General features: G+C 46.8%; 53 protein-coding genes, 2 tRNA genes and 3 pseudogenes (1 of these 58 cut by a window edge). 41 read left to right on the top strand and 17 right to left on the bottom strand.

Annotation, left to right across the window (positions count from 1 at the left end):
• Positions 1–495 precede the first annotated feature (495 nt).
• The 6 genes and pseudogenes from QJR74_RS08460 (at position 496) to efeB (ending at position 6843) form a co-directional block, all read left to right on the top strand.
• On the top strand, positions 496–873 hold the full coding sequence (locus QJR74_RS08460; RefSeq protein WP_304371430.1) for a heme-binding protein: 378 nt from the start codon (positions 496–498) through the stop codon (positions 871–873).
• 9 nt (positions 874–882) lie between these two features.
• On the top strand, positions 883–1650 hold the full coding sequence (locus QJR74_RS08465; RefSeq protein WP_304371431.1) for an SDR family oxidoreductase: 768 nt from the start codon (positions 883–885) through the stop codon (positions 1648–1650).
• A gap of 167 nt (positions 1651–1817) precedes the next feature.
• Positions 1818–2643 (top strand): annotated as a pseudogene (locus tag QJR74_RS08470) (MBL fold metallo-hydrolase).
• Between the two features lie 183 nt (positions 2644–2826).
• Positions 2827–4347, top strand: coding sequence for an iron uptake transporter permease EfeU (gene efeU / locus QJR74_RS08475; RefSeq protein ID WP_304371432.1), 1521 nt, complete (start codon positions 2827–2829; stop codon positions 4345–4347).
• 27 nt (positions 4348–4374) lie between these two features.
• Positions 4375–5580, top strand: a complete 1206-nt coding sequence (gene efeO / locus QJR74_RS08480) for an iron uptake system protein EfeO (RefSeq protein WP_304371433.1) — start codon at positions 4375–4377, stop codon at positions 5578–5580.
• A 3-nt stretch (positions 5581–5583) separates the two neighbouring features.
• Positions 5584–6843, top strand: a complete 1260-nt coding sequence (gene efeB, locus QJR74_RS08485) for an iron uptake transporter deferrochelatase/peroxidase subunit (RefSeq protein WP_304371434.1) — start codon at positions 5584–5586, stop codon at positions 6841–6843.
• A 72-nt stretch (positions 6844–6915) separates the two neighbouring features.
• Here the strand turns inward: efeB and putP are convergent, their stop codons facing one another.
• On the bottom strand, positions 6916–8397 hold the full coding sequence (gene putP / locus QJR74_RS08490; RefSeq protein ID WP_304374005.1) for a sodium/proline symporter PutP: 1482 nt from the start codon (positions 8395–8397) through the stop codon (positions 6916–6918).
• A 374-nt stretch (positions 8398–8771) separates the two neighbouring features.
• On the opposite strand from putP, the gene putA reads away from it, so the two are divergent.
• Complete coding sequence (gene putA / locus QJR74_RS08495; RefSeq protein ID WP_304371435.1) at positions 8772–12716, top strand: trifunctional transcriptional regulator/proline dehydrogenase/L-glutamate gamma-semialdehyde dehydrogenase; 3945 nt, start codon at positions 8772–8774, stop codon at positions 12714–12716.
• A gap of 38 nt (positions 12717–12754) precedes the next feature.
• On the opposite strand, the gene QJR74_RS08500 is transcribed toward putA, so the two are convergent.
• Together QJR74_RS08500 and QJR74_RS08505 are read right to left on the bottom strand one after the other, a co-directional pair.
• On the bottom strand, positions 12755–13471 hold the full coding sequence (locus QJR74_RS08500) for an RNA polymerase sigma factor FliA (RefSeq protein WP_304371436.1): 717 nt from the start codon (positions 13469–13471) through the stop codon (positions 12755–12757).
• A gap of 230 nt (positions 13472–13701) precedes the next feature.
• Positions 13702–14538, bottom strand: a complete 837-nt coding sequence (locus QJR74_RS08505) for a flagellin N-terminal helical domain-containing protein (RefSeq protein ID WP_304371437.1) — start codon at positions 14536–14538, stop codon at positions 13702–13704.
• 177 nt (positions 14539–14715) lie between these two features.
• Between QJR74_RS08505 and fliD the strand changes: the two genes are divergently transcribed.
• Genes fliD through QJR74_RS08520 form a run of 3 tightly spaced genes read left to right on the top strand, consistent with a single transcriptional unit; the run spans position 14716 to position 16832 of the window.
• Positions 14716–16146: a flagellar filament capping protein FliD gene (gene fliD / locus QJR74_RS08510; RefSeq protein WP_304371438.1), complete on the top strand. Its 1431-nt coding sequence runs from the start codon at positions 14716–14718 to the stop codon at positions 16144–16146.
• Positions 16147–16155: 9 nt separating this feature from the next.
• Positions 16156–16548 carry a flagellar export chaperone FliS gene (fliS, locus tag QJR74_RS08515; RefSeq protein WP_304371439.1) on the top strand — a complete coding sequence of 131 codons (393 nt, stop codon included), beginning with the start codon at positions 16156–16158 and terminating at the stop codon, positions 16546–16548.
• Positions 16549–16553: 5 nt separating this feature from the next.
• Positions 16554–16832, top strand: coding sequence for a hypothetical protein (locus QJR74_RS08520; RefSeq protein ID WP_304371440.1), 279 nt, complete (start codon positions 16554–16556; stop codon positions 16830–16832).
• 18 nt (positions 16833–16850) lie between these two features.
• On the opposite strand, the gene yedD is transcribed toward QJR74_RS08520, so the two are convergent.
• Positions 16851–17291: a lipoprotein YedD gene (gene yedD / locus QJR74_RS08525; RefSeq protein ID WP_304371441.1), complete on the bottom strand. Its 441-nt coding sequence runs from the start codon at positions 17289–17291 to the stop codon at positions 16851–16853.
• A 140-nt stretch (positions 17292–17431) separates the two neighbouring features.
• On the opposite strand from yedD, the gene QJR74_RS08530 reads away from it, so the two are divergent.
• Entirely contained in the window at positions 17432–17755 is a 324-nt protein-coding gene (locus tag QJR74_RS08530) for a DUF6388 family protein (protein ID WP_092675015.1), read from the top strand.
• 44 nt (positions 17756–17799) lie between these two features.
• On the opposite strand, the gene leuE is transcribed toward QJR74_RS08530, so the two are convergent.
• Positions 17800–18438, bottom strand: coding sequence for a leucine efflux protein LeuE (leuE, locus tag QJR74_RS08535; protein ID WP_304371442.1), 639 nt, complete (start codon positions 18436–18438; stop codon positions 17800–17802).
• 216 nt (positions 18439–18654) lie between these two features.
• Between leuE and ggt the strand changes: the two genes are divergently transcribed.
• The 4 genes from ggt to QJR74_RS08555 all read left to right on the top strand — a co-directional run bounded on the left by ggt (position 18655) and on the right by QJR74_RS08555 (position 22499).
• On the top strand, positions 18655–20418 hold the full coding sequence (gene ggt, locus QJR74_RS08540) for a gamma-glutamyltransferase (RefSeq protein WP_304371443.1): 1764 nt from the start codon (positions 18655–18657) through the stop codon (positions 20416–20418).
• Positions 20419–20514: 96 nt separating this feature from the next.
• The gene (locus QJR74_RS08545; protein WP_304371444.1) at positions 20515–20613 is read left to right on the top strand and encodes a YoaK family small membrane protein; all 99 of its coding nucleotides are present in this window, start codon (positions 20515–20517) and stop codon (positions 20611–20613) included.
• 617 nt (positions 20614–21230) lie between these two features.
• A complete protein-coding gene (locus QJR74_RS08550; RefSeq protein WP_304371445.1) occupies positions 21231–21416 on the top strand; it encodes a hypothetical protein in 186 nt (61 codons plus the stop codon).
• Between the two features lie 189 nt (positions 21417–21605).
• Entirely contained in the window at positions 21606–22499 is an 894-nt protein-coding gene (locus tag QJR74_RS08555; RefSeq protein WP_304371446.1) for a formate/nitrite transporter family protein, read from the top strand.
• Positions 22500–22542: 43 nt separating this feature from the next.
• On the opposite strand, the gene QJR74_RS08560 is transcribed toward QJR74_RS08555, so the two are convergent.
• Both QJR74_RS08560 and QJR74_RS08565 read right to left on the bottom strand, forming a co-directional pair.
• The gene (locus QJR74_RS08560) at positions 22543–23535 is read right to left on the bottom strand and encodes an aldo/keto reductase (protein ID WP_304371447.1); all 993 of its coding nucleotides are present in this window, start codon (positions 23533–23535) and stop codon (positions 22543–22545) included.
• A gap of 51 nt (positions 23536–23586) precedes the next feature.
• Positions 23587–24969, bottom strand: a complete 1383-nt coding sequence (locus QJR74_RS08565) for an MFS transporter (RefSeq protein ID WP_304371448.1) — start codon at positions 24967–24969, stop codon at positions 23587–23589.
• Positions 24970–25226: 257 nt separating this feature from the next.
• On the opposite strand from QJR74_RS08565, the gene QJR74_RS08570 reads away from it, so the two are divergent.
• Positions 25227–26114, top strand: coding sequence for a LysR family transcriptional regulator (locus tag QJR74_RS08570; protein ID WP_304371449.1), 888 nt, complete (start codon positions 25227–25229; stop codon positions 26112–26114).
• A gap of 424 nt (positions 26115–26538) precedes the next feature.
• Positions 26539–27348 (top strand): glutamate racemase, encoded by an 810-nt coding sequence (locus QJR74_RS08575; protein ID WP_304371450.1) that lies wholly within the window; start codon positions 26539–26541, stop codon positions 27346–27348.
• Between the two features lie 1013 nt (positions 27349–28361).
• Here the strand turns inward: QJR74_RS08575 and fliE are convergent.
• Positions 28362–28661: a flagellar hook-basal body complex protein FliE gene (gene fliE, locus QJR74_RS08580; RefSeq protein ID WP_304371451.1), complete on the bottom strand. Its 300-nt coding sequence runs from the start codon at positions 28659–28661 to the stop codon at positions 28362–28364.
• A 220-nt stretch (positions 28662–28881) separates the two neighbouring features.
• Here fliE and fliF point away from each other — a divergent pair, with 220 nt between their 5' ends.
• The 13 genes from fliF (at position 28882) to fliR (ending at position 39285) form a co-directional block, all read left to right on the top strand.
• Positions 28882–30516: a flagellar basal-body MS-ring/collar protein FliF gene (gene fliF, locus QJR74_RS08585; protein ID WP_304371452.1), complete on the top strand. Its 1635-nt coding sequence runs from the start codon at positions 28882–28884 to the stop codon at positions 30514–30516.
• Positions 30513–31505: a flagellar motor switch protein FliG gene (gene fliG / locus QJR74_RS08590; protein WP_304371453.1), complete on the top strand. Its 993-nt coding sequence runs from the start codon at positions 30513–30515 to the stop codon at positions 31503–31505. The genes fliF and fliG overlap by 4 nt, the downstream gene beginning before the upstream one ends.
• Positions 31498–32190 carry a flagellar assembly protein FliH gene (locus QJR74_RS08595; RefSeq protein WP_304371454.1) on the top strand — a complete coding sequence of 231 codons (693 nt, stop codon included), beginning with the start codon at positions 31498–31500 and terminating at the stop codon, positions 32188–32190. The genes fliG and QJR74_RS08595 overlap by 8 nt, the downstream gene beginning before the upstream one ends.
• The gene (gene fliI, locus QJR74_RS08600) at positions 32190–33554 is read left to right on the top strand and encodes a flagellar protein export ATPase FliI (RefSeq protein WP_304371455.1); all 1365 of its coding nucleotides are present in this window, start codon (positions 32190–32192) and stop codon (positions 33552–33554) included. Before QJR74_RS08595 ends, fliI begins: the two co-directional genes overlap by 1 nt.
• Positions 33554–33997 carry a flagellar export protein FliJ gene (gene fliJ, locus QJR74_RS08605; RefSeq protein ID WP_304371456.1) on the top strand — a complete coding sequence of 148 codons (444 nt, stop codon included), beginning with the start codon at positions 33554–33556 and terminating at the stop codon, positions 33995–33997. Before fliI ends, fliJ begins: the two co-directional genes overlap by 1 nt.
• The gene (locus QJR74_RS08610) at positions 33994–35061 is read left to right on the top strand and encodes a flagellar hook-length control protein FliK (protein ID WP_304371457.1); all 1068 of its coding nucleotides are present in this window, start codon (positions 33994–33996) and stop codon (positions 35059–35061) included. The genes fliJ and QJR74_RS08610 overlap by 4 nt, the downstream gene beginning before the upstream one ends.
• Positions 35062–35204: 143 nt before the next feature.
• Positions 35205–35702, top strand: a complete 498-nt coding sequence (fliL, locus tag QJR74_RS08615; RefSeq protein ID WP_304371458.1) for a flagellar basal body-associated protein FliL — start codon at positions 35205–35207, stop codon at positions 35700–35702.
• Positions 35703–35707: 5 nt separating this feature from the next.
• A complete protein-coding gene (gene fliM, locus QJR74_RS08620; RefSeq protein WP_304371459.1) occupies positions 35708–36712 on the top strand; it encodes a flagellar motor switch protein FliM in 1005 nt (334 codons plus the stop codon).
• Positions 36705–37112, top strand: coding sequence for a flagellar motor switch protein FliN (fliN, locus tag QJR74_RS08625; RefSeq protein WP_304371460.1), 408 nt, complete (start codon positions 36705–36707; stop codon positions 37110–37112). Before fliM ends, fliN begins: the two co-directional genes overlap by 8 nt.
• A gap of 10 nt (positions 37113–37122) precedes the next feature.
• Positions 37123–37497, top strand: a complete 375-nt coding sequence (locus tag QJR74_RS08630; RefSeq protein WP_304371461.1) for a FliO/MopB family protein — start codon at positions 37123–37125, stop codon at positions 37495–37497.
• Positions 37498–37505: 8 nt separating this feature from the next.
• The gene (gene fliP / locus QJR74_RS08635; protein ID WP_304371462.1) at positions 37506–38219 is read left to right on the top strand and encodes a flagellar type III secretion system pore protein FliP; all 714 of its coding nucleotides are present in this window, start codon (positions 37506–37508) and stop codon (positions 38217–38219) included.
• 16 nt (positions 38220–38235) lie between these two features.
• Positions 38236–38505 (top strand): flagellar biosynthesis protein FliQ, encoded by a 270-nt coding sequence (gene fliQ / locus QJR74_RS08640; protein ID WP_304374006.1) that lies wholly within the window; start codon positions 38236–38238, stop codon positions 38503–38505.
• Between the two features lie 3 nt (positions 38506–38508).
• On the top strand, positions 38509–39285 hold the full coding sequence (gene fliR / locus QJR74_RS08645; protein ID WP_304371463.1) for a flagellar biosynthetic protein FliR: 777 nt from the start codon (positions 38509–38511) through the stop codon (positions 39283–39285).
• A gap of 53 nt (positions 39286–39338) precedes the next feature.
• On the opposite strand, the gene QJR74_RS08650 is transcribed toward fliR, so the two are convergent.
• The 3 genes from QJR74_RS08650 to QJR74_RS08660 all read right to left on the bottom strand — a co-directional run bounded on the left by QJR74_RS08650 (position 39339) and on the right by QJR74_RS08660 (position 40335).
• Positions 39339–39677 (bottom strand): hypothetical protein, encoded by a 339-nt coding sequence (locus tag QJR74_RS08650; RefSeq protein WP_304371464.1) that lies wholly within the window; start codon positions 39675–39677, stop codon positions 39339–39341.
• Positions 39678–39818: 141 nt separating this feature from the next.
• On the bottom strand, positions 39819–39989 hold the full coding sequence (locus QJR74_RS08655) for a hypothetical protein (protein WP_304371465.1): 171 nt from the start codon (positions 39987–39989) through the stop codon (positions 39819–39821).
• Positions 39990–40035: 46 nt separating this feature from the next.
• A complete protein-coding gene (locus tag QJR74_RS08660; RefSeq protein WP_304371466.1) occupies positions 40036–40335 on the bottom strand; it encodes a hypothetical protein in 300 nt (99 codons plus the stop codon).
• 508 nt (positions 40336–40843) lie between these two features.
• Between QJR74_RS08660 and QJR74_RS08665 the strand changes: the two genes are divergently transcribed.
• A complete protein-coding gene (locus QJR74_RS08665; RefSeq protein WP_304371467.1) occupies positions 40844–41461 on the top strand; it encodes a histidine phosphatase family protein in 618 nt (205 codons plus the stop codon).
• 498 nt (positions 41462–41959) lie between these two features.
• Here QJR74_RS08665 and QJR74_RS08670 read toward each other — a convergent pair whose 3' ends face one another.
• Positions 41960–42916 carry a DUF808 family protein gene (locus QJR74_RS08670; RefSeq protein WP_304371468.1) on the bottom strand — a complete coding sequence of 319 codons (957 nt, stop codon included), beginning with the start codon at positions 42914–42916 and terminating at the stop codon, positions 41960–41962.
• A gap of 23 nt (positions 42917–42939) precedes the next feature.
• Positions 42940–43215 carry a hypothetical protein gene (locus QJR74_RS08675; RefSeq protein ID WP_304371469.1) on the bottom strand — a complete coding sequence of 92 codons (276 nt, stop codon included), beginning with the start codon at positions 43213–43215 and terminating at the stop codon, positions 42940–42942.
• Positions 43216–43395: 180 nt separating this feature from the next.
• On the opposite strand from QJR74_RS08675, the gene shiA reads away from it, so the two are divergent.
• The 8 genes and pseudogenes from shiA to QJR74_RS08715 all read left to right on the top strand — a co-directional run bounded on the left by shiA (position 43396) and on the right by QJR74_RS08715 (position 50521).
• Positions 43396–44700: a shikimate transporter gene (gene shiA, locus QJR74_RS08680; protein WP_304371470.1), complete on the top strand. Its 1305-nt coding sequence runs from the start codon at positions 43396–43398 to the stop codon at positions 44698–44700.
• A 126-nt stretch (positions 44701–44826) separates the two neighbouring features.
• Positions 44827–45483, top strand: coding sequence for a hypothetical protein (locus QJR74_RS08685; RefSeq protein ID WP_304371471.1), 657 nt, complete (start codon positions 44827–44829; stop codon positions 45481–45483).
• 70 nt (positions 45484–45553) lie between these two features.
• On the top strand, positions 45554–46414 hold the full coding sequence (locus QJR74_RS08690; protein ID WP_304371472.1) for an EamA family transporter: 861 nt from the start codon (positions 45554–45556) through the stop codon (positions 46412–46414).
• 167 nt (positions 46415–46581) lie between these two features.
• Positions 46582–46657, top strand: a tRNA-Asn gene (locus tag QJR74_RS08695).
• Between the two features lie 109 nt (positions 46658–46766).
• Positions 46767–47135, top strand: a pseudogene (locus tag QJR74_RS08700) (class II aldolase/adducin family protein); the annotation flags it as partial.
• A 5-nt stretch (positions 47136–47140) separates the two neighbouring features.
• A complete protein-coding gene (locus tag QJR74_RS08705; RefSeq protein ID WP_304371473.1) occupies positions 47141–48073 on the top strand; it encodes a 2-hydroxyacid dehydrogenase in 933 nt (310 codons plus the stop codon).
• Between the two features lie 217 nt (positions 48074–48290).
• Positions 48291–49691, top strand: coding sequence for a D-arabinono-1,4-lactone oxidase (locus QJR74_RS08710; RefSeq protein ID WP_304371474.1), 1401 nt, complete (start codon positions 48291–48293; stop codon positions 49689–49691).
• Positions 49688–50521, top strand: a complete 834-nt coding sequence (locus QJR74_RS08715) for a glycosyltransferase family 8 protein (RefSeq protein ID WP_304371475.1) — start codon at positions 49688–49690, stop codon at positions 50519–50521. The genes QJR74_RS08710 and QJR74_RS08715 overlap by 4 nt, the downstream gene beginning before the upstream one ends.
• Before the next feature lie 45 nt (positions 50522–50566).
• Here QJR74_RS08715 and QJR74_RS08720 read toward each other — a convergent pair whose 3' ends face one another.
• Positions 50567–52315 (bottom strand): putative bifunctional diguanylate cyclase/phosphodiesterase, encoded by a 1749-nt coding sequence (locus QJR74_RS08720; RefSeq protein WP_304371476.1) that lies wholly within the window; start codon positions 52313–52315, stop codon positions 50567–50569.
• Positions 52316–52444: 129 nt separating this feature from the next.
• A complete protein-coding gene (locus QJR74_RS08725; protein WP_304371477.1) occupies positions 52445–53887 on the bottom strand; it encodes an EmmdR/YeeO family multidrug/toxin efflux MATE transporter in 1443 nt (480 codons plus the stop codon).
• A 224-nt stretch (positions 53888–54111) separates the two neighbouring features.
• Here QJR74_RS08725 and QJR74_RS08730 point away from each other — a divergent pair, with 224 nt between their 5' ends.
• Positions 54112–55557 carry an AMP nucleosidase gene (locus tag QJR74_RS08730; protein WP_304374007.1) on the top strand — a complete coding sequence of 482 codons (1446 nt, stop codon included), beginning with the start codon at positions 54112–54114 and terminating at the stop codon, positions 55555–55557.
• A gap of 40 nt (positions 55558–55597) precedes the next feature.
• Here QJR74_RS08730 and QJR74_RS08735 read toward each other — a convergent pair whose 3' ends face one another.
• Both QJR74_RS08735 and QJR74_RS08740 read right to left on the bottom strand, forming a co-directional pair.
• Complete coding sequence (locus QJR74_RS08735; RefSeq protein ID WP_304371478.1) at positions 55598–56893, bottom strand: NCS2 family permease; 1296 nt, start codon at positions 56891–56893, stop codon at positions 55598–55600.
• Positions 56894–57127: 234 nt separating this feature from the next.
• A pseudogene (locus tag QJR74_RS08740) lies at positions 57128–57373 on the bottom strand (LysR family transcriptional regulator); the annotation flags it as partial.
• A 293-nt stretch (positions 57374–57666) separates the two neighbouring features.
• On the opposite strand from QJR74_RS08740, the gene QJR74_RS08745 reads away from it, so the two are divergent.
• Positions 57667–57671, top strand: a tRNA-Asn gene (locus QJR74_RS08745); it runs 71 nt beyond the window's last position.

Below are 57671 nucleotides of genomic sequence, written 5' to 3' on the forward strand. Positions count from 1 at the left end.
GTAGTGAGGGATAGACACGCAGTACAGTGTGAAAAAAGTCGTTTACCCACTGCCTCTGGTCGTCTCATTCGCGATTCCCCAACGGTTGTTATGATAGAACGATGCTGCCTAGACATCATCTCTATAAACTATAGAACAAATCAACACTTATTACATTTAACATTCAAAAATGACATTTTTGTGATAATCACCGAGTAATGACTCAAATACTACTTATGAAGTTTTTTTACAGTGTGACCAAGCATACAAATACTATTCACCCTTATCCACCAGTACCTAATACCTAAATAAGACCTTGATTATTAATAACTTATAAAATAACTTAATATTATATAAGTTATTTTATTGTAAGTTATATTTTGATAAGTTATTATTTACTACGTTGTTTGACGTTACCCTTTATCTTCTTCGTTTACTCAATAAAACGTCAGCCAATAACAGTGAATAGCCTAACCTCTTCACGGGGTATCGATGAATCAGTATTCGAGGATAATAATGACATCAATAACCGCTGGCGTACTAACTGGTCTTCATGCCGTCGCAACAGAGTATCAGCTAGGGCTATATGTCACAGTTATCAACGAAAATGGGGATATCTTGGCCTGTATAAAATCAGGGGATGTCGCTAAAGCGAGTTATAGATTAAGCATAAAGAAAGCAGAAACAGCATATAAATTTAACCATGACAGCGATGTGATATATCAGTCATTAATCTCTATCGGGCAACAAAATTTGATTGGTGAGGAATATTGCTTTCTGGCTGGGGGGATAGTTTACCAGAAGACCTCTGGCGAGCGTTATTACCTAGGCGTTTCAACAAATAATCCCGATCTCGATAAAGAGATCGCTCTTAACATCTCATCCCTATTATAGGAGGTCACAATGAAAAAGGTTCTTATTACTGGTGCAGGAAGTGGATTTGGAAAACTGTTTTCATTTGAACTGGCTAGAAGAGGTTATGACGTTATTGCAGCCGTTGAATCACCGAGTCAAATGCGTCCATTAAGAGAAGAGGCCACAAAAAATAATTTATCTATTAATGTAATAAAGGTAGATATCTGTGTCGCTGAGGATATTGATTATGCTATCGCGCAGCAGGCTGACATTATCGTTAATAATGCGGGAATTGGTGAAGGCGGTGCGCTAATCGATATGCCGCAAGCTATTCTAAGAAAGCAATTTGAAGTGAATTTCTTTGCGACCACTGAACTAGCAAAACGCTTTGCTGATAGCTTAATTAAAAGAAATTCCTCAGGTCGGGTAGTCTTTATCTCTTCCATCGGTGGGTTGATAACCCCTGAATTAGCGGGAGCTTATTGTGCATCAAAACATGCACTGGAAGCCGTTGCCGAGTCGTTCCATTCTGAACTAAAAGACTTCGGTATCAGCGTTTCAACCATCAACCCTGGTCCCTATCTCACAGGGTTTAACGATAGAATTATGGAAGCATCAAAAAATTGGGCTTCACTTCAAGAAAACCATATTAACCATAATGATTTACGCTTTGATTTACATCAGTATGATGAAAACCAAGATATCTCTGCAATGTGTGATGTGATCGTTGATGATAAAGCGAAGTTTAGAAATGTCTTCCCAGAAGAATTTATTGAGATTATTAAAACCCAACAACGCCAAGACTGGGAAAAATAAGTCTCTCAATCCCGCTAATGGGGGGATTTTTTATTGAGTTATCCTCTAATTTATAACCCATTAGCGCTTTGCGGTGGTTATTTCATTCACTGTCACCCTCTTAGTAACAAATCATTAATAACAATCCTCGTAGCATGATGACATGAACTGCTTAATGGGAGAGGTTAATGATTACCTTGTGCAATGCTTGTGGGACGTCCTACTCTGTCGACGCGACGGCCCCGAATAGCTGTAAAATCTGTTTGGACGAACGTCAATATGTGCCAGTAAAAGGCCAACAATGGATAGAACGCGACCGACTTGTCGCTACTCACCGTTACCACTGGACGCTGCATCAACCCAAACTCTTTAGTCTACAAACCGTTCCGGAGTTTGCCATCGGTCAACGCGCGTTTATTCTCCAAACTCCGGAAGCGAATATTTTATAGGACTGTATTGCTTGTCTTGATGAAGCGACTAAAGCCCTAGTCCACTCTCTAGGGGGGTTACATCGCCTTATCTCACCCCCATTACTACACCGCTATGCAAGACTGGGCCGCTGAATTCAATGCCCCAATCTATCTGCACAGCGATGATCAACAATGGATTATGCGTAGCTCCCCTGCAATTAGACTATGGGAGGGAGAGAGCTTATCACTTAGCCCCCAAATACGTTTATTACGTTTGGGAGGCCACTTTGCGGGAGGAAGCGTATTACATTGGTCAACCGATGGAGGAGTACTGTTAGTCGGAGATATCATTCAAGTTACCCCTGGTGCCGATGCAGTCTCTTTTATGTGGAGCTATCCTAACCTACTACCACTACCCGCCCAGAGTGTCCGCTCAATCAGCGATCGCTTAGCCACTTTAGGTTTCAGCAAAATCTATGGTGCCTTTAGCGGACAAGATATTCTACAGCGGGGGGACGATATTGTAAGACAGTCGAGCGATAAATACCTTGCCTGCCTAGCATCCACTGCCTCATCGTCAAACGACGGAAAGCGCTCGTATTAAGCCACTCGATGACCTGGCTGGGTGGCACCTCACCCGCCATTCTCTACCACTCAAGCGACATATTCTGATACGAAAAATCGCGTTATTGAATCAGGTAACAAGTCGGAAATCTTTTACAGACCTTAATAGAAATGATATTACTAACTATTCCTATTTACATTAATTTACTTAGAGACAGTGACCGTGCTAGCCACCTTGGTTATCGCGTTACGTGAAGGGTTAGAAGCCGTTCTAATCGTCAGTATCATCGCGACCTTTTTACGAAAAAATCAGCAACCCTTAGCGCCCATGTGGTGGGGGGTTGTCGCCGCCGTATTACTTTCCATCGTGGTAGGAGTCGGACTCAGTTTGACTGAACGGGCTCTCCCTCAAGCCGAACAAGAAGCGATGGAGGCAATAATCGGTACCATCGCCGTGATCTTCGTCAGCAGTATGATTATCTGGATGCAGCAACATGCACCACAACTGAAACATCAACTCGAGAGTGAGGCAAGCCTAGCCTTACGCCACTCAAGCCGTTGGGCCTTACCCTCCATGGCTTTTTTAGCCGTCCTTAAAGAAGGGTTTGAGACCAGCGTCTTTATGTTGGCGACCTTCTCCGCTGCCCAATCATCAATCTGGGCCACTGTCGGTGCAGTGGTTGGCTTGGTATTGGCGCTGGTGATTGGATGGGGAATTTATCGAGGGGGGATACGTCTTAATCTTGGACGTTTCTTTAAAATTACTGGTATTTTTTTAATTTTTGTCGCGGCTGGGTTAGTGGTCTCGGCTCTACGCAGCGCCCATGAAGCAGGTTGGCTACTCATTGGCCAGCACAAAGTATTAGACCTGTACTGGTTACTCCCTGCCGGATCGATTCGTGCCGCGCTAATCACTGGGGTAATGGGGATCCCTGCCGACCCTCGTGGCGCAGAGGTATTAGGCTGGCTAAGCTATCTCGTCCTATTTCTCGTCGTCTTGGCCTGGCCGCAACGCTTTAAGCCAAGTCCGAAGGTCGCTTACCGCTTATTGCAAAGCGTAAGTTTCATCACCCTCGTCGGGGCATTTTTCTGTGCGAAGCTGCTGTCCCCTCCTCCATTCCAGTTATCCCCCTCTCTGCCACTGGTGAGTCAGCAAGCGACCAAAGAACTGCCTATCGGCACGCTAACACGCAAAGCAGATGGATTGGAATTAACCCTCAACGACCAATCTACTCGCTTTATTCCGTTCAGTGCACCGCCTGTCGCACCCGTGCCGGAAGAGAAAATAATTACACTTAAGCGCCAATGGCCTGATGCCCCCACTCAACTCTCGCTGGACCAAGTCATTACGCTCTATCACCAGCGGGTTCCGCCTGGTCTGCATCCTCAACAGCACCCTGGGCCCTATCAGAGCCAGTGGCAATTGAGTTGTCAGATCACGCTGACCCTGCAGCAGGGAGAGATTATCGCGGCACACAGCACAGAAAATAGCCTATTAACCTTAAGGGGGAGTGGCTTGTCATCGCCCAGATTACTGAGTGTGACGTTATCCCCCGCTGTCGTAGGCTGTCCATGGCAGACAAGCGCAGCCTGGCAACGGCAGGTAAACCAAGCGTTGACCGCTTATCAAGAGACAGAGAACCTCTACGATTTCCTGCAGCATAAGTTACCTATTGTATTAATCTTAATCAGTCTCGGTGCATTAGCGCTGAGCGTGGGTAGTAAAAAAAAGCGTCATTCCTAACGCCAAACCTATAATGAGATAAAGACCATGATGAAACAGCAACTCTTACGTCACCCCGCTCTCAAAATGAGCGCGCTTACATTGCTTCTACTGAGCGTTGGCACCTCCTATGCAGCCTCGACACCCGCCGTCACTCAGGTGAATATTACGCTAACCGGCGATAACGGCGGACAATGCCAACTCGATACGGACAAGGTTAATGCAGGTCCAGTTACCTTCAATATCGTGAATAAAACGGCTACAGCAATCACTGAGATTGAACTGCTCAGTAACAACCGTATTTTAGGTGAGAAAGAGAATCTCGCCCCCGGCCTACCGGCAGTGAAATTTACCTTGAATCTGGAAGGCGGGAATTATCAACTTTATTGCCCAGGCGCAGCAAAAGAACTCGTTAACTTTACCGTTAATGGCCAACGTAGCGCGCAATCCTCCGATAGCATCAGCGCCCTATTAAAACAGGGAACAGACGGCTATGGTCGTTATGTAGAAAGTACTGTTGCGGGGATGGTGAACGCCGTAGCGAAACTCCAAAAAGCTATCAATGCCGGGCAGCTTGAGCAAGCGAAAATTGCCTACGCACAAGCTCGTCCTTTCTACGAGCGGATTGAATCTGACGTGGATGGCTTCTTATTACAAGGCTACAAAGCGACGGACAATGCCGGCAACCTAGACTACCTGATCGATATGCGTGCTTCTAATCTCGACCCAGCAGTCGGCTGGCATGGCTTCCATGCTATTGAGCGCGATCTGTTCGAAAAAGGAAAGATCGACAAGAAAACAAAGCAAACCGCCCAAGGCTTAGTGACGCACGTTGCTGAATTAAATAAACAAGTGAAAGGCCTTACCTATAAACCGGAAGATTTAGCCAATGGTGCAGCAGATCTTCTCGAAGAAGTTCAAAACACCAAAATCAATGGTGAGGAAGAAGCTTACAGTCATATCGATTTAGTCGACTTTGCAGGAAACGTTGAAGGAGCGATGCAAGCCTTTGCCTATTTACAGCCTGGATTGGCGAAAATCGATCCAGCGTTGACCCAACAGGTTAGCGAGCAATTCACCGCGGTACGTAAATTACTTGATCAATACCGAGACAGTAAAAGCCTAGGCGGCTATCGTTCTTATACGAGTGCGCTGAAAGCAGAAAATGCGGCAAAATTAAGCCGTACAATACAAGCCCTACAAGAGCCGCTTTCCCATATAGCTGAGAAAGTTGCTACCCATGCGGGAGCCTAAGTGATGAGTCGTCACGATAAGCCACGGTTTGCACATGGCCTCGTCTCGCGTCGTAATATGCTTAAAGGATCGTTAGCCAGCGCGCTAACGCTTCCTGCCCTCTCCCCAACCCTAGCCTCTGCCAAAGAGGCTAGCGAGAAGGACAATATCGACCTCTCACATCAATGGCCATTTTATGGCGACAAAGGGCAAGCTGGCGTTACGACGCCCCCCCAACGTCATATTATGTTTATGACGTTTGATATGACGACACCCACCGCCCAAGCTCTACAAATTTTGCTTGCCCGTTGGTCTGCCGCTATCGCTCAACTGGTACAAGGCGCAGCAGTGGGTACCGTCGAACCTTCCAGAATCGGCAGTGTAGGCACGGATACTGGCGAGGCCGTAGGCTTAGATCCGGCCTCATTAACCGTCACTGTTGGAATGGGCCCCTCGCTTTTTACCGATACCTATGGCCTTAGCGCAAAATGTCCTCCCTATTTACGACCGCTTGCTGCCTTACCCAGTGATAATTTGCAACCTGAACTCAGTGGCGGCGATCTCTCTCTCCAAGCCTGTGCCGACGATCCACAAGTGGCCTACCATGCTATTCGCGTCTTAGCGCGTATTGCGAAGAGTACAGGCGCGGCACAAACCCGCTGGACGGTAATGGGTTTCGGACGTGCCTCCGCCGGGAAAGGACAAGAAACTCCACGGAATTTATTTGGCTTTAAAGATGGGACGCGAAATTTAGTTGAGCCAGCCGATTTTGCTCAACATGTTTGGATCAAAGAGGGTCCGGCATGGCAGCAAGAAGGGAGTTATCAAGTCGTACGCAAAATTAAGATGAACATTGAAAACTGGGATACCGATCGCGTCAGTGATCAGAACCAAGTCTTTGGTCGTCATAAACTCTCTGGCGCACCGCTATCGGGTGATCATGAATTTGACACCCCAGATTTTCATAAAAAAGATCGCGATGGCGAATTAGTAATACCGGCCACCGCGCACATTCGCTTAGCCGCACATGAAAATAATCAGGGAGTGAAAATTCTACGCCGCTCTTATAACTATACCGATGGATTGAACCCGTACGGACAACTCGATGCCGGACTGCTATTTATTAGTTATCAGAATAACCCTGCTCATTTCGAGTCGTTGCAGCGTAAGTTAGGGGCTTCTGATGCGCTGAACGAGTATATTTCGCATATCGGTAGCGGACTGTTCTTTGTGCCTCCGGCAGCAAAGGAAGGGAGCTATATCGGTGCAGCGCTTTTCAGTTAGCTAACACTCCGGCAGATAACCGTATTGAGACTTATCTGTCGGAGTTAATAGTACTGCGATAACCCTCAGTGGTTATTGCAGATATTCTTGATTGGCATGATGGAAACGATCACGGACCTGTTTGGAAGGTCCTTTGCCACATAGACTGACTAATACGATCGCGACAGTCGCAAATAAGAAGCCAGGAATGATTTCATACAATCCCAACCACGCAAACTGTTTCCAGATAATAACCGTCAATGTCCCAACAATCATACCGACCAACGCCCCGTTGCGGCTCATCCCCGACCAGCACACGCTAAGTAGAATCACCGGCCCAAACGCGGCGCCAAAACCGGCCCAAGCATAACTGACTAAACCGAGCACCTTATTATCAGGGTTACTGGCTAAGGCAATGGCAATAAGCGCAACAACAAGCACCATTACACGGCCCACCCACACTTTCTCACGTTGCCCTGCATTTTTACGAATAAAGCCTTTATAAAAATCTTCCGTTAATGCGCTCGAGCAGACAAGAAGTTGGCAACTCAGCGTAGACATCACCGCCGCTAAAATAGCAGAGAGTAGAATACCGGCAATCCATGGATTAAACAGAATACGCGTTAATTCAATAAAAATACGCTCACTGTTACCATTGACTTCAGCGGCTTGAGAAGGATTATCCGCAAAGTAAGCAATACCGAAGAAGCCAACCGCCACCGCGCCCGCTAAGCAGAGGATCATCCACGTCATTCCGATACGGCGTGCACTGCGCATAGAGTGATGTGAATCGGCTGCCATGAAACGCGCTAAAATGTGCGGCTGACCAAAGTAGCCCAGTCCCCATCCAAGAAGTGAAATAATGGCTACAAAGCTAAGATTATTAAAAATATTTAAGCGCTGTGGGTCAATATGACGAATAACCTCTAACGAGGTATCGACACCCCCTACGGCAATGACCACCATGACCGGGGTTAGAATGAGTGCGAAGATCATTAGGCTAGCTTGAACCGTATCGGTCCAACTGACTGCCAAGAAACCGCCTAAGAAAGTGTAAGCGATAGTCGCTGCAGCCCCTGCCCATAAAGCTGTGGTGTAGTCCATACCAAAGGTACTTTCAAAGAGTCGCGCCCCCGCAACGATTCCTGAAGCACAGTAAATAGTAAAAAAAACTAAAATAATCAGTGCTGAGATAACACGTAAGATCTTACTACGATCTTCAAATCGATGAGTGAAGTAATCAGGTAAAGTGAGGGCATTTCCATGATGTTCGGTTTGTACGCGTAAACGCCCGGCAATAATTTTCCAGTTAACCCAAGCGCCAAGTATCAATCCAATGGCAATCCAACTTTCAGATATCCCCGAGAGGAAAATGGCACCGGGCAAACCCATTAATAACCAGCCACTCATATCTGATGCGCCCGCCGATAAAGCGGTGACCAAACTACCTAAACTACGGCCACCCAAAATGAAATCGTCGAAATTTTTTGTCGACCGCCAAGCCATAAAACCGATAAGTAACATTCCTGCAATATAGATGCAAAATGTCACTAATAAGGGAGTGCTTACCATGATTAATCCTCTATTTTATTAGTATTATCAATGAGTTTTCCTGATTAAGATATTCTTTTTTTATCGCTACCTGTCACGCTTTCTAACAACACAAGTTGCACCAGGGGTTGCAACAGATACAAACTTTTAACATAAAAGCCATAGCCTTCACTTCACAATTTATAAAACAGAGATCCCAGTCATATTTTTTTATGCTGTGAAGCGATTTATTTGAACTAAATCGCACTTATTACGGCTTTTATTTTGAATAAATCCACTAGTAATTATCATTTATTTAATTTTGTTCACTTTTTTACTACAAATGGGTTGCGCTAAAGGTGCAACTCAAGAGATAGTCAAGGTGCAACCTTTATCGACTTCTTTAATGAGGAACTGGCATGGCACACACCACCATGGGCGTGAAACTTGATGATGAAACCCGCGAGCGACTGAAGCGTGCTGCGGTAAAAATAGACCGCACACCACATTGGCTAATCAAACAGGCCATTTTTAACCTGCTTGCTCAGGTCGAAGCAGGTGAAACCATTTACCCTACTGCTTCTATCTCACCCAATGAACTGTCTACTCAAGATGCTGCAGACGTTGCCACGCCTTACCAGCCCTTCTTAGAGTTCGCCGAGCATGTCCTGCCACAAAGTGTCAAACGCTCTGCGGTAACTGCCGCTTGGCGTCGTCCAGAAGTGGATATGGTCCCAATGGTACTCGAACAAGCGAAAGTCAGTCCTGAGGTTGCAGAGAAAGTCCATGCTTTAGCGCTACACTTAAGCGAAAAGCTTCGGAATCAAAAGAATCAAGGCGGTCGTTCAGGATTAGTACAGAGTCTACTCCAAGAGTTCTCCCTCTCCTCTCAGGAAGGCGTCGCCTTGATGTGCTTGGCCGAGGCCTTACTAAGGATCCCCGATAAACCTACTCGCGATGCGCTTATCCGCGACAAAATCAGTCACGGTGATTGGTACTCTCACCTTGGACAAAGCAACTCAATGTTTGTCAATGCCGCTACGTGGGGATTACTGGTCACGGGGAAACTGGTGTCGACTCATAATGAAGTCAATATGTCGCGTTCGCTTAACCGGATTATCGGTAAGAGCGGTGAGCCATTGATCCGTAAGGGCATCGATATGGCAATGCGCTTGATGGGCGAGCAGTTTGTGACGGGAGAATCCATTGCTGAGGCCTTAGCTAACGCCCGTAAATTAGAGGATAAAGGCTTCCGCTATTCCTACGATATGCTAGGTGAAGCCGCGCTTACGGCTGAAGATGCTAAAGCCTATCTACACTCTTACCAACAAGCCATTCATGCGATTGGCAAAGCCTCAAACGGTCGTGGAATTTACGAAGGCCCGGGGATTTCGATTAAACTCTCCGCCCTTCACCCTCGATATCAACGTGCCCAATACGATCGCGTGATGGAAGAGCTTTACCCTATTCTTAAGTCTCTCACCCTTCTCGCTCGTGAATATGATATTGGGATTAATATTGATGCAGAAGAAGCTGACCGTCTCGAGCTCTCTCTCGATTTATTAGAGAAGCTCTGTTTCGAACCAGCGCTCTCTGGCTGGAACGGTATTGGTTTCGTTATTCAAGCTTATCAAAAGCGCTGTCCTTTCGTTATTGACGAACTCATTGATTTAGCTGCACGTAGCCAGCGACGTCTCATGATCCGCTTAGTAAAAGGGGCGTATTGGGACAGTGAGATTAAACGTGCGCAGGTTGAAGGTCTTGAAGATTATCCCGTGTATACCCGTAAGGTCTATACTGACGCCGCTTACATTGCTTGTGCGAGAAAACTCTTAGCGGCACCAAGCCTTATTTATCCGCAATTCGCCACACACAATGCACACAGTTTAGCGACCATCTATCAACTGGCAGGAAATAATTACTATCCAGGCCAGTACGAATTCCAGTGCCTACATGGTATGGGCGAGCCACTTTATGACCAAGTTGTCGGGAAGACTGCCGATGGAAAACTTAATCGCCCATGTCGTATTTACGCACCTGTGGGTACCCACGAAACGTTACTTGCTTATTTGGTCCGTCGCCTATTAGAAAATGGGGCAAATACCTCCTTTGTTAACCGTGTGGCCGATAAGTCATTAAGCGTTGAAGAGTTAATTGTTGACCCCGTTGCGGCCATTAATGCTTTTACCCGAGAAGAGGGACAAGTTGGGCTTCCTCACCCTCGCATTCCCTTGCCTCGGGATCTATACGGCAGTCGAGCTAACTCATCAGGGCTAGATATGGCGAATGAGCATCGATTAGCGTCGCTCTCTAGCGCGCTCCTGACTACCGCATCACAATCTTGGGTTGCTAAACCAGTATTGGGCGTTGACAGCGAAAACAACGCCGGACAACCGGTACGTAACCCTTCCTACTTAAACGATATCGTCGGTGAAGTCATTAACGCCAGTGAAACACAAGTCGATCTCGCCTTAGATGCTAGCCATGAGGCCAGCGCAATCTGGTTTGCGACACCGTCTGAAGAGCGTGCAGCGATTCTGAAGCGTGCGGCAATGCTAATGGAAGGTCAATTACAAACATTGATGGGACTGCTGGTTCGAGAAGCCGGGAAGACCTATGCAAACGCTATTGCAGAAGTTCGTGAAGCGGTGGACTTTTTGACTTACTACGCGGATCAAGTAACAGAAGATTTTGATAATGAGACCCACCGTCCCCTTGGGCCTATTGTCTGTATCAGTCCATGGAACTTCCCGCTGGCAATCTTTACTGGCCAAGTGGCAGCAGCGCTGGCAGCCGGTAACACCGTATTAGCCAAACCTGCCGAACAAACGCCACTAATCGCTTATCAAGCGGTCTCCATCTTACTAGAAGCCGGTATTCCGCAAGGTGTGCTGCAATTCCTGCCAGGTGATGGGGAAAGTGTCGGTGCGCGACTGGTTGCCGACAAACGCACCCGCGGAGTCATGTTTACAGGCTCGACGGCTGTCGCTACCCTGTTACAACGCGAGTTGGCTAAACGCCTCGACCCGCAAGGTCGTCCGATTCCCTTGATCGCCGAAACGGGTGGCATTAACGCGATGGTGGTGGACTCCTCAGCACTGACTGAACAAGTCGTGGTAGATATTGTTGCCTCGGCATTTGATAGTGCGGGCCAACGCTGCTCAGCGTTACGTTTACTCTGTTTGCAGGAAGATATCGCTGATCACACCCTGAAAATGTTACGGGGCGCGATGGCAGAATATCGTGTTGGTAACCCTGAATTACTCACTACCGATATTGGGCCAGTTATTGATGAAGAAGCACGGGATAACATCCTAGGTCACATCGACGATATGCAACAACGTGGCTTTAAAGTAACTCAGTTCAGTTGGCATGGCGAGAGTGACGCCCAGACCCTTTCACAAGGGACCTTCGTTCGTCCCACCCTCATTGAGCTTAATTCAGCAGCCGATCTCACCCGCGAGATTTTTGGCCCGGTATTACATGTTGTGCGCTACAGCAGTAAAAACCTGACTCGTTTACTGACCGAGATTAACCAATTAGGTTATGGCCTGACCTTTGGTGTGCACAGCCGTATTGATGAAACGATTAGTCTAGCGACTGAACACATGCATGCCGGTAACCTCTATGTTAACCGGAATATGGTCGGTGCCGTGGTTGGGGTTCAACCCTTTGGTGGCGAGGGATTATCCGGAACCGGACCTAAAGCGGGTGGACCGCTCTATCTCACCCGCTTATTATCCAGTGCACCGAATAACGCCTCAAAAGTGACACTGTCACGTCTCCCTCTACATTCTACGGCAGACCAACCTTCTGATGTCGCGCCAGTTAGCGCACTACAGTTGTGGGCTGAGCAGAATCAACATAGCCTGCTTGCGCAAGCTTGTGAGATGTATCGTGACACGACGGTATCAAACCGTATCGCGTTATTACCAGGTCCAACGGGTGAGCGTAACACTTACCAACTCCTGCCGCGTGCAAGGGTACTCTGTATAGCTAAACAGCCCTCTGATCGACTGCTTCAATTAGCAGCCGTCACCGCTTGTGGTAGTCGTGCACTATGGCCTGATGATACCGAGCATCGTCAACTACTCAGTACGTTGCCGGATGCAGTACGTAACTGTATTGATCTCTCAGCACAAGCCATCAGCGATAGCTATGATGCGGTAATTTACCATGGTGATACCGATCAGCTCTCGGCGTTGTGTCAACAAGTCGCCGAACGTTCTGGGCCAATCGCTATCGTACAAGGCTATGACCAAGGCGAAACCAATATTGCACTGGAGCGTTTCTTATTCGAACGCTCTGTCAGTGTCAATACTGCGGCTGCTGGGGGCAATGCTAGCTTAATGACGATTGGATAACCTTTACTGACTCAGCAAGGCATGACCCCATGCCTTGCTTAATCCCTCAGACGACTACTCAGCCTTTTAATCGCTTGACTGTGAATTTGGCTCACCCGCGACTCACCCACCCCGAGTACCGCACCTATCTCTTTTAAGTTCAATTCGTCCTGATAATAAAGGCTCAGTACCTGCTGCTCTCGCTCCGGTAATTGTTCAATTGCCGCGACAACTTGCGATCGCATATCGTTATCAATCAAGGATTCAAGTGGATTTTGATCTGCCGTTTCTGCAAATAAGTGGTCGGTAGCGTCACTATGATCTTCGTAAAGAGTATCTAAGGAGAAGAGTTGGCTATTGTTTGTTTCCCTTAAGATTGTACGGTACTCCTCGCGACTAATATTTAAGGTCGAAATAATTTCATTCTCGGTGGCATTACCGCCTGTTTGCTGCTCGACCTTAGCGATAGCCGCAGCAACATTGCGGGCATCGCGTCTTACACGCCGCGGCGCCCAGTCAAGGTTTCTTAACTCATCGAGCATTGCCCCACGAACCCGCTGTGCAGCATAGGTAGCAAAAGCAGTCCCTTGCTGACTATCAAATCGAGTTATCGCATTCATCAAGCCCATCGCTCCAGCTTGCAATAAATCGTCCAAATCGACACTGGCGGGTAGCCGAACTTGTAACCTCAATGCTTCATGACGTACGAGTTGTAAATAGCGCTGCCAGTCAATTTCTTCATTTTGTCGTCCATCTTGATTGTATAGCCACTCCACTGTGCGATTCCTATCTCTCCATTTATCCATACTGACTATTATCGAGGCTAAGAACGCTTTCTTATCGCAAGAAAAAACAGTGTTTTACGATAAACTCGAGAAAATGATTTCTTAAGATTTTCGCGAGAATAAATCCCATCAATAATAGAAAAACGGCCCGAATTCTACGTCGAATTCGGGCCGTCACGGCGGATACTTTCAGGGCATACCACTACGCCCGACAGCTAAGATTAGCCTTGTAACAAAGACAGTACAGTTTGTGGAACTTGGTTCGCTTTAGCGAGAACTGAAGTTCCCGCTTGTTGTAGGATTTGAGCACGAGACATACTTGAAACTTCTGTCGCGTAATCGGCGTCTTGGATACGAGATTGTGAAGCGCTTAAGTTATTTACGGTTGTGTTCAAGTTATTGATAGTAGATTCGAAACGGTTTTGAATCGCACCTAGGCTACTACGTGCGGAGTCAACCGAAGCAATACGCTTATCGATTTCAGCCAATGACGCATCCGCACTCGCCGCATCGCCACCACCACTCACAGAGAACGCTGCACCTAATGCGCTTGATTTGAAGCCATCATCGGTCAATGAAATAGTGATAACGTTTGCTGCCGCGTCATCATTGGCACCGACTTGAATATTAATACTTTGATCGCTATCGAATAGTTTGATGTTGTTAAAGGTAGTCGCCGTACCGATACGGGTAATTTCAGAGAGGCGAGCATCCACTTCAGCCTGAATTGATTTCACGTCTTCAGCACTATTCGTACCGTTTTTCGCTTGCACGGTCAGCTCACGAATACGTTGTAAGTTGGAGTTCATCTCATTTAATGCGCCTTCCGCTGTTTGCGCCAGTGAAATACCATCGGTTGCGTTACGAGAAGCCTGTGTCAAACCACGAATGTTAGAGGACATGCGGTTAGCAATAGCTGAGCCTGCGGCATCATCTTTGGCGCTATTGATACGAAGACCAGAAGAAAGGCGCTCGATCGCCGTCCCCAACGCTGACTGGGATTTATTCAGATTATTTTGAGTCGTTAACGACATGATATTGGTATTAATAACAGCCATATTCAATTCCTTTGCACTGAGTGAATAGTACGTACTGCCTGTCAGTACGTGGTCAAAGGGATTATCGGCAGCCACTGTATGAACTTTACCAAGGTCCTAAAAATATCTCTAATCGCCTCACTCTTTACTCTATTTTGCCGATAAGAAACTTACCATTTATGTGACAAAGAGGACGTTATGACGGCTATTAGTAATTTGAACATCGGGAACAGTACTTTCGACTTGGATGCACTCTATACGCAACTGGAAACCTATGAGACGCAAAGCCTAACGCCAATCACCCAACAAGCGACGACCGTTAAGAGTCAAATCTCAGCGTTCGGTCAGTTACGTAGTGCACTAGAGTCCTTACAAAAAGCGACCACGACGCTCAGTACTGCTTCCGCGCTGAATGCAACCAGCATTGTGAGTACCAATCAATCTTTCTCCGCGACGAGTAATAGCGATGCCAGTGTGGGAAGTTATCAAATTATGATTAAACAACTGGCTTCCGCACAAACACTACTTTCCTCTAGCATTTCCAGTAATAACCAACCTTTAGGAAAAACCGGAGCAGAAGGTCGTACTATCACCCTCTCTACAGGAAATAGTGACCCTGTCACAATTCCCCTTGACGATAGCGACACCAGTTTAAACGGACTAGTCAACGCAATTAATAAAAGCGGCGCGGATATTGTGGCAACGAGTATCAAGTCGAACGATGGGGAGTATTATCTTTCACTTTCATCTAAAGAGACTGGTGCAGATAACACCATTAACATTACCGTATCGGGTGACGACCAGCTGCAAGCATTAATAGGCTATTCGGAAAGTGATTCCGCGTCAGGGATGCATCAGACGGCTGCGGCCCAAGATGCACTTTTGGAAGTTAACGGCATTAATGTACAAAGTTCGTCAAACACCATCACTGACGCTCCCTATGGCGTGACGTTAACCCTAAAATCGGTCTCAAATAATGAAGAACGTTTGGAGATTGCGAATAATACCGCTGATGCGGTTAAAAATATCAAGGCCTGGGCAACGGCTTACAATAATGTACAGTCAGTGATCAATAATATCACCCAGTATGTCGGCGGCAGTACGTTGTCGAGCGATACCAGTGCGAATGGTCCATTGATGGGCAATGGCACGGTACGAGATATACAAAACCAATTACGTTCAGTGTTGAACACGACTCAATCTGGTGCAATTACCATTATGGCTGAACTGGGTATCACACAGAGTACAACTAAGGCGGCTGATGGGACTATTGGCACACTGAATATCGACGAATCTAAACTTACTACAGCCTTAACGGCTAACCCGCAATCGGTGTATCAGTTCTTTTTAGGCGATGGTAAGAGCACTGGTTTTAGTACACAAACTAACAATGTATTGAATAATATTCTTAGTGACACTTATTCTTCCAAGGGGACATTAACTAATGCAGTGAATTCGCTAAACGACACCTACGATAAGTTAAATACTCGTTACGATCAGCAGCAATCACGGATTGATGCCACGATGGCTCGCTATAAAACGCAATTCACGCAACTTAATAAAGTCCTTTCACAAATGAATCAGACGAAAGATTACCTGACGTCGCAATTCGCTAAATCGGACGATTAAGGTCATTTTATGAATAAAATTCAACTCGCCAACGTCTATGCTCAAGTGGGACTGGAAAGTTCGGTATTGAGTGCCAGCCAACATCAATTAACGACGCTGCTATTCGAGGGGGCGCTAAATGCGTTGGGACAGGCCGCAATTTCCATGAAGAATAACGACATCACTCATAAGGGCAAAATGATAGCGAAAGCCATTGCTATCATCGATACCGGTCTTATTCAGGCAATAGAACCTTATGCAGAAGACCCTTTGGCTGGCCAACTCTTGTCTCTTTTTCATTACGTGGTGCAACAATTAATGCTAGCCAACCTTCATAATGATCAAGAGAAACTCAACCACTGCCACGAATTACTGCAGTCGATTGCAGGCGCTTGGCAGATCTCAATAAATCAGGCGGAGTGACAGCAATGACAACATATTCACAAGTTGAAGGCTGTCTCGAATTGTTGAACGGGATCCAAGAGGCCCTTACCGAAAAAAATTTCACGGTATTGCTGCCAATGGTCGAGGCCTATTCTGAGTCTGTCAGGCAGATAAAACACATTGATAACACGAGCGTCATAAAGCAGTTGTTAGCGGCTCAAGATACTGTGGAAACATCTCTCCATCAGCTACAGAGAGATGTTAGCGGGCAGATCGAGCGGGTCACTCAGGACAAAATCAATCATGCCTATCATGCACTATGATCTCGTCTACAGTAGTGATTATTGACCGTTAATCTCGATATTTTGTAGCGTTTCTGCTTGAGGCTGAGCCTTTGCTTCGGCAAGGGCTTTTTGACACTCTTCGCTCGCAGCAGAGACTTTGACCATCGTTAAGTGATCATAGCGTAGCGTATCCGCGTCCTGAATTAAGGGCATAATCCTAACTTGATGATTAACGTTCACCCATTGATCATCAATACGGCTTAATTTCCCAGGTTTGGCAATCACCCGTTGCCATTGGCGACAATCCAAAGTATTTCCTGCTGGATCAATAATTAAGTAGCCTACTGCATCTTTACTGACTAATCCTGATTGCGGGCCTGATGTGCGCCATACACCTGCCAGAGATTGCGGAGCAGGCGTTTTTACGATGGTTTGATAATTAGTAATGGGACTACAACCCGCAAGCACAAAAAGAGACAAGAGTAATCGAATTTTCATTTGGCATCCCTACAGATTTTTTCTGGCGCTAAGGTATAATGTTTCGCTATTACAATGCAAGCTAGCGAATGACTTCCCCTGACATCTTTGCTTCAAATAGGTATAATTCACTCAGATTCTTACAAAAGCTAGGCCTTTCGATGAAAACCCCAGAACAGTATTATGCCCAAGCGCGCGATATCTTCTTTTCTGCCCACCCTGACTTTCAAGTTGCCTTAGATGAAGTTACTGAAAAAGATGCGCGTGATAATGGAATGACCGTTGAACAACTGCGTAATCTTCATGCAGAACGCATCTATGCAGCGTTTATCCGTCAAAAACAATTAGACGGTATTATCTTCTCTATCCAATTAGTCGAAACGGATAACGCTGTCGCAGCCCAAGCGATCGAAAGTTACCTGCGCAGCCACGCCGAAGCGCTGGGGATGACATGGGAAGAGTTCTGCGAAAAGAACCATTTATAGTCAAAAAAAAAGCTCACTTTCAAAGTGAGCTTTTAAGAAAAAATTTATTGTAGCGTCGCTAAACGGGCGGCAAATCCTAGAAATAACAGACCTATCATCGAATTACCGACTTTAGCGAGACGCTGGCGCGAGCCAATAACACGCGTGAGTGAGGATCCACTAAAGATCAAAAAGCTTAAATAGCAGAAGCTCGCTATTTCAAGAACCGTGGCCAAGATAAAAAATGCCACCCCTGGGTGAGCACTTTGTACGTCAATAAACTGCACGAAGAACGAGACATAAAAGAGTATCGCTTTAGGATTGGTTAAACTTAACACTAATGCACGTTTGAATACGGCACCACGAACTTTTTTACTCGGCGCCACAACTGTCTTTTCGCGTTGACTAAAAGTGGTGTAGAGCATCTTTATGCCCAACCAAAGTAGGTAACTCGCCCCCAGATAACGTACCACGTTAAATAAGACTGGCGTCGTTTTGATTAAGGTCGCAACCCCTGCATAGGCAAGAAACATCAACACAGCATCGCCAATAAATACAGCGGCGGCTGCTTGATAGCCACTCTTTACTCCCCCACTCATACTATTTTTTAAAACAAAAAGCGTATTGGGGCCTGGAATCAAGACTAGAAAAATAGCTCCTGCGACATAGGTCCAGAAATTTAGCACACCATACTCTGCAAACACGATAAACCTCGCTCAATACACTTTTAACGTGTCAAAAATTAGCGAATAAAAGGGGGCTAATGATAAAGATTACGGGGGCACAACTCCAGCTATGGTGTGGTTTTTTTGTGCGTTATCACAGATATTATTTTTGCTTATGATAGCTCATTGAATTACTTGATATTTTTCCTTATACGGTTATGTTAGAAGAAAAATAATTCAAATAGGTGCCGTTTAATGCTTAGCAAATACACACTCTCTGCCATCGCGTTAGCTTTTTTAGTGCCAACGCCCTTCGTCCACGCCGCATCGGCCCCTGCAGTCGAAGCGAAAAATGGTATGGTCGTCACCTCTCAAGATCTCGCGACCCAAGTGGGGGTTAATATCCTTAAACAAGGCGGTAATGCCATTGATGCCGCCGTTGCAGTGGGCTACGCCCAAGCGGTCGTTAATCCTTGCTGTGGTAATATTGGCGGCGGCGGATTTATGACTATCCATTTAGCCAATGGCAAAGATACCTTTATTAATTTCCGTGAAATGGCTCCAGCCGCTGCGAGCGCCGCAATGTATCAAAATCCGCAAGGTGAGCTGATTGCAGGGAGCAGTCTCTACGGCTGGAAAGCTACAGGGGTACCAGGTACCGTTATGGGGATGGAAATGGCTCGCCGCCAATACGGTAAGTTGAGTCGACAAGCAGTAATGGCGCCTGCCATCAAATTAGCTCGAGAAGGTTTTATCCTGACCCGCGCGGATACCGATATCCTTGACACCACCATAGCGCATTTTAAACAAGACCCGGCGGTCGCAAAAATTTTCCTACGCCCTGATGGCACAGCATTACAACCTGGAGATCGCTTACGACAAACCGATCTTGCACGGACATTATCACGTATTGCAAAAGAAGGGCCGGATGCCTTTTATCATGGCGAATTTCCGAAAGCTGTTGAACAAGCGTCCAAGGCGGGTGGCGGTATTATTACCGCACGAGATTTTGCACGTTATCACGCCACCGAACTCGCCCCGCTCACCTGTACTTACCGAGGTTACACTTTTGTCTCTGCCCCACCCCCAAGTTCTGGTGGTGTAACACTTTGTGAGACCTTGAATATATTAGAAGGCTATAATCTTAAAGCGATGGGCTTCAACTCTGCCGCCATGGTGCATACTCTGACTGAAGCGCTTCGTTTCAGTTATGCGGATAGAAACACCTATTTAGGTGACCCTGCATTCGTTCAAAATCCAGTTGCTAAACTGATGGATAAACACTATGCGGCCTCTCTACGCGATAAAATTCAGCACGATAAGGCGACCCCGTCCACACAGATTAAACCCTTAGTCGCCACCGGTGAAAAACCTGAAACGACCCATTATTCTATCGTTGATCACTATGGTAACGCTGTCTCCACGACCTATACCGTAAATGGACGTTTTGGTGCCGTTGTCATGGCGCCTGGCACTGGGGTCTTGATGAATGACGAGATGGATGATTTCACCACCAAAATCGGTGCAAAAAATCTCTATGGATTAGTACAGGGTACGGCAAACAGTATTGCGCCAGGTAAACGTCCGCTCTCATCGATGAGCCCAAGTTTAGTGACAAAGGATGGAAAGATTTTCTTAGTGCTCGGCTCGCCCGGGGGATCACGAATCATTACGATCACGCTAGAGACTGCCCTGAACATTATCGACTTTGGAATGAAGCCTCAAGAGGCCGTAGATGCCCCACGAATTCATCATCAATGGTATCCAGATGAGGTGTACTACGAAAAGAATGGGCTCTCTGCCGATACCTTAAATGTATTGAATAAGATGGGCTATCGGATGGTTGAACAAACCCCTTGGGGCGCAGCCGAGTTGATTATGGTTGGTCTACCGGGCGCTGCAGGCGTTGGAATTCCGAGTTCAGGCAACGACAGTGCGGTATCAGGGAATGTTCGCTCGGGCTATTTGTATGGCGCAAATGACGTTAGGCGCCCTGCAGGATCCGCTCGCGGCTATTAGTAGCCTGACCTCCTCTGCCCATTATCATAACCAAAGGATTGCCTAGCGTGCATACTGTGGGATAATGGGCGTTTTCCCATCAGAGAATACAGTATCGTGAAATTTGGCTATATTTTTCCCGTTGCCATCATTATAGCCGGTGTGGCATTACTGATTTGGTTTATCGCGAGTGGTGCGTATTTACCCGGATCGTGATTTTTTCGAAAATTTTGTGAACTTAATCGAAAAGCTCAAGTCTCATAAGATATAGCACCTCAATGCTGTTACATCCTGAAAACTGCAATAAAATTTTTCCCGCCCTCTGGCGGGTTTTTTTTATCTTTTTTTCCTTAAACAACCAGGTAAAAAAAGCTATCGCACAAATAATCACAAAGTTAACTATTAGAAAATTGATTATCATCTAAGTCGATACTACGCTTAATCACTGAAGACATACTCTTTTCGTCCGGAAAAGATCAGTCACCCCCCGATGACTGACAGTATGTTCATTCGAAATCCTGTTATGTTCCTACTTCCCGCTTCGTGCGGGTTTTTTTTATCTAAAAAACACCTGCCGGTAAAAAACCTTCGTTTCGCGAACTGGGAATAATCAGAGAACAATGCAATATGAATCACCTTAGCACTCGATAGGGTATGATGAAAAAACGGACCCCTGTTACTCGCCAATCAAATAACATTACGTAAAATCGATCCTAGATCAAAATTTCATCTTCTCTGTGTTAATTTTTCATTTAGCTTGTCGACAATACACTATACTAAATGCTTCTCTCTTTTAGAAAATAGAGAACCCCCTAGTAACTAGGAGATTGTTCATGACAAAAACCGCCTTCCTTGAGCCTTTTTTTGAAGTAGACATTGTCGATATTCAAATTATCGAACTCTACTCCTATCGGTATTACAACGAGCTAGATGAAGCACATTATCTGGCCCTTGCAACACTCACGGTGAACCATGCACTGATAAACTTATTCACTTCACCAAATCGCAATGATGAATAGCGAGCGAATAAATTAACCCATCTTTACTTCTTCTCAGTGTTATCTCCTCTGTACTCAATAGTAATCAAACCCTCTCGTATGACTCCCATGTCGGTGCGATAAAAATAAAATCGTGAATATGCAGGGCCGAAGCAATTTTACTAAATGATGCTAGGCTTGAAGTACCACGCTATTTTTAGAGTAAAGCCGATGACTCAACACAATAATACTACGCACTCAAAACACGTTGAGAGTGAGGAGAATAAACAGGGCACAGATATTGAAGTCGATGAGGAAAATCTTCCCTCTCAAGCAATGGCTACCCACGAGCATATACGCCAAGAAGGGGAAAAAGAACTCGAACGTGATGTCTGGGCGCTCTTGTGGTCAGCGATTGCCGCGGGGCTGTCCATGAGCGCATCGTTAATGGCTAAGGGAATATTCCATGCAGAGTTAGGCCATTTTTCCGGTAGTATGCTCATCGAAAGTATCGGTTATACCTTCGGCTTTATCATTGTGATTATGGCCCACCAACAGCTGTTCACCGAGAATACCATCACTCCAGTACTGTCAGTCATGCAGAAACCTACCGCTAATAATCTCTATTTACTCCTCCGATTATGGGCCGTAGTCCTATTGGGGAATTTGATAGGTACCGCTATTGCAGCCTGGGCATTTGGCTATATGCCGGTTTTTGATCCATCGACCAAACAGGCTTTCCACGAAATTGGCATGAAGGTAATGGAAAATACCCCTACCCAGATGTTTGCTAAAGCGGTGGTATCCGGTTGGATTGTTGCCACTATGGTATGGATGCTGCCCTCGGCAGGGAATGCCAAATTTCTGGTGATCTTATTTATGACGTGGTTAATCGCCGTCGCGGATACAACCCATATCGTGGTCGGTACCATCGAAGTGCTTTATCTCGTGTTCACAGGCGCATTACCTTGGCAATCGTTCGTTTGGCCTTTTGCTGTTCCCACCTTGTTGGGCAATATCTGTGGCGGAACCTTTATTTTTGCGTTACTTAGCCACGCGCAGATTCGAATGGATATGCAGAAAGAGAGCCACGCCTCAGTTGAACATCAGTCGCAAGATTCTTGATAACATTCAGGCCCGGTAAGGGCCTGAATACTATGAGTGAACCTTACATCATGCCTAGAACGGGATGTGTAACATACGCCGCTTCTAGCTCAGTAATTTCCTGCTCTGTAAGCGTAATATCCAGTGCAGAAACTGCCTCAATAATATGTCGCTCTGCGGTGGTACCCACGATAGGGGCTGTAACACCCGGCTTATTCAGTAACCAAGCGAGCGAGAGTTGCGCCATTGAGATACCACGTTTGGCTGCCATCGACTCAACAGTATTGACCACTTTCTGGTCTAAATCGTTTGTACCGTCCCACACCCATTTCGACACCTCATCACAGCGAACGCGATCTGTTATGGTTCCCCAAGGGTGAGCCAGGCGTCCTCCCGCAAGTGGGCTCCACGGGGTAACCGCAACGTTACGGTCTTGACAGAGAGGCATCATTTCCCGTTCTTCTTCCCGATAGATAAGGTTGTAGTGATTTTGCATCGCGACAAATTTAGTCCATCCCTCGCTTTGCGCGATATTTTGCAGACGTTCAAATTGCCATGCAAACATGGTTGAGGCACCTAGGTAGCGGACCTTACCGCTTTTCACCACATCGTGTAGGGCTTCCATAATCTCTTCCATAGGCGTAAGAGGATCTAAACGGTGTATGGTATACAGGTCCACATAGTCAAGATTCAAACGTTTTAGGGATTTATCGATCTCACTGATAATCGCCTTGCGCGACAAACCGCCGCCATTTGGACGACCTGGGCGCATTTCCATTCTAACCTTAGTGGCAACCACGATATCATCACGATCCAAACCAAAATGGCGGATCAGTTTACCCGTTACTTCCTCACTGGTGCCCATTTGATAGATATTCGCAGTATCAAAGTAGTTAATACCAAGATCGATGGCCTGTTTAAAGATGGGTTTAGCTTCCTCAAAATCTCTCGCCCAAGGAAATAGCCCATTTTCGCTTCCCGGCTTGCCAAAGCTCATCATACCCAAACCGATTCTCGAGATATCTAGACCCGTATTACCCAATTTAACGTATTGCATCGCATCCTCTCCTATCAATAACTAATAGAGTTTTAAAATTAACAATGGGATTTACGCAGGGCGCATGGTGAAGGCAATCACCACGATAGCTAAGGCCGCTAACGCCGTGCCACTGACGAACGCCCAGTGATTCTTCATTACCGCTAACGCCACACCGTTCAGCGAGCTTTTCTGGGATGATGCGGCGACCATAATACTGATACCCAATGCTCCCCCTAATTGATGTGCGGCATTGATAATGCCGGATGCTGCTCCAGCTTCTGCACTCGCAACATCTCGTAGACCGACACGAGTCAGGGGGCCGGTTGCCCCACCAATACCCGCTCCAACTAAAAGTAGCGGGGATAACAGATCGCTAAAATACGTACTCTGTGCGTTCAATCGGCTCAGTAACCCCATCCCAATTAACAGAGCCGTCATACTGACCAGCATCAAGGTTCGCTCACCAAGCTTTTCAGTGATCTGTGGAACCTTAATCGCGATAATAAAATTCAGTAACATTGCGGGAAGAAAAGCGAATCCCGCTTGGATGGCAGAATAATGCAGCGTGTTTTGCATCATTTGCGTAGAGAAGAAAAAGTAGCCCATCGCGGCACCGATGTATAAAACGCGGGTAAGATAGGCTCCACTCCGTTCTCGGTGACAGAATAAGGTTAAGGGCATAATAGGTTGAACCGCTCGATATTCCACGAAGATGAACAACATCAGCATCAGCGTAGTAAAAGAGAAACAGAGCAGGGTTTGCGCAGCTGCCCAACCAACATTGACCGAGGTAATAGTGCCATACACTAATCCAGTCATCGTGATAGCAGACAGGATCGCGCCCAACAGATCGAAGGTTCCTTGATGGCGAGGGGTTTCTGATACCTGTTTCACCACGCCAACAATTAATAAAGCGCCAATTGGCACATTGATTAGAAAACCTGCGCGCCAAGAAATGGTCTGTGCTAAAACGCCGCCTAACACTAATCCAATACTTGCTGAAAGCCCTCCCGCCGCGGCATACAGAGAGATAGCTCGGGTCCGCGCTTCACCGCTCGGAAAGGTGTGTTGTAATAGTGATAACGTAGACGGTGCCAACATTGCCGCACCAATGCCCTGAATCGCTCGGGCGCCAATCAACCATTCAACCTGTGTCGCCATACCAATGGCTAAAGAAGACAGAACAAAAATAATCAGTCCGGTGACTAAGACTTTTTTCTTACCCAGGAGGTCACCCGCCCGTGCACAAAGGAGTAAAAACCCACCAAAAGTTAATGAGTAAGCACTTGAAACCCACGCTAAGGCACTATCACTCATCTGAAACTGCTGCTTAATACTGGGTAAACCCGTTATGACCACTGAATTATCAATAACAATCATGGCATAACTAATAAGAAGTAGGCCCAGCACTATCGTGGAGTGCAGGTTAGGCCCCGTTTTGAAGATTTGCATACTGTAGCCTAATCAATAAGAGAAAGTTATCGCTGACGAGATAAGGGGTGATGACGTCATCATGGCAAACACGGCAAGTCAGACGCCTATCGAGAGCTTAAGTCTCGTTACTATAGGTAAATTTTAGTCCTCAATTAAGCAGGCTAGATTGATTAAGCTCATGAGCTATTTTCATGAATTAGTCTGGATATTAATGAATATAATAATAAGGTCGTGCAGCGTGGCCCATCATAAAAATATCCTGAGGAGCAGAAGAGATGAAACGAGAAGAGATGAGCGATCTCATGACCTTTATGGTTGTCGCGCAAGAGCAAAGCTTTACCCGAGCCGCCGCGAAGTTAAACCTTTCACAAAGTGCAATTAGTCATACATTACGTAAGGTCGAACGTAACCTTGGTGTCAGACTACTTAATCGCACCACCCGCAGTGTTACCTGTACCGAAGCAGGACAACGCCTACTCGACACCTTACAGCCATCGATTATGGAAATTGAAACCCTACTGGGTTCTCTTGATGACTATCGTCAACTCCCCAAAGGCAATATCCGGCTTACCGCGACAGATTTTGCCGCTAACTATTTTTTACTTCCCAAGTTGCATGCTTTTATTCGTCAATATCCAGATATTAATATTGAGATAGATGCCACCTCTAGATTGGTCAATATCGTCGCAGAGGGTTTTGATGCAGGGATTCGGCTAGGCGAACAGGTGGAAAAGGATATGATCGCGGTTAAGATTGGTGCTGAAACCCAAATGGTCGTAATTGCCTCACCCGCTTATCTTAACGAACATGGGTGCCCTGCTCACCCACAAGATTTACTCGCTCATAATTGTATTAATTTACGTATGGTTTCTTCAGGCGTCCTCTATCAGTGGGAGTTTCAGGAAGGTGATAAACAATTTCGTATAAAAGTACCTGGATCGATCACCTGTAATAATGGAATGTTCGCCATTGGCAGTGTGATGAAAGGTTTAGGGATTGGCTGCGTGTTAAAAGAAGCTGTCGAACCTCACTTAGCGAGTGGTGAATTAGTGCAACTGTTAAGTGACTATACGCCCTTTTTTCCCGGATTTTATCTTTACTACCCAAGTCGACGTCAAAATTCTACCGCATTTCGTTTATTAATCGATGCTTTAAGGCTATAAATTCTTTTAGATACAAAAACGATCTTTCTCCCCATACAGGAATGGTTGTAGCCGTCAAAAAAGTGATAGTAATCGGGAATTTGATAGTCATAGCGCCACGACTAGCATTATCAGGCGAATAAAACAGCCTAGTCTCCTACCTCATGGCTATTATGCAACATTCCTTTCCTAAAGTGGCTAATCGCTATTTTCAAATAAATCGCTAATAATTTATCAAGGATTTACAGCAGTAAAAATAAAAATCATTCCCTCCAACCAATCCAATTATCGCTATTTTTCGTAATAGGTTGAGAGCAAAAAAGTGAACATGTGAATCACAAAATCAATTATCCTTATTTATGATTATAAACACTCACTAGTCAATTCCATAAGGCTACAAATCTGTTATAAATATACTCACTTTCTTTTTTGTGGATTTGAATTTATGACTGAAAATACACTTCATTTTTCGGCCTCACCTATCGGTGTATTCGATGCGGGAATTGGAAGTTATGCTATTTTAGAAAGGTTGCGCAAAAAGTATCCTAAGCAGGATTTTATCTACTTAGCCGACCGAAGAAGCTTCCCTTATGGGGAAAAAAGTTATCAGGAGTTATTAGACGCGACCTTATCGGCTTCACAATATCTAATTTCCCAGGGATGTTGTAGCCTAGTGCTCGCCTCTAATGCCCCCTCTATTGTGGTAATGGATGCGTTAAAGGAAAAGCTTACTGTTCCCATTTTTGGCATTGAACCTCCCATCGCTAAAGCATGCTCCCTATCGCAATCGAAACATATTGCTGTCTTAGGGGTTAACAGCATGGTAAGTAGTCATGAGTTTTCTAGTTTTATTAAAAAATCCACCTTTGAGGGGTGTACTGTCTACGGGATTAATGCTTCATCACTGGTAGAGCTGGTTGAGAACTTTTCCTTTATTCGTCACAAAGAAAGAACACAAAACATAGTCTCAGCTTTTATTGATCGTAGCCTGCAGCAATTTCCTAATCTGGACGTGATGACGCTCTCTTCAACCCATCTACCTTGGCTTAAACCCTTTTTCAACCATGCCGCCCCGCAGATTACCTTTTTAGATCCTGCTGATGAACTGGTGCTGAAAGTCGAACCATTGATAAGTCAGGGAACAGGGTCTGTTCGCTGTATTGCAACGGATAATCACCACTATCCCTTGTGTGAGTTTAATGAGGCACTTCGTTCACTAAATACTGGCCTGGTTGCCGATAGTGTCGCGATTTAAATTTATCGCTCTCTGTACATCTTGGTGAAAATACACGCATAGGTTAGAGAGATTACCTCAAAATGGAGGCAGGATTGCTGTTCATCTTGCAGCGCTACACGACTTAGCATCATAAAAATATTCAACGTTGGGTAGATAAATTCACTGCGGCTAAAAATGCGTCTTTCATTACCAATACTTTTATCCTCTAAATTGAATTTAATCTTTTCGTCAATATTCTCGCTTCTGAGTCATCACTTTGGAGGTATAAAATAGGGGCAGTAAAGTATGGTGGTAGGACTATATTAACTCTTGAAACCTAATGTAAGGGCACAGTGAAGAAGCTAAGGATTTTAATTCGTACCGGTAAATTATATTACCGGTACGTTATTATTTAGCGGTCCATTTTATTTTGCATTCTTTGCGGTTTTAGCTAAATCCATTAACTCCATGACTTTAGTGAAGCTTTCTTGCACGTAAATCTTATCGCCATGGTATCCCAATTTGAGAATTGATTTATTACCATGACTTTCTACTGAAACTATCTGGCTGTGTAAAATACAGAGCTTATCGCCCCGCAAAGTCGTCAATCTGATCATAGAACTATCTTTTAAGAAAGGGTCTATAGGATCAATCCAAAATAGCTGAATGGCAAAGAGATTTTCAATTCCCTTACAAAGATTTCTATAACTGCCTAGCCGTGATTAACTTATTGAAATTTATCATTAATTTAACAATGAATAATTAACGTTATTTTCAGTTGATTGGGAGTACAACTCAACCGGATAGGCTTCAATTTATGCAGGGGGCAGGAAGTAAAAATTATCCAAAAAGGTAGCCGCGGCAGGGTCGGTACTTCTTTTTTATTTAAACCAGAAAGGTAGCGGGGATAAGGAGAGTCAACCTAGCAATATTGCCATACTTATCCCCGCGAGTTATAAGATGCTTAACATTAAATTAACTGATTTTTCTCCATCAGTACCCTAAGGAATTAGTACGCTCAATCCTTAACGGTATAAATGAGCAACCTCCCCCTACACCGACATATTCATCACTTCGTTATAAGCCGCAATCATTTTATTGCGCACTTGTACGCCGAATTGCAATGAAACGGTGGCTTTCTGTATCGAAACCATTAAATCATTAATCCCTACATCACTTGCACCTAACTCCATTTTTTGGACTTGTTGTGATGCGTGATCTTGATACTGACTGATTCCGTTAAGGAGAGAATTGAATACCGAGGAAAAGGGTTGATCACCACGGTCGCCAGTCGTTATCGAAGGTGAGTGGGCTGACGACTGAGGCCAATTAACTGATGAGATAGATGTCATGATAAGTCTCCTTATAGATCAAGATAGGATGACACCTTACCAGTCCATTACTGATTCAAATCTGATAATTAGCTACGAAAAGATTGCCTCATTCGACCATTACTTCCTCTCAGAACTCAAATAATAAGCCTGATTAAGAGTCATTATTCATTTGTGTCAATGAGGAGAACCATGTGCTGTCACATCACATCCACCGCTGGGTTACGTTAGGAGTGTTTGCATGAGCCTAAACACAGCCACTCTACCCACGTCTCTCTGGAGTAGAGTTCAGCAATCCGTTGCGACCTTGCGCGACCAACAGAAGGTGATATTGATCGTAACGACCGCGTTATCTTTTGCGGTCATTGCGGCCCTCGCATTATGGGCACGAAGCCCGGACTATCGAACGCTTTATGGTTCATTATCAGAAGCCGAAGGCGGTAATATCGTCAGCGCGTTAACCAAGATGAATGTCCCCTATCAATTGGATCCTCATACTGGCGCGATACTTGTCCCAAGTCAGCAAGTCCGAGAACTTCGTCTACGTCTCGCCAGCCAAGGTTTACCTAAAAGTAGTACGACGGGTTTCGAATTATTAGATGATGAAAAATTCGGCTTAAGCCAATTTAACGAGCAAGTAAATTACCAGCGCGCCCTAGCCGGCGAGCTATCAAGAACTATCGAAACACTGGATCCAGTGGTGAGTGCGCGCGTACACCTCGCCATCCCTCGCCCCAGTGTTTTCGTGCGCGAGAAGCAACCTCCGACGGCTGCCGTGACGCTAACACTGCAACCTGGCCGTGTGCTGGATGCCTCACAGATCAATGCGGTGGTGCATTTAGTCGCCAGCAGCGTGGCGGGGATGAGTGCCGATAATGTCACTGTCGTCGACCAGGCGGGTGAACTTCTTTCAGGGGCAGGCTTGGCTGCACAAACGCAAAATACCACACAATTAAAATATACCCAGCGAGTAGAAAAAACTGTCCAACAACGGATCGAACAGTTACTACGCCCGATAGTCGGTCAACAAAATCTCCGCGCACAAGTGACGGCAGAGGTCAATTTCGACCAGCAAGAACAGACAGACGAACGCTACCAGCCTAATAGCGAACCCTCAAAACAAGCGATTCGCTCCGCACAGCGCAGTCAAAGTGAATTAACAGCTCAGCAAGCTGAAGGGGTTCCAGGGGCACTATCGAATCAACCAACGCCTCCGGCGCAAGCCAATATCGAAGGGGATAAGAAGTCGGATGCTTCGACGTCAAAAGCCAAGCGATCGCCATTACAAATGAACAACGAAAGTACCGTTAATTATGAGTTGGATAAAACCACTCGGCGTACCCTTTTAAGCACCGGGGGGATCAAACGCTTGTCCGTAGCTGTTGTAGTGAATTATCAAACAGATAAAGAAGGGAAAGAAGCGGCGCTCTCTACTGAAAAGATCAACCAAATAACCAGCTTAGTCAAACAAGCGATGGGCTATTCAGAGGCCCGCGGCGATACCGTTAATGTGGTCAATACCCCTTTCACCGCACATGAGTTTACCGACGATTACTTACCTTGGTGGCAGCAGCCACAATGGATTTCTCTGGCGACACAAACCTTACGTTGGCTAGTAGTACTGATTATCGCTTTTATTCTCTACCGCAAAATAGTGTCCCCTGCCTTGCGGCATGTTAAAGAAACCCTGAATCCAGCGCCGATAGAGATACCTCAAGAAACCAGCACGGTTGACCCTAGTCTCAACGAAGCAGCGCGTAAGGCACAGTTACGGATTAATGCCGAGCAGATGAGCCAGCGTATTCGAACAATGTCAGAAAATGAGCCTCAAGTGGTGGCTTTAGTAATCCGCGATTGGATGGGAAGCGAACTATGAAAATGACTGGCACAGATCGCAGTGCAATATTAATGATGACTCTGGGTGAGGAGCGTGCGGCGGAGGTTTTCAAACACCTCAATCAACGTGAAGTTCAACACCTGAGTAGTGCCATGGCAACCATGCGCCAAGTGTCACATCAACAATTGACCCATGTACTGCAACAATTTGAGCACGATGCAGAACAGTATGCAGCGCTATCCATTAACTCGAATGATTACTTACGTACCGTTCTGGTTAAAGCCTTGGGCGAGGAACGTGCGAGTAGTTTACTGGAAGATTTATTGGAAACGCGCGATACCACGTCAGGTATGGATACCCTCAACCTGATGGATCCCCCTTCTGCAGCAGACTTAATCCGCGAGGAGCATCCGCAAATCATCGCTACCATCTTGGTCCATTTAAAACGTTCACAAGCGGCCGATATCTTAGCGTATTTTGATGAACGCTTACGTCAGGATGTCATGCTACGGATTGCCACCTTCGGCGGTGTCCAACCCGCTGCACTGGCCGAACTTACTGAAGTGCTGAACAACCTACTGGATGGGCAGAATATTAAACGCGCCAAGATGGGAGGGATCCGCACCGCAGCAGAGATCCTGAATTTGATGAAATCGCAGCAAGAAGAAACCATTATCGATGCCGTACGCGCCTTTGATGGCGACTTGGCTCAGAAAATCATCGATGAAATGTTCCTCTTTGAAAACTTGGTGGATGTCGACGATCGCAGCCTACAACGCCTACTTCAAGAGATCGATGCAGAGCAATTATTGATTGCACTCAAAGGGGCGGATAACGCACTGCGTGACAAATTCTTAAATAACATGTCGACGCGCGCTGCCGATATTTTACGTGATGACCTTGTGAATCGCGGTCCTGTTCGTCTATCCGACGTAGAAACGGCACAAAAAGCCATTCTGCTTGTAGTAAGACGACTTGCCGAAAGTGGCGATATGGTAATTGGAGGTGCCGATGAAGCCTATGTCTAAACAAGATCCCTCGATTGCCTGGCGGAAATGGCAACCTCAACAGTTTGATAAGCCAGAACCTACTGCCACTCTCGTCCCGACCGAGCCGCCTTCCGTTATCATGCCGTCGCCAGCGCCCCCTTTGGAAGCGCAACAAGAGATCGAGGCATTCCGCGCTTCAGTTCGTGATAAAGCCTGGCAAGAAGGCTATGCCGAAGGGAAAGCAGAGGGTGAACGCGAAGGCTATCGACAAGGCAGCCAGCAAGCTATCGAGCAGGCTGGCAGTCAACAACAACAAGCACTAGCCAGTGTGGAAAAATTGGTACAGCAAGTCACTTTATCCTTTGACCTACTTGAAGAAACTGTCGGTTATCGATTAGTCCAGATCGCGTTAGAGGTTGCCCACCAACTTACTGGGGAAGAAGTCAGCCACGATGCAAGAATCGTCATGGCACAAGTCAAGCAGTTGTTGGCACAAGAGGCGTTACTCAACGGAAAACTTACGCTAAAAGTCAATCCACAGGATCACCAATTTCTTCACGGCCACCTCTCGACACTTACTGAGCATCCGCGCTGGGAAGTCGTCGTGGATACCACTTTACCCCGTGGTGACTGCCGTTTACTGAGTGAGGAAGGCGAGCTTGAAAGTGCTCTCTCAACGCGCTGGCAAAGCTTGTGCGAGCTTGCACAGCGAGGAGACTACTAATGCTAGCACTACATCGCTGGATGGCACGTTTAGACCGCTTTGAACAGTGCCTTACTGCTCCCCTAGCCCCGCGCCACTATGGATACCTTACCCGTGCAACAGGGTTAGTGTTAGAGGTCAGCGGGTTACAATTGCCCTTGGGTAGCCACTGTTGGATTGAGCGCGAACAGGACACTGCAGATAAAAAATGTGAAGCGCAGGTGGTCGGCTTTCAAGGTAATCGATTGTATCTCATGCCGCTCGGCGCCATGGAGGGAATCCGCCCAGGCTGTCGTGTTTATGCCTCACAAGGCAAGGCGGGGACAGAAGGGAACCTCCCCTTAGGACCCGCCCTATTAGGGCGGGTGGTCGATAGCAGTGGTCGCCCATTAGATAACCGCCCGCTGACCACGCCAGAGATGGGCAAGCTGACCACCCCACCGCTCAATCCCTTATTACGCAAACCCATTGATCAAGTATTGGACACCGGTGTTAGAGCGATCAATGGCCTACTGACAGTGGGCCGTGGCCAAAGAATGGGGTTATTTGCCGGTTCCGGCGTTGGGAAAAGCGTGTTGCTAGGAATGATGGCTCGCTATACCAGCGCCGATGTGATTGTGGTGGGCCTTATTGGGGAACGAGGTCGCGAAGTAAAAGATTTCATCCAGCATATCTTAGGGGAAGAAGGTTTATCACGCGCGGTGGTCGTAGCGGCTCCGGCAGATGTCTCTCCCTTACTTCGCTTACAAGGCGCAAGTTACGCCACCCGGATTGCCGAAGATTTCCGCGACCGAGGCAACAACGTGCTTCTCATTATGGACTCATTAACCCGCTATGCCATGGCACAGCGGGAAATAGCCCTCGCCATTGGCGAACCCCCTGCCACCAAAGGCTATCCCCCCTCGGTCTTTGCCAAACTTCCTGCGCTGGTCGAGCGAGCAGGTAATAGCGAGAGCCTCAATGGGTCGATTACCGCTTTCTATACCGTGTTAACGGAAGGTGATGATCAGCAAGATCCGATTGCCGATGCGGCGCGCGCGATACTCGATGGTCATATTGTGTTATCACGCGAACTCGCCGAGTCCGGTCACTATCCGGCCATCGATATTGAAGCCTCTATCAGCCGGGTGATGCATGAAATCGTCTCGCCGGAACAGTTGCAGGCTGCCCGCGAAGGCAAACGCTTATTAGCCTTATATCAACGTAATCAAGACTTAATCAGCGTCGGCGCCTACAGCATGGGGTCGGACCCACGCTTAGATCGGGCTATTGAACGTTATCCGGCTATTTGCCGTTATCTCCAGCAGGAAATTGATCAGCGCTGTGATTACCCCCAAGCCTGTGCCGAACTCTCCGCGCTGGTGTCACTACATGAGGAGCAGTAATGCGTCATAACAACGTTTTAGAGGTATTAAAAGAGCGAGCTAGGGTTCAACTCGATAACGTCAGCCAACAACTCGCGACATTGCAACAGGAACGTCAAGACGCCGCCGCCCAGCAGCAGTTATTACATCACTACCGAAAAGATTACCAACAACTGCTACGCCATGAAGTGGAAGGCGGGATCTATGGCTACCGACGCGATAACTATCAGGACTTTATCCACACGGTTGAACTGGCTCTGAGTGCACAAAACGCTGCCGTCGAGCGCCTAAACCAACAACAACAGCATCTACTGGGTGATTGGCAACAGTCACGAAAAAAAGTTAACGCGCTACAGGTATTGATTGAGCGACGACATCGACGCAATACGCTGTGCCAGGCACGAGCTCAACAGAAATCCAATGATGAATTTGCTACCCGTCGTTTTCAAGGAAGAGCGTCATGACTATTAGCCTATTAACGCTGCTCTCCCCTCCGGGGAAAGTGACGAATTTATCCCATTCGTTAGCCACTAAACCTGAAACAGAGCTCACTCAGGGATCAGTCGTACCTGCTTTTGCTGAACTACTCGTTCCCCCTCAACACGCCATAAAAACCGCGACACTTAGCAAATCTGAACCTGAAGGAAAAGCTCTCAAGGATAAAGACCTCTCTGAGTCCCCACCGGCGGCAGTATTAGTTAACCTAGTTACCTCAATGCTGCCTAGCGAGCCGACGGGTAATCATACAGGCGCAACGTTATCCCCGACTCATACTGAGTCAGTAATAGCGCCGGTCACTGAGCGCTTAACTAGCCTTAGCTTTCACTCGGCTCCCTCTTTTGCAGCGAAAAAAAATCTCCCCAGCGAAGGTCTGAGCCAAGGCGCTGCACAGCAGCCACTTGATACTCGGCAGCCGTCGACGACTCTCACCCCTACCCTGTCCGCCCCCGTGGACCCGCAAGAGGTATCACACTCGGCAATACTGGGACAACGCCCATTGAACGAGAGCCAAGCTCAGCACCCTTCGGTCGCCCCGCTGTCACTCGCCTCCTCCCCTACATTCCCTCAACTCGTCTTACACTCAGAAAGTGCGCAAAGGTTAACCGCACCGCTAGGTTCGTTACAGTGGCAGCACGATCTGTCTCAGCAAATTATTTTTCATAAGCAGGGACAGCAGACTATCCATCTAAAGCTGCATCCGGAAGAGTTAGGGGATGTGAAGATAACCATGACGGTGAATAAGGATCATGCAGAATTGATTATGCTCTCTAACCATGGTCAGGTCAGATCAGCCCTAGAAGCCGCTCTCCCCCACCTGCGCCAAGCGCTGGCCGATAACGGTATCCAGCTGGGTAACAGTCAAGTTGGACAGGAACCGTCTTCGGGACAACAATCTCCCTCATCCTCTCATTCCCCTACACAGCCCGCTCAAGTCGTCACACAACGTGAGGCCAATGAATCCGTCTCTGAGGCAGATGATGCGCCAGCATTACGTCGTGACGGTAGCCAAATATCGTTGCGAGTTTAACACGTTGCTCAGTCGCTTAAAGACTGAGCAAACAGGCTAATATCGCCAAATAAATCCCCGCTATTCCGCCAATTAGCCCTACTTCAACCTTGGATAATACGTCTCACACTTATTTAATTGCTAATGAAAGGATATCGGGACTTATGTCGACCAAATCCGAATCACCGAAAAATTCCGCTAAAAAGTGGATCATTATCTTAATCGTCATTGTACTCATCGCCTGTGGTGCAGCAGGTTATGCGATCTGGAAATTACGGGCGCTAACCCCCTCACCACAATCACAGCCGGTCGCCCAAGTCCATGAAGCAGTTAGCGTCCCTCAACCCCTCTTCTATCCGCTCGATCCTTTTACCGTTAACTTAGTGGAATCCGCCTCCCAAGATGAACGTGTGCTCTATGTTGGATTCACGTTGCGGCTGAAGGATAGTCAGACCGAGGAGCGTTTAGTGAAATATTTACCCGAAGTGAGAAGCAGGATTCTCTTGCTGCTAAGCCACCAAGAACAATCTGCGCTGCAAACCGAAGAAGGTAAAACAGCCCTATCCGCTGATATTAAAAAAGTGTTGAAGCCCCCTTTCGCTCCAGGCTTACCTGAGCAAGATATCGCCGATATTCTCTACACCACCTTTATTTTGAGGTAGTAATAATGGCAGATACGAGTTTATCTCAAGCAGAGATCGACCAATTACTTAACGGTGACTCTGGTAAAACGGAAATCTCAACCGAAAACAGCGACCCGAATAGCATTCGAGATTATGACCCGACAACACAGCGTAGGGTGGTTAGGGAACGATTACAAGCCTTAGAAATCATTAATGAACGTTTTGCTCGCCAATTTCGTATGGGGGTATTCAATCTATTGCGTCGTAGTCCTGATATCACGGTGGAATCGATCGATATCCAGCCTTATCAAGAATTTGCCCGTAATATGCCGGTGCCTACTAACCTCAATTTGATACACATGAAACCCTTACGTGGGACAGCCTTAATCGTTTTCTCACCCAGCTTAGTCTTTATTGTGGTGGATAACTTATTTGGTGGGGATGGCCGGTTTCCGACCAAAGTGGAGGGCCGCGAATTCACCTATACCGAACAGCGAGTCATCCGTCGCTTATTAAGTTTGGCATTAGATAACTATCAAGAAGCCTGGCAAGCCATCTACCCCTTGACCATGGAATATGTACGCTCGGAGATGCAGGTTAAATTTACCAATATTACGACTTCACCGAATGACATCGTCATTAACACCACTTTCCAGGTCGAGATCAGTAATTTGGTGGGGCATTTTAATATCTGTATCCCGTTTTCGATGATTGAACCGCTACGTGAACTATTGGTGAATCCTCCTTTAGAGAATAGCCAGCAAGAAGATTGTCTGTGGCGTGAGAATTTAGTCAACGAGGTTCAACAATCGCCCTTAGAAGTGACAGCTCGGCTCACCGAGCTGTCGATCACACTGCGCGAAATTATGACCCTACAAGTTGGGGATGTCCTCGCTATTGACTCCCCTGAGAATATTATCGCGACCGTCGACAATGTACCGGTCTTCACCGCAGCACACGGTATCCATCGCGATCAATATGCCTTAAGTGTGAACCAACTGATTACGCCATTACTCTCTACTTTACAAGAAGGAACTTCCCATGAGTGATACCCCTGCGACCCCAGAAAACAATGAATTAGCATCGGATCCTTGGGCCGAAGCCTTAGCTGAACAACAGCTAAATGATGCGTCAGCTGAGAAGGAGTCACTCCCTGTCCTCGACCTGCCTGAGCCTGTCGATCCGCTGCAAGACATCAATTTAATTATGGATATCCCGATTCAACTTACGGTTGAATTAGGCCGTACTCGTATGACCATCAAAGAGTTATTACGATTAACGCAAGGCTCGATCGTACCTCTGGAGGGCTTGGCAGGGGAACCGCTCGATATCCTGATTAACCATTACTTGATTGCTCAAGGTGAAGTCGTGGTCGTCAATGATAAATACGGCGTACGCATTACTGACATTATTACTCCTTCCGAGCGCATGCGCCGCCTGAGTCGATAGAGAGTCGCCAATGAATGTAACCACTGCGTCCTCACTGGAAACACTTTCTGCGAGTCAGATGTTGCTTCAATCGGGGGGGGCCTTGATCCTCATTATCTTGCTACTACTCGGTATCAAAAAATTACTCAAGCACCTCCCACAAGGCGGCCGATTCCAAGGCGTACGTCGTCTGGCGATAAAGGAGACCTTAGTCATTGGACCGCGTGAGCGTCTGATAATCGCGCAAGTCGGGGAACAACAGATTGTTATCGGAGTGACCCCGCAGGCAATTCAGTTTCTCTGCTCCGTTACGGAGCCGTTAACAGAGATAAGCGTACCGCCTTCTGCCGCACCCTCAGGCTTTGCTGAGAAATTTTTCCAGTATCGCGCAAGGAAAACACCATGAGGTATGTAATGCGTTACCCTGTGATGATCGTAATGCTAGCCGGTCTCTTTCCACATGTCGCTTGGGCTCAACCCCTGTTTGGCCGTGACCCAGACTGGGCATTGCCGGTACAAACGCTCGTCATGATAGGCGCGTTGAGTTTTCTTCCTGCAGCCTTATTACTGATGACCAGTTTCACCCGACTCATCATTGTGTTGGGGTTACTGCGCAACGCCCTAGGGACGACGTCTGCCCCACCGAATCAGGTAATTATCGGTTTATCGCTGTTTTTAACTTGGTTCATTATGGGACCGACCTTCGATCGTATTTGGCAGGAGGCTTACCTTCCTTACCAACAGCAGAAAGTGACATTAGTTGAAGCGGTCGATATTGGGAAAAAGCCCTTGATGGACTTTATGTTGCATCAAACAAGGGAAACCGATTTAGCACTCTTTACTCGTTTAGCACATCTGCCGCCACCAGAGACTCCCGCCGCCGTACCTTTTCGCGTACTGGTTCCGGCCTATGTAACGAGCGAACTAAAGACGGCCTTTCAAATTGGTTTTACGCTCTTTATTCCTTTTTTAATCATTGATTTGGTGGTCGCGAGTGTATTGATGGCGCTAGGCATGATGATGGTCCCCCCGGCAACCTTAGCGCTGCCCTTTAAACTGATGCTGTTTGTGATGGCAGATGGATGGCAACTCTTAATCGGCTCGTTGGCCCAGAGCTTTATCAGTTAATCAGAGGGAATTTATGATGACACCAGAAATGATCACTACCTTGGGGCAAGCGGCGATGAAAATGGCCTTATTTCTTGCCGCCCCCCCATTACTGGCGGCTCTAATTACCGGACTGCTTATCAGCCTATTGCAGGCTGCTACACAAGTGAATGAACAAACGTTGTCGTTTATCCCTAAGATTATCGCCGTCGTGGTCACGCTAATGGTAGCGGGCCCTTGGATGCTAACCCTACTGGTTGAGTACATTAAGAGCCTTCTGACAAGCTTTCCGCAGTGGGTCGGCTAGCCTATGGAATGGCAGCATCTACTGGGTTTACTGAATCCTTTACCTTCGGTATTTTATCCTTTCTGTCGGATGATCGCGTTCTTCAGTGTTGCGCCGTTGCTCTCTGACAAAGCCATTACCCTGCGCCTGCGGGTCGCACTCGCCTTGGTTATCAGCCTATTGATTGCCCTGCCGAGTCCCTCACCGCCACCCCCCCTTTTTTCTTCGCAAGGCGTGTTGCTAATCATCAACCAATGTGTGATTGGCGCGGCACTGGGACTCAGTATGCAATGTATCCTTGCGGCCATCCGCTTAGCCGGCGAGGTCATTGCCCTACAAATGGGGCTCTCTTTTGCTTCTTTCTTTGATAGCGGCAGCCACAGTTCACTTTCTGTAGTCTCCCGATTGCTGACTTATCTCAGCTTACTTTTATTTGTGAACCTGGACGGTATTGTGTGGATGATCGAGCACCTCGCCGATAATTTCGAACAGTTACCCTATGGGAGTCTGGCCCCATTAACCGAGCGATTTGCCAGTCTTGCTCAACTCGGTGGCGCTATTTTCTCTCAAGCCCTGCAGTTATCACTACCGCTTATTTTTATGCTGTTGTCTGTAAACCTCGCATTAGGGCTACTCAATCGTATGACGCCGCAGTTTTCCGCTTTTGTGATTGGCTTCCCATTGACCTTATTGCTTGGCATTTTCTCTCTCACTCAAAGCATGCCACTGCTGTTGGATGCGATTCAGGCTATGCTACTGGACCTAAGCCAGCAACTGCTGCTAGTTTTCCGTGCAACCTAGTAAAATGTCAGTATTAAGGTGATGAGTAAGAGGTTTTTTTAAAAAAGGACTCTCTACATAAGGTCTTTATTAATACTGTGCTTCTTAGCCTCGGCTAAGACAGCATTCAGTAACTCACCTTTAGGGAGCCAGCATTGAACATATTCAAGCGTCTTTTTTTCTTCATCAATAACAATAATCTCATCATAGATAGTGGCTAAACGAATAAGGAGTGCTGATATTTGTTGGCGACTTATCCCAAACTGTTCGGTAATTTCCTTAGGCGCCCGCTGTTTAACTAATATCTCGTAAGCGATTAGCTTAGACTCTTCAGATATTCCACTCGGAATATGCTCGGACAGGACATTCCATTCTGATTGTGACAGATGCTTGTAACGAGGCTTTTGAGGCATATCGTGTTAGTCCTACTGGTTATTGCCCCGCTTGAAACGGTGGGGCTGAAAAAGAAAAAGGGGATAAAGAGACCAAGCTGACATTAGGGGATATCCCGACCTAGATTTAGTGCCCTGATAACATCACCAAAATGCTGAGCTTCAGTGAGTGCGAAGGTATTTGATCAGCGCAACGGCAACAATAACGCCGGTGACTGTGGCAATCGCCTTCAGATTATCCGACCGACGCTCGCGCTGATAAGCCTGCCATACGGCTTTATTCGAGAAAGCTTTGGCTTTGACTTCCGAATAAGGGATACCCTTCACTTTCATCGATAAACTTCCTATAGAGTAGAAAAAGCCCCAACGGGGCCAAAGATTAACGGTAAAATTGTTTCTTTCTACGGCTATTATGCTTCCAGCTCCGACTTAATTTTAGAACATCAGTCGGTATATCATCATAGTAGTCAATAATATTTTTACCTCGACAGGCTCTGAAAGGTATCCGGTAATCAGGGTAATCAGCCATATGGCCAAGAGTCGCTTTTTTCTCCGCAAAGGTGCTGAAGTAGCGGAAAATATGACTCCTCAGCTGAGGGTTGATAACCGTTCTCGCGAAACGTTGCGTTGTCGGACGTCTTCCACACGTAAAGTGAGATTTTAATTTTCTATCTTTCACAACACTACCTCATCGGTTAACAGTACCTAGAAGTAGTCACCTGCATAGTAATTTATGGGGGAAGTGCTCATTGTCTGCCTCAATGTTCTCGATGCGTGATTACCGCTAATTAAAGCGGTGGTCAGTACCGATTGGGATTACCTCGCTTGATAGCCTGCAATCATTAACTCATTATCGGCTTTATGAGGATAAGGCTTTCCTTAAACCATTGGCAACGGTTTACCTTCATTTTTTCCTCAAGAATGCAATCTAGGAAAGTGGTGGGGCCTACCAAAAAAAGAAGTTTGTCATTATGATTTTTACGTAACGCTTTGAGTAAGACTTGGTTAGGCAACGCAGGGATCTAACCCTGCTGCGTTGAACAATGGTATGATTCATGACAATAGCTTTAGTCTTATTAAGTGAATTTTCTGAGCGGATGACTGGAAATTCCTTCGCTCATCGTATTTTTACTGCGAATGAGTACATGGAGTTTGTGGCGACAGACTTATGCTAAGGAGTTCAGCTGATGAGTATTACCTTTATACGCCATGCGCAAAGTGAGGCGAATGCAGGGGGAGTAAGTAAGCCGAACCCTATTATCGAACTAAGCCCTCTCGGGCACCAACAAGCCCTCGCGCTGGCCAGCGAGATTTCTCCCCCCCCTACCAAGGTCTACCTGTCTGAGTTTTTGCGTACTCATCAAACGGCCGCGCCGATTCTTGATAAATTCTCATTACAACCCGTCATAGTGCCTTGCTTGAATGAATTCAACGTTTTCGGCTTTGATGTGGTGAAGGGAATGACAGGGGCTCAGCGCTTACCTTTGGCTAAGCGCTACTGGAAGACCTGTGATCCCGATGCAAGCTTTGGTCAAGGGGCGCAATCTTTTAACGAGTTTTGCGCTCAAGTAGGTGAATTTATCACGCTATTGGCTGAGGGTAGGATTGTTGACGATAGTATCGTCTTTGGTCATGGAATGTGGTTTTCTGTCTTCTCTTGGTTACAGGAAACTCATAGTTCCCCCCCTATTAGCTCGACAGAAATGAAAGCGTTTTTCAGCTATTTAACACAACATCATCCTGCGAATTGCTCACAACATATTTTGCGCTACACTGATTGGCCTCCTACAGCACAACTTTCTTAGATACCTTTTACTGAGCTTGGTCGGACGTAGACCTTGCCTATTATGGAGGAAGCTAGGCGGATTTTTCACATTAGCCGGTCTATAGCATCTTGGCCCACTATTCCTTACGCCTTAACCCAGGATGACATTTCAAAAAAATTCGTGGCTGGATGGCTTTCTTTAATAACCTTTACCCGTGCAATGACGTTGTTCTCACGCGTAGGGCGGTGATCGCCGAAACGGACCGCTTTGTGTTGGCGTTCGAAAAAGAAAGTGAGGAGTCAGTGAATGCTAAGCAGAAGCGATAATCTTCCACGTTATTGAATAAGCGCTTGCCTAGGCCATAGAGATTAAGCGCTAAGTTTGTAAATGATATGATGTTAAGGCAATGGAGTTATTGCATAGAGAGCATGCGGTCACTGATGGGAGAAGGTTATACGTGTTGGTGGAAATTCGCTAGATTGCTCTTTCCTCGACAGCTTGCATCGAGGAAAAAGACGCTATATCACACGTTACCTATTACTCTTTGGGCTGTTCAGCTGCGGCTTTCTTACCGAATAGCTTGCTCACCGCTTTAACAACGATTAAAACCAGACCGCCCAAGATAGCTCCTACCACCAAACTCGCGAGATTAGTGATCACACTCTCACCTAGGCTACTGATCGCGGAGGGAAGCATCTGGGTCAGACTGTGCGTTAACCCTTCAATCCAGTGATGGAGTAACGGCCAACCATGTATGACGATGCCACCTCCGACGAGAAACATCGCTAAGGTGCCAACAACAGAAAGGAACTTCATTAACTTCGGGGCTAAAAGCAGTAAAAACTTACCCACACCACGAGCTAAGCCATTTTGACGCGCTTCAAGCCAATAGCCTGCATCATCAATTTTAACAATCACGCCCACAAGCCCATACACGCCAACCGTTACTAATAATGCAATGCCGGCCATAATAACAATCTGATTAAGTAACGGGGCTTCGGAAACGATTCCTAGCGTCAGCGTGACAATTTCAGCGGATAAAATAAAGTCAGTGCGTACTGCGCCTTTAATTTTATCTTTTTCATACTTGGCTGCATCTTCTTGGCTTAACTTAGCTAAACGCGCTTGGCGGGCTTCTGGGCTTTTTTTATCTTTTTCTGGAAAAATCCAATCAAGAACTTTTTCAATCCCTTCGAAACAAAGATAGGCTCCCCCCAACATCAATAATGGGGTAATTAACCAAGGCGCAAACGCGGAGATCAACAGCGCCAGTGGGACTAAGATCACTTTATTCAGTAGCGAGCCTTTCGCCACCCCCCAGACAACGGGTAGCTCTCGATTAGCTTTTACCCCACTGACTTGTTGTGCATTCAGTGACAAATCATCGCCAAGCACACCAGCCGTCTTCTTTGCCGCAACCTTACCCATTACTGAGACATCGTCGAGTAAGGTCGAGATATCATCTAATAACGCCAATAAACTTGTTCCAGCCACAATAGGTATCCTTATCAGTAGCGTTAAATGATGGCACTGTCTTGACAGCACGGGCAGTCATTTTCTTCGACTGCCGTCATATCAGCGAAGCCGGGAGTATCCCATTCCACACGAATCGGTTTTCCCGCTGGAGAAGCATGGTGGATATATTTATAGACAGGGGTTTCCGTTAATCCAGAAATCACTTCAGTCGCGATACACTCATCGCCCACATAAATTTTTGCGGTCGCTTTACTCGCCACCATCCGCTCGTCGTTTAACGCATAGAGACGGGTAACCGTAAGACGTATTCTCGGCATAACTTTCCTCGTTAATGTCGGGATATTCATTCAATTAGCTTTACACAATTCCTCGGATCCTGCCAATTTTCAAGCGAAAACACAGCGTAAAGCCGGCAACAGGCGATTGTTTTTCAATGAGAACTCAGTATTATTTGTCCGCCAATAAAAAACGCTTCGTCGTGGATAATAGATATAATTATGCAAGCAAACACCAACCTTTCAACACCCGCCCAGTCACCCTCATCTTCTCAAGCTAAACGTGCGGCTTGGGGAAGCTTCGCCGGCGCAGTCGTCGATTGGTATGATTTCTTATTATACGGCATTACCGCCGCCTTAGTCTTTAATCATCAATTTTTCCCTGCCATCAGTCCGGCGATGGGTACGCTCGTCGCTTTTGCTACCTTTGGGGTAGGCTTTTTGTTCCGACCATTGGGCGGCATTGTATTTGGTCATTTTGGCGATCGGTTGGGGCATAAAAAAATGCTTATCATCACCGTCTGGCTTATGGGGATATCAACAGCCGGAATTGGTCTACTCCCCTCTTTTGATACCTTGGGATGGTGGGCCCCGGTGCTACTGGTTACTCTAAGGGCCATACAGGGATTTGCCGTTGGCGGTGAATGGGGAGGAGCTGCCTTGCTGGCGGTTGAACATGCTCCCCAACATCGTAAAGCCTTCTACAGTAGCGGTGTGCAAATGGGTTATGGCGTAGGTTTATTATTAGCGACCGGCTCCGTCAGCCTGATTAGTACCTATACAAACGAAAGTCAATTTGCCAGCTGGGGTTGGCGTTTACCTTTTTTATTAAGTGTTATCCTTGTGGCCGTCACGCTGTGGTTACGTAATGGTATTGATGAATCGCCTGTTGCCGTTCCAGTGGAGAAAAAACCGCGGTTACCGGTTATTGAAGCACTTTGTAGACACCCTTCTGCGTTTTTCTTAATTATTGGCTTACGCTTGTGCGAATTACTGACGATGTACATCGTTACCACCTTCGCACTCAATTACTCTACGCAAAATCTTGGCTTACCCCGCGAGTTATTTCTATCAATAGGGTTGATGGTTGGAGCGGTCAGTTGCTTGACCATACCTTGTTTTGCTTGGCTTGCGGACCGATTTGGTCGTCGGCGTATCTACGCTACCGGCGCAATTATTGGTGCTATCAGCGCGTGGCCCTTTTTCTTAGCGCTTGAACAAGGCGCGACCCTGCCGATCATTCTTTTTTCATTGCTGTTGGCGAATCTGGCACACGACATGGTGGTTTGCGTTCAGCAGCCGATGTTTACCGAAATGTTTGGCGCGAGCTATCGCTATAGCGGTGCTGGGGTCGGTTACCAAGTCGCTAGTGTGATTGGCGGTGGCTTTACTCCCTTTATCGCTGCAGGACTGGTGACCCTGACACAGGGTAGCTGGCATGGGGTTGCGGTCTATTTAACCTTGGGATGCCTGCTTTCAGTATTCACTGTCTGTTTTGTTAAAAAAACACCCCGCAGCACAATGTAATGATAACCAAAGGGTAGCCGTAAGAGCGCCCTCTACGTGGTAACGGTGTGAACGCCAGTTAGCCCACTCGCTAACGTGTTACACTGACCACATTCAGTTCACACCTTAAAACAGGTATTTATCACTATGACGATTAACACAGAGTCGGCTGCTACGCCGAATATGGATGGGCTTTTCGTTACACCTTCATCGCTGGATCCAGAAAGTTCACCACAACTTAATTCCCTGTTAACGATTGCTCGCCAACAACAGCGTCACGATGAAACCTTAGCGGATAAGCGCACCCGCGGCTTTATGGTGCTCTTTATGTTTCTTTATCTGATGCTCGGCGCGTCGCTTACCCTCCCCACCTCACCCATTGATTTCACCCACACCGCTTTACGCTATGCTATTGAGTCTATTCCGGTATTGATCTCGTTTTCGGGCTTTTTTATCTCGGTACTCTTTTTCTTCTCAACCCGCCGAGCATACCGTCGCAATTTAAGCTGGCAAACGACTATTACTGCCTTAGAAGCGCGCACGGGTTATCAACTCAACCTATATATTGACCGAGCAAACTGTGGTCCACAAAACTATTCCAACACAGGCTTACAGAGCGCCTTGGCATTATTCGTCTGTGTGACTTGGGTGGTGCTCTATAACTTTTTCACCTTCACCACCAGTGGCGTGATTGGTAGTGTTATCTCATTGTTCATCAGCACTATGGTGTATGTGATGCTCGACATTCAGTTACTCAAGGCTTCGCAAGGCTCGGTTCCCGATGAGCAGGCCGACGCCCGCTAATCTCTCGTTGCCTTTCACTTATCAAGTCAGGCCAATGTTCTTTTCGTAAAGGTCAATTATTGTGTGGTATATGTTAGCAGTCACCCTTTTATGGGGGTCATCATTCAGCCTTACTGGGCATATTCTTGCTGGTCATGTTGATGGGTTCTTCTCGGTATTTATTCGTACGCTGATTGCCGCCATTATCTTTGTACCGATGATGACGTGGCGTGGGCTCCCAGCAAAATTGATTGCCGGACTTTGGCTTTGCGGCGCATTACAGTTCGGGATTACCTATGCATTGGCTTATCAGAGCTTCCGCTTATTGACGGTACCAGAAATGTTACTGTTTACCACCTTAACGCCACTGTATATCGGGTTAATCAATAACGTGCTGGATCGTCAGTTTAATCCTTGGACCTTGTTGGCCGCCGCCTTTGCGGTATCGGGAGGAATGGTTATTCACTATCATGGCCTGACCGGCGATTTTTGGCGTGGCTTCTGGATTTTACAGTTGGCCAATGCCACCTTCGCGGCCGGACAGGTGATCTGCCGTCGTTTATTGCTTGCACGCCATCCTCAATTAGGGATGACCAAAATATTCGGACACTTCTTTTTGGGGGCGGTATTAATTTCTGCCGTGCTATTTGCGCTTTTTGGTCATGCTGACCAACTGCCGCAAACCCCACTACAATGGGGATTACTGGTCTATCTCGGGCTGATTGCCACCGCATTAGGGAGCCTTTGGTTAGCAAAAGGCAGTACCCTGGTCAGTGTCACCGCATTAGCGATTTTCAATGAACTACACGTACCCATCGGTTTAGTGATCAACCTGCTGTTCTGGGGCAGTGATGTCCCTTTAGTACGTTTACTAGCCGGTTGTGCGCTTATCGCCGTCGCGGTCGGCATTAACTACTTGGGTGCAGCCCGTTATCGAGCTCGCCACGCTTAAGCTTAAGGCACCTTACTGCAGTAAGGTGCCCCTCTTATTAATCGAGCCCTAAATCTCCTTCATTTCTGCTCATTGCTTCTTTTATCGGCAGTCAGTTCACCCAAGTTAAAAACCGCTTTGACAAGGCCTGTGCGAGACGCTATTATCTGCCCCGTCTTCAGGACAATTCCTCTGTAGTTCAGTCGGTAGAACGGCGGACTGTTAATCCGTATGTCACTGGTTCGAGTCCAGTCAGAGGAGCCATATTTAAGAAGCCTGCCTAACGAAAGTTAAGCGGGCTTTTTGCTTTTCTACTTTCCTCACCCCCCTATTTTGCTTGAAATACGGTATTGCTTTTAAGAAGATGGCGTAGCTCAACCAAATCAGTACAGAGTTTTATCAGCGTGTAGGCTATCATCCCTATGAAGGGGTAGCCTTTGATTTGGAAAGAATCCAACGTTCTTTAGGGGATAACATTGCACTAATCCTAAAGAATCATGGATTACTTTCTGTCGGGCGTACCATCGCCGATGCTTTTTATATTATGTATTACCTCAATCGTGCCTGTGAAATCCAAATGGCGGCGACGCAACTGGCTCCGCTAGGTAGCCTTCCTACGATTCCCAAAGCATTAAGCCTGCATGCGTGTCAGCATTTGATGGGAGGTGAAGATGAACGCCAACTCGTGTGGCAAGCTTGGTTACGCCGACTTGACCGTATTGATGACTCTTATAAAAGTTAATGACTATGAATAAATCAATCGTTGTGGTGGATTGTGATGATCCCCTATTAGCAGAAGAAATTTGTGCCGCTTTAGCCGACTACAGTGAAGTAGAGGCCGTATTACCTGCCGATTCCCGAGCGCATGCCGCACAGTATGCGAGTTGTTGGTTCCCAGACCCGCTACTCTTGACACGCTCCCCTAACCTTAAGCTGGTTCAGGCCGCTTCCGCCGGTGTCGATCACTTACCTGAAGCCCTGTTCAGGAGCGAGATTCCCCTTTGCCGTGTCGTCGATGACAATTTCCGCCATGGTATGTTTGAATACGCCTTATGGGGAGTATTGCATTTCCAACGTTATTTTGATCGCGCGATCCATCACCAACAACAAAAGCATTGGCAACTTTACCCCCAGCGTTCTAGTAACATGTTTAAGGTGGGCATTATGGGGCTAGGTGAGATAGGGAGTTATCTCGCCCGTCAGTTTGCTTTACTCGGCTATGCGGTCTCCGGCTGGGCAAGGAGTGAAAAGTCATTAGAGGGCGTAACCTGTTTTGCCGGAGAGGGGCAACTTGATGCCTTTTGTGATCAACTAGACGTCATGATTAATGTTTTACCCTTAACAGCGCAAACACGCGGCATCATTGCTTCTCCCTTGCTCAGTAAATTACCGCAGGGTGCAGCCTTAATTAATTGCGGGCGAGGAGCCCATATGGTCAATAGTGAGGTAACCGCAGCATTAGATTGCGGCCAACTTAGCGGCGCACTGATTGATGTTTTTCCGGTCGAACCGCTACCCGACAACGACCCAATGTGGACACATCCTAAGGTCATTGTCACCCCGCATATGGCCTCTTCCGCTCAAGTCTCAGTGATTGTGACGCAGCTAATCGATAACATCGAGCGAATTCAGCAGCAACGTCCCCTACGTCATCAGGTCAATAAGGATCACGGCTACTGACCACTAAAGGGTGCTTCAGCGAGACAGCATCGCTCGAATCGCCCTGCTTTCCTATCCAATTAGGCTTATAAATCATCCAGTTGAGCCTTTACTTTCCCCTCGCCTCGAAAAAATTTGGTAAGATCTTCTGGAACAGTGATCTATTTCATGTTTTTAGCAAAAATCGTCTACGCTTAAACGACAACCATTTTTATGCCAACGAGCGAGTGGAGCGAAAGTGATACAGAACCCAATACTTTATCCCCAGCGTTCAACGGATGAACCTTCTGCAGAGCAGATCTTCAACTGGGCAAGGAATGCGCAATTAGGATCCAAGCAACAACTCTACACGCCAAAAGATGAAGCAGCCCTACAGGCTCTACTGCAAGAGAGTTCAGGCCCCATAAGAATTATTGGTAGCCGCCTCTCACCTGGACGTATGGTGTCCGCGCAACATGACGGTATCCTGCTGGATTTAAAACATTTCCGTGGCATTTTAGCGTTAGAAGATAACAGTGTTCGTGTTGCCGCGGGTACTCCGCTACAAGAGCTTTTTAAAACCCTGCAACAAAATGGACGAATGCTAAAGTGCTCCCCTGGCGTGATTGCCGTCCAAACAGTAGGGGGAGCGCTGGCGACAGGTACACATGGTCAAGGCTTACAACAGAGTGCCATCACGGATGAAGTACTAAGTTTTACGCTGATTTTAGCGAATGGAGAAAAACGAACGTTTCAACGCGGTGATGCCGAATTCTCCGCAGTCATGGTTAACCTAGGCTGCTTAGGGATTGTAACGGAAGTGACGTTAGCGACTGTGCCTGAAGGCTATTTTACCTGCGAAAAAACCGCCGTTAGTGCGGACACTCTCGAAACCGATATTATCGATTGGAATCGCCAGCACCTTTTTAGTAAGGCTTGGTGGTTCGTCGATGATAACTTACTGCATGTCTGGAATATCGACCCAGCGGATAAGTCAGCGCTGCAGCAGTACCACGAGAATGCTCAGCAAGTCGTTCGCCATTCTTCTGATCAAGATGAGAGCTTAAATGCGACCATTGATCAAACCTTGGCGTTAATGCATGCAGATACCCAAGTTCATGGCCACGGCGGGAAGCAGTTCCGTACCGTTGCTCGCTTTAAAGACTTTACCGATGTGACCGGTGATATTTACCAATTGCTGTGTCGTGGTATTGCCGTTCCGCAGATTAATGTTGAAATCGGCGTACCACTGGACCAAACTCCGGCCATTATTCGCCATATAAAGCAGTGGTATGCCGAGCAACAGCCACACATGCATTATCCCATTATTCTACGTTGCACCGGTGCATCAGAAGCGTGGTTAAGCCCTGCTTATCAACAGGAAACCTGTTATTTCGGCTTTGTCGTGTATTACGCTGATGACGGCTCCTTATCGCAAGATGGCCTGCACTTTCTCACCGAAGTTGAAAAAATTCTGGCGACTTATGGTGGACGACCACATTGGGGAAAATACTATGATCCTCAACACTATGATTGGTCGACCCTCTATCCAAAGTGGCAGGATTTTTCCGCGGTGAGGCAGCAACTTGACCCACAGCAGCGCTTTAGTAACCCCTATATCCACCAGCTGTTTCCCTCAATGATAGGAGATCACGAATGAACGCATGGGCAACCCTCCTCACACAAGACAACTATTTAGTTGGCGTGATTGCGCTGCAACGCTCACTGAAGCAACAACAGAGCCAGTGGCCTTTAGTGGTAATGGTGACGCCCAGCATTAGTCAGGCAACGCGTGAACAACTGGTAGCAGAAGGCTGTCGTTGGGTAGAAATTACTCCGCTCTATCCTAAAGCTGAGCTGAGTCAACATTATGCCTCTGCTCAATTCGGCGAAGTGTGGTCGAAACTACGTGTTTGGGGCTTAACGGATTATCGTCGAATCGTTTTCCTCGATGCCGACATGTTAGCAGTTAAGAATATGGACGAACTTTTCGACTTACCTTTACCTGAAGGTCATATCGCTGCGTGTCACGCGTGCCGATGTAACCCTAATCAGATCGCCAGTTACCCAGACAGTTGGCAACCTGATGCGTGCCATTATACTTGGCAAGAGAAGCATCAGCAGCCTCCAGAGACCTTGGATCTCTATCTAAATGGTGGCTTTTTAGTTATCACACCTAATGCAGAGATGGCCCAACACTTAGTGGATAAAGTTGAGGGGATCGATGATTTAAGTCGTTATCCATTCTCAGAACAAGACTTGCTCAACGAAATCTATGAAAATCGCTGGCAACCGCTCTCCTATGGCTATAACGCGCTAAAAACATTACCGTTTCAGCATAGTGGATTATGGAAATTCGATGAGGTTAAGAATATTCACTATATTCTTAAAAAACCATGGCAAAAGCCTCGCCATCCAAATGCGGACGAGCAGGACCGTGATACGCCTTTAGATACATTATGGTGGCAGGTTTATCAGCCAGAAAATTGATGACTAACTTAATTGGCTAAGCCATCCGGCTTAGCCAATATTCTTTCACTCTGTAACGAGATCTGATTCAAGTAATTTTTGAATTTGATTATTGCTCACTGCTGGACTGAATAAAAAACCTTGCCCGATGAGGTAACCTTCGTTAATCAGCGTATCGCATTGTTCTTGTTCTTCCACCCCTTCTGCCACCACATCCATGCCGAGGCAATTTGCCAGTAACAATAACGCTTTGATGATTGCCTTACCTTCGCGTCCTTGGTGTAAGCTACTGACGAAACTACGGTCAACTTTGATTACATCAACAGAGTAGTCTTTGATGTTGCTCAATGTGGAGTATCCGGTGCCAAAATCATCCAAAGCGATAGTGATACCCTGCGATCTCAGCTCTTTAATCGCGCGGATAACGAACTCTGCCCCGTGTCCAACAATCATATGCTCGGTGATTTCAATTTCGATTAAACGCGGGTCAATGCCATAATGATGAATCTGCGCCAGACATTTTTCTGCATAATCGTCCAACATAAATTCTACGGGTGAAGCATTGAGCGAAACGGGTACAAGCTTTAGACCTTTTTCGGTCCAGGCTTTAATATCCTTGAAGACCCGAGTCCGCATTTGCTCGCCAATTTTTTCCACCAACGCTCTATTTTCGAAGGCCGCCCAGATTGCGCCCGGATAGGCAAGCTCGCCCGTCGATGTGGTAAAGCGTAATAAAGCCTCGAGTCCGACCAGTTGACCGTCATTAAGTCTCACCTTAGGTTGATAGTAAGGTTCAATCTTATGGTGATCAATGGCGTACTGCGCTAACTCCAACTGTTCGGCGATACGTGTGACGCTTTTCATCAATTGACTGTGATATTGCAACACGCCGCCACGGCCATTCTGCTTAATTTCACTGAGCGCAACGTTGGCAGCTTTCGTTAACATATCACTATTTTCAACGGAATAAGGCCAAGTTGCTGATCCGATACTCATTGAAAGGCGTACAGATTGCCCATTGTGACTAATAGGTTTAGCGACGGTATTAATAATATTTTGGGCAATTTGCGTAATTTCGTCAGTACTTATTGTCTGCGGAATAATGATCGCGAACTCATCACTTGCCAGACGGGCGACATAACCTAGACCTGAGAGTTTTTTGATTATCCTTTTAGCGACCACTTTTAAAACATGATCACCAAAATAACTGCCACGTGTGTCATTCAGCAGTTTAAATTGGTCAAGATCAGCATGGAGTAGGGTCACAGATTGGTCGGTCGCCTTAGCGATACGCAGCGCCCTTTTTAGATAAGACTGAAAATGACGGCGATTCGGGATATTCGTCAGCTCATCAAACTCACTTAAGTGACGTAATTTAGTTTCTGCGGAACACTGTTGTGTCACGTTTCGCGAGACACAAAGAATGCTCTCCACTACTCCTTGCTCATTCAGGACTGGAGTAAGTAAATTATCCCAGAAAGTCGTTTCACCTTGTTCACTGATACTTTTTCCAAGAAACTGAGCATTTTCTCCCAAACGTGCTCTGCCTAATGCTTTTTTACCGGCTTTACGAATTTCTTCTGGTAGCAAAAGTAACCACTCCATTCCAAAACCGGAATGGGGATCGACACCTAGCGCATTACAACCAGATTGGTTCATGTTGACGACACAACCGTCTGGCGTCAGAATTTTGATACAATCAATGCTAGCATCGAGCATTGCTTTGTAAGCGTTTAAAGTCTCTAAATGACCTTTATCGTGTTTGCTATCATCATGAATGGGCGATGAGGCAGCCGTTGGTAAAGTATTTGTCATTATATCCTCAGAAATTAGAGCTTTTGCTTACCGGTAGAAGAAGTGAAATAGTTTTAAACATTATGTTGCCAATATCTCACATTAAACCTAATAAAGCAGATTGCAATAAGAATATTCTTACCACCCCTATTACTTTCCTTTTGCCGTGCGCAGGATCATTTTTCGATAGTTATTTAACCAAGTGCCACTGTACAATCGCCACAAGAAACACGTGCCACGAACCGCCCAATCCATTACCATGCCTAACCAGACTCCCACCACTCCCCAGCCTAACCAGATACCCAGAACATACCCCATTACCACACGGGCGCCCCACATACTGAACATCGATACATACATCGCAAAACGCGCATCGCGGGCCCCTTTCAAACTTGCCGGTAATACCCATGAGCATGCCCAGATTGGCATAAATGCGGCGTTAAGCCATAACAGATGCTGCGTCACCTTAATGACCTCAGGGTCAGCAGTATAAAAACGAGCTAAAAGCCCCGCGAAAGGGATAGTTGTCCAAGCGATGAGCGTCAGTCCAATCGTGGCTAGCCAAAATACATGACGGATCTGCTTTTCTGCTTGATAGACTTGATCGAGCCCTAAACGCTTACCCGTTATGATGGTCGATGATGAGGCCAAAGCGTTGCCGGGTAAATTAATTAAGGATGCGATTGAGAAGGCAATAAAATTCCCTGCGATATCGCTGGTACCCATTCCCGCTACATAAATTTGGGTCAGTAATTTACCACCGTTAAAGAGTACTGACTCCACACTGGCGGGCACACCAATACTCAATACTTCTTTCAAAATAAGCGCATTCCAGCGTGAGAAATAACTTTTAATCGGGATTAACAATGCCCCACTAAAGCGATTGGCCAACACAATAATAATCACTATCGCCCCGATATAACGAGAAAGTGTCAAGCCTAACCCTGCCCCACTGAAACCGAGTCCATTCCAACCTAAACATCCATAGATGAGTATTGAGCTGATGATAATATTCAAAATATTCATCCCAGCGTTAACTAACATGGGGACTTTAGTATTGCCTGCTCCTCTTAATGCGCCACTGCCAATCAATGCAATAGCGGCGGCGGGATAACTCCATGCTGAGATATGCAGATAATTGAGTGCCATCGCCTTGACCTCAGGCTCGGCGCTACCCGCTATCACCTGAATGATATCTTGCCCAAAAAATTCAATGATCACAGCGAGAGCAAAGCCCATGACAGTCATTAGTCCGAGAGATTGCCGGGCCGCAGCACGGGCGCGTTCGCCATCACCTCTCGCTAAGCTAAATGCGACGACCACTGTGGTACCAAGATCGATCGCCGCGAAAAAAGCAATGACGACCATATTAAAACTGTCGGCGAGCCCTACCCCAGCCATCGCGGCTTTACCAAGCCAACTGACCAGAAAAGTACTTAACACCCCCATCAATAATACGCAGAGGTTCTCAATAAAAATGGGGACGGCGAAGGGGGTAATCTCTCGCCAAAAAAGGGTTCGGTAGCGGCGTCGCTGGCGATACCAAGGCGTTCGTTGAATCACTTGAGCAAGGGGACGAATAACACGCTGCACAATGCACATCCTTTTTTCTACAGGGAGAAGACAGAGGGTATCAACGATTTCATCTTGCTTGATAGGTATCGATTAACTGTAGTGTTTAAAAATTAATAACTCAATAATATTTAACAAAATTAACACAATTCTGGCTTATGCTGTGTGCTGTTTGTAATGTATAAAAAACGAGGTAGAGTAAACCTATGTTTACGTACCCGCCTGATGAAGAGAGGTTCACCATCATGTCACAACCGACGTTAGCCATCGACCAAGCGCTAGACCAATTAGAATCCGACTACGAGAGTGCCGTGACCGCGTTAAGAGCAGCGTTAGAACGCTATGTTACCTCAGGCGAATTACCCAGTAGCGAGGCACGACAAGCTGGCGCTTTTTCCTATCCTGAGCTGGTGCTGCATTGGCAAGGTGAACAAACTCCGGTGCAACGCGTGCGGGCCTGGGGACGTTTCACCCATGCAGGCACTTACAGCGCGACCATTACTCAACCAGCACTCTTTCGTCACTATTTGACCGAGCAATTGGAGATGCTCAGCAAAGAGTACCAATTTACCCTAGAGGTAAGACGCTCTTCGGTTGAGATCCCCTACCCCTATGTTTTAGATGGCTTGGGGCTCACCATTGAGCGCCAGCAAATGGCCACTATTACTCGGTACTTTCCCACTACTGATTTAGCCAATATTGGCGATGATATCTCTGACGGTTTAGTCACTCATGACCAAGAACTCCCCCTCGGCCAGTTCGATGCTCTGCGGGTCGATTTTTCATTAGCCCGTCTTAAGCATTATACCGGCACGCCCCCGGAAACTGTTCAGCCCTATATCCTATTTACTAATTACACCCGTTATGTCGATGAGTTTATTCGCTGGGGAAAAGAGCAAGTTGCCGATCCAAATTCTCCCTATATCGCCTTAGTGTGTGCGGGCGGAGACGTATTAGATGCCAGTAATGTTGACCAAGAGTTAAGCCAAGACGCGTGGAAAAAACATCAAATGCCCGCTTGGCATTTGGTGACAGAGGATAATCAAGGGATCTCCTTAATCAATATTGGTGTGGGCCCATCCAATGCGAAAACGATCTGTGATCACCTGGCTGTGCTACGGCCTCATGCATGGCTAATGATTGGTCACTGCGGCGGATTACGAGAGAGCCAGAGAATTGGCGATTATGTGCTGGCTCACGCCTATCTACGCGACGATCATGTGTTAGATAGCGTGTTACCCGCGGATATTCCCGTACCCAGTATCGCTGAAGTGCAACGCGCGCTCTACGATGCAACCCGACATCTTTCGGGCGAGACTGACAGCACCAGTATTAAGCAACGATTACGTACCGGAACGGTAGTGACCACCGATGACCGAAACTGGGAGCTACGGTATGCCGCGTCGGCCCTGCGATTTAACCTAAGCCGTGCGATTGCCGTGGATATGGAGAGCGCGACCATCGCAGCACAAGGCTATCGCTTCCGTGTTCCTTATGGCACGTTGCTTTGTGTTTCTGATAAACCTTTACATGGTGAGATTAAGTTGCCGGGTCAAGCCAACCGTTTCTATGATGGAGCCATTTCTGAGCATCTACAAATTGGGATTTGTGCGGTCGACCTACTAAGAGCGGAGGGAGATAAACTGCATTCTCGCAAGTTACGCACCTTCGTAGAACCCCCCTTCCGTTAAAAAAAAAGCGTTAGGTTTTTGGCCTAACGCTTTTATCTTTCTAGGTTGTCAGCCAACCCAATTTAATCACGAACAGCACGGTTAAGACGATTAAGGCTGGGTTGAGCTCTTTATATTTACCGGTACAGAGCTTAATCACCGTCCAACTGATAAAACCGAATGCAATACCATTAGCAATCGAGTAGGTCAAAGGCATCGCTAAAGCGGTAATGGTGACCGGTGCCGCGGTAGAGATATCCTTCCAATCGATTTCCGCTAAACCAGAGGCCATCAGGACCGCAACGAAGAGTAATGCAGGCGCGGTAGCATAAACCGGCACACTACCGGCTAACGGAGAGAAAAAGAGCGAAAGTAAGAACAAGATACCGACGACGATTGCGGTCAGTCCCGTACGCCCGCCAACGGCTGCACCCGCACTAGACTCGACAAAACTGGTGGTGGTTGAGGTGCCGAGTAGTGAACCGAACAGCGCCGCGATACTGTCAGAGAGCAGCGCACGTCCCATAGAAGGAATATTCCCCTGCTCATCGGTCAATCCTGCTTTACGTGTCACACCAATTAGCGTTCCCGAGTTATCGAACACATCGACAAACAAGAAGGCAAAAATCACGCTGACCAGCCCAACATTGAAGGCCCCTGCAATATCTAACTGTAAGAAGGTCGGTGCAAGCGAAGGCGGTGAAGAGATCACACCACCAAAAGGGGATAGACCCGTTAAAATGGAAATCGCAGTGATGACCAGAATACCAATTAAGATGGCGCCAGTAACGCGACGTGCTTCGAGGATAACGATCAGGAAAAATCCAGCAATCGCTAACAGAGGACCCGGTTTAGTCAAGTCACCCATGCCCACCAAGGTTGCAGGGTTATCGACGACGATACCCGCACCTTCAAGTGCCACAATGGCCAAAAACAGTCCAATTCCGGCAGCGATCGCAGAGCGCAGTGCAAGGGGGATACTACGGATGATCCACTCTCGAATTTTGAAAATCGAAAGGCAGAAAAACAGTACTGCCGAAATGAAAACGGCGCCTAAAGCGACTTGCCAGTGATAGCCCATATGCAGCACAACAGTATAAGTGAAGAAGGCGTTCAGCCCCATTCCTGGTGCGAGAGCAATAGGTAAATTGGCAATCATTCCCATCAATACTGAGCCAATTGCGGCGGCAAGGCAGGTCGCAACAAAGACAGCCCCCTTATCCATGCCGGTTTGTCCCAATATCGAAGGGTTAACGAACAGAATATAGGCCATTGCCAAAAAGGTCGTAATGCCTGCAATGACTTCAGTTTTAACGTTGGTGTTGTTTGCCTTTAATTTAAAGAGCTTTTCGAGCATGTTATTTTCTCAAATTATCGTCATTTATACACAATACTCTGCCAATGCTGGCATTCATCGCGTGCTCAAGGTGTTGGAACGCTTCATACGTAAACGTTTTCGTTCCGGCGAAGGATCCTAAAGGGGGGAAGCCGCCTGAGCAATAGTTTTTTATCACTTTGTCCAAGAAAGTTGCCGGCGGCTAGCCTACTAAGCGATGGATTAGGCCGTTTGCGTCATCAAGGGTGTAGAGGATACAGCCACTCGAGCAAACTCACACTGTTTCAAAATTGACTTGGCATGGTGATAGAGGACCTGACCCGCGTCGGTAGGTGTGACACCTCGCTTAGTGCGAATAAGGAGTTGTTGGTTAAACTCACCTTCTAAGGTGGCCAATTGCTGACTCAGTGCTGGCTGGGCAATATGCAGGACTTCACTTGCACGAGTAAGGCTTCCTGTATCGACAATTTTTACGAAATATTTTAAGCGTCTTAGATTCATGATTCACTCCTACCTAGGATAAGTGGCGTCAGACTCGCCGCAAGTGAATCAAGTAAGCAATTATCAGGCCAATTTCCTTAAGTACCCTATTCCCTACTTTTTTTTCTTATAGGTCTTTCTCTTTTCCCCTACTTTGCACCCTTATAAAGCAAAGACTGATCTTTTAGTGCAGCCTTTATTGTTCACAGTCTACCCAGCTTGGTCACTAAGCCAGCAAACGCAGATCGGAAAGGAAAAAGAGCTTTGACAAGCGCTGAGCACAACACTATTATCTGCCCCGTCTTCAGGACAATTCCTC

This window comes from Tatumella ptyseos, assembly GCF_030552895.1.
Taxonomy (GTDB): domain Bacteria; phylum Pseudomonadota; class Gammaproteobacteria; order Enterobacterales; family Enterobacteriaceae; genus Rosenbergiella; species Rosenbergiella ptyseos_A.

Excerpts from the sequence above, each read along its gene's own strand:
- QJR74_RS08460 (WP_304371430.1), top strand. The coding sequence starts at position 496 with ATGACATCAATAACCGCTGGCGTACTAACTGGTCTTCATGCCGTCGCA.
- QJR74_RS08465 (WP_304371431.1), top strand. The coding sequence starts at position 883 with ATGAAAAAGGTTCTTATTACTGGTGCAGGAAGTGGATTTGGAAAACTG.
- efeO (WP_304371433.1), top strand. The coding sequence starts at position 4,375 with ATGATGAAACAGCAACTCTTACGTCACCCCGCTCTCAAAATGAGCGCG.
- efeB (WP_304371434.1), top strand. The coding sequence starts at position 5,584 with ATGAGTCGTCACGATAAGCCACGGTTTGCACATGGCCTCGTCTCGCGT.
- putA (WP_304371435.1), top strand. The coding sequence starts at position 8,772 with ATGGCACACACCACCATGGGCGTGAAACTTGATGATGAAACCCGCGAG.
- QJR74_RS08505 (WP_304371437.1), bottom strand. The coding sequence starts at position 14,538 with ATGGCTGTTATTAATACCAATATCATGTCGTTAACGACTCAAAATAAT.
- fliD (WP_304371438.1), top strand. The coding sequence starts at position 14,716 with ATGACGGCTATTAGTAATTTGAACATCGGGAACAGTACTTTCGACTTG.
- fliS (WP_304371439.1), top strand. The coding sequence starts at position 16,156 with ATGAATAAAATTCAACTCGCCAACGTCTATGCTCAAGTGGGACTGGAA.
- QJR74_RS08520 (WP_304371440.1), top strand. The coding sequence starts at position 16,554 with ATGACAACATATTCACAAGTTGAAGGCTGTCTCGAATTGTTGAACGGG.
- yedD (WP_304371441.1), bottom strand. The coding sequence starts at position 17,291 with ATGAAAATTCGATTACTCTTGTCTCTTTTTGTGCTTGCGGGTTGTAGT.
- QJR74_RS08530 (WP_092675015.1), top strand. The coding sequence starts at position 17,432 with ATGAAAACCCCAGAACAGTATTATGCCCAAGCGCGCGATATCTTCTTT.
- ggt (WP_304371443.1), top strand. The coding sequence starts at position 18,655 with ATGCTTAGCAAATACACACTCTCTGCCATCGCGTTAGCTTTTTTAGTG.
- QJR74_RS08550 (WP_304371445.1), top strand. The coding sequence starts at position 21,231 with ATGACAAAAACCGCCTTCCTTGAGCCTTTTTTTGAAGTAGACATTGTC.
- QJR74_RS08555 (WP_304371446.1), top strand. The coding sequence starts at position 21,606 with ATGACTCAACACAATAATACTACGCACTCAAAACACGTTGAGAGTGAG.
- QJR74_RS08560 (WP_304371447.1), bottom strand. The coding sequence starts at position 23,535 with ATGCAATACGTTAAATTGGGTAATACGGGTCTAGATATCTCGAGAATC.
- QJR74_RS08565 (WP_304371448.1), bottom strand. The coding sequence starts at position 24,969 with ATGCAAATCTTCAAAACGGGGCCTAACCTGCACTCCACGATAGTGCTG.
- QJR74_RS08570 (WP_304371449.1), top strand. The coding sequence starts at position 25,227 with ATGAAACGAGAAGAGATGAGCGATCTCATGACCTTTATGGTTGTCGCG.
- QJR74_RS08575 (WP_304371450.1), top strand. The coding sequence starts at position 26,539 with ATGACTGAAAATACACTTCATTTTTCGGCCTCACCTATCGGTGTATTC.
- fliE (WP_304371451.1), bottom strand. The coding sequence starts at position 28,661 with ATGACATCTATCTCATCAGTTAATTGGCCTCAGTCGTCAGCCCACTCA.
- fliF (WP_304371452.1), top strand. The coding sequence starts at position 28,882 with ATGAGCCTAAACACAGCCACTCTACCCACGTCTCTCTGGAGTAGAGTT.
- fliG (WP_304371453.1), top strand. The coding sequence starts at position 30,513 with ATGAAAATGACTGGCACAGATCGCAGTGCAATATTAATGATGACTCTG.
- QJR74_RS08595 (WP_304371454.1), top strand. The coding sequence starts at position 31,498 with ATGTCTAAACAAGATCCCTCGATTGCCTGGCGGAAATGGCAACCTCAA.
- fliI (WP_304371455.1), top strand. The coding sequence starts at position 32,190 with ATGCTAGCACTACATCGCTGGATGGCACGTTTAGACCGCTTTGAACAG.
- fliJ (WP_304371456.1), top strand. The coding sequence starts at position 33,554 with ATGCGTCATAACAACGTTTTAGAGGTATTAAAAGAGCGAGCTAGGGTT.
- QJR74_RS08610 (WP_304371457.1), top strand. The coding sequence starts at position 33,994 with ATGACTATTAGCCTATTAACGCTGCTCTCCCCTCCGGGGAAAGTGACG.
- fliL (WP_304371458.1), top strand. The coding sequence starts at position 35,205 with ATGTCGACCAAATCCGAATCACCGAAAAATTCCGCTAAAAAGTGGATC.
- fliM (WP_304371459.1), top strand. The coding sequence starts at position 35,708 with ATGGCAGATACGAGTTTATCTCAAGCAGAGATCGACCAATTACTTAAC.
- fliN (WP_304371460.1), top strand. The coding sequence starts at position 36,705 with ATGAGTGATACCCCTGCGACCCCAGAAAACAATGAATTAGCATCGGAT.
- QJR74_RS08630 (WP_304371461.1), top strand. The coding sequence starts at position 37,123 with ATGAATGTAACCACTGCGTCCTCACTGGAAACACTTTCTGCGAGTCAG.
- fliP (WP_304371462.1), top strand. The coding sequence starts at position 37,506 with ATGCGTTACCCTGTGATGATCGTAATGCTAGCCGGTCTCTTTCCACAT.
- fliQ (WP_304374006.1), top strand. The coding sequence starts at position 38,236 with ATGACACCAGAAATGATCACTACCTTGGGGCAAGCGGCGATGAAAATG.
- fliR (WP_304371463.1), top strand. The coding sequence starts at position 38,509 with ATGGAATGGCAGCATCTACTGGGTTTACTGAATCCTTTACCTTCGGTA.
- QJR74_RS08650 (WP_304371464.1), bottom strand. The coding sequence starts at position 39,677 with ATGCCTCAAAAGCCTCGTTACAAGCATCTGTCACAATCAGAATGGAAT.
- QJR74_RS08655 (WP_304371465.1), bottom strand. The coding sequence starts at position 39,989 with ATGAAAGTGAAGGGTATCCCTTATTCGGAAGTCAAAGCCAAAGCTTTC.
- QJR74_RS08665 (WP_304371467.1), top strand. The coding sequence starts at position 40,844 with ATGAGTATTACCTTTATACGCCATGCGCAAAGTGAGGCGAATGCAGGG.
- QJR74_RS08675 (WP_304371469.1), bottom strand. The coding sequence starts at position 43,215 with ATGCCGAGAATACGTCTTACGGTTACCCGTCTCTATGCGTTAAACGAC.
- shiA (WP_304371470.1), top strand. The coding sequence starts at position 43,396 with ATGCAAGCAAACACCAACCTTTCAACACCCGCCCAGTCACCCTCATCT.
- QJR74_RS08685 (WP_304371471.1), top strand. The coding sequence starts at position 44,827 with ATGACGATTAACACAGAGTCGGCTGCTACGCCGAATATGGATGGGCTT.
- QJR74_RS08690 (WP_304371472.1), top strand. The coding sequence starts at position 45,554 with ATGTTAGCAGTCACCCTTTTATGGGGGTCATCATTCAGCCTTACTGGG.
- QJR74_RS08705 (WP_304371473.1), top strand. The coding sequence starts at position 47,141 with ATGAATAAATCAATCGTTGTGGTGGATTGTGATGATCCCCTATTAGCA.
- QJR74_RS08715 (WP_304371475.1), top strand. The coding sequence starts at position 49,688 with ATGAACGCATGGGCAACCCTCCTCACACAAGACAACTATTTAGTTGGC.
- QJR74_RS08720 (WP_304371476.1), bottom strand. The coding sequence starts at position 52,315 with ATGACAAATACTTTACCAACGGCTGCCTCATCGCCCATTCATGATGAT.
- QJR74_RS08730 (WP_304374007.1), top strand. The coding sequence starts at position 54,112 with ATGTCACAACCGACGTTAGCCATCGACCAAGCGCTAGACCAATTAGAA.
- QJR74_RS08735 (WP_304371478.1), bottom strand. The coding sequence starts at position 56,893 with ATGCTCGAAAAGCTCTTTAAATTAAAGGCAAACAACACCAACGTTAAA.